This window comes from Candidatus Zixiibacteriota bacterium (assembly GCA_040752595.1).
Classification (GTDB): Bacteria; Zixibacteria; MSB-5A5; order WJJR01; family WJJR01; genus JACQFV01.
In genome coordinates, this window is record JBFMGX010000022.1 from 1 (window position 1) to 49225 (window position 49225).

The window sequence follows — 49225 nt, forward strand, 5'->3', positions numbered from 1 at the left end:
ATCGCGAAAGTCACGGGTGAACTGCAGAAGGAAGGGTTCGGCATTCTGACCGAGATCGACGTCAAAGCCACGATGAAGAAGAAGCTCGACCTCGATTTCCGCCGCTATGTCATTCTCGGGGCCTGCAATCCCCACTTCGCCTCGAAGATGCTGGCCGAGGAGATCGAGATCGGGCTGTTGATGCCGTGCAATGTCATTGTCTACGAGAATGACGACAGGACTGCGACGGTCGCGCTGTTGTCGCCCAAAGCGCAATTCCAACTCGTCCCGCGCCCCGATCTGGCCCCGATGGCCGACGAGGTTGAGCGTATCATCGAACGAGTCGCCCGGGCGCTGTGATCGGCAGTTGCGGTGGTCCCGGGGAAGCGACGAGCATGCGGCGGGTCGATTGTCATTCCTGCCGCTCCCGTGAGGTCGCCGCGCTGGGACTCAGCCGGATCCGGAGGTGACCTTGCCCGAAACTCACGAATCTCAGTGCACTCACAATGTCCGGTGATGGCCCTGCCCGCGTGAATCGAAACCCATCAGGAACTCCGACCGCGGACAAGGATCGCGATCCGGTCTGCGGCATGCTCGTTGAGGCCACGACCAAGCGCGCCGTTGAGCACGACGGCCGGCGGTATGTCTTCTGCAGCGATTCTTGCCGGACCAAGTTCCGTGAGTCTCCGGATCGTTACGCACTCTCAAAGCCGCGTCCCCCAGCAGCGGAGGCGCCTCTTGCTTCGGGCGCCTACACCTGCCCGATGCACCCCGAAATCCGGTCCTTCCAACCGGGTCCCTGTCCCAAGTGTGGAATGGCTCTCGAACCTGTCGTGCCGTCCGTCGCTCGTGCCGGGCCATCGTGGACATGCCCCATGCATCCGGAGGTCGTGAGGGATCGGCCGGGAGACTGTCCCATCTGCGGGATGGCCCTCGAGCCGCGAACCGTCGGAGCTGAGGACGGCAGTGGTGAGCTGCGCGACATGCGTCGTCGCTTCCGGATCGCGACCCTGCTCACCGCGCCGTTGGTTCTCCTGGCGATGGGGGAGATGCTGCCCGGCCATGCGATCTCCCGCGTCCTCTCCGAAAAGACCCTGATGCTGATCCAATTGCTTTTGGCCGCTCCGATCTGTATTTGGGCCGCGTGGCCGTTCCACGTGCGCGCCGTCGCGTCCATCCGAAACCGCAGTCCGAACATGTTCACGCTCATCGGGCTGGGCGTCAGCGTGGCGTTCTTCTACAGCGTCATCGCCGCGCTCTTCCCCGGCATGTTCCCCGCCTCCTTCCGTGATGAACGAGGAGTGGTCGCCGTGTACTTCGAGGCAGCGGGCGTCATTGTCACGCTGATTCTCCTGGGACAGGTGCTCGAGCTGAGAGCCCGTGGGCGTACGAGCGCTGCCATCCGGGAGTTGTTGGAACTGGCCCCGAAGACGGCACGGCGGCTTCGATCCGACGGGACAGAGGAGGACGTGCCGCTCGATCGCGTGCTCAGCGGCGATCGACTCCGCGTCCGACCCGGCGAGAAGGTCCCGGTCGACGGCGTTGTTCTGGAAGGCCGAAGCAGCGTCGACGAATCGATGGTATCCGGCGAGTCGATCCCGGTCGAGAAGAACCCTGGCGACCAGGTCGTCGGCGCCACCGTGAACGGTTCCGGGACTTTGCTGATCGAAGCACAGAAGGTCGGCGCGGAGACGTTGCTCTCACGTATCGTCGCGATGGTCGCCGAGGCGCAACGCAGCCGGGCACCGATTCAGCGGCTGGCCGATCGCGTCTCCGGCATCTTTGTGCCCGTCGTCGTTCTGGTTGCCGTCGCCACCTTCGTCGTGTGGTCGCTGATCGGCCCAGAGCCCCGTCTCGCGCACGCGCTCGTCAACGCGGTTGCCGTGCTCATCATTGCCTGTCCCTGCGCGCTTGGGCTCGCGACACCGATCTCCATCATGGTTGCCACGGGACGTGGTGCGAAGCTCGGCGTCCTATTCCGCAACGCCGAAGCGATTGAAATCTTACGGCACGTCGACACGCTCGTGGTGGACAAGACCGGCACCCTCACGGAGGGCAAGCCCGTGCTGGTCGATGTGGTCGCCGCCCCGGGGTTGGATGAGCGGGAGCTCCTCTTCCTGACCGCGAGTCTCGAGCGAGCCAGCGAGCACCCGTTGGCTTCGGCGATTGTTCATGCAGCCGAGTCGCGCGGGATTGCTCTTGTGAACGTCGGCGAGTTTCAGGCGATTGCCGGAAAGGGCGTGTGCGGCCGGGTCGAAGGCCACGACGTGACATTGGGGAATCGAACCCTGATGGACGAACGCGGGATCGACTCAAGGGCGGTTTTGGATCATGCCGATCGGTCCCGCAGGGGTGGTCAGACGGCCATGTTGGCGGCCGTCGATGGCAAGATTGCGGGTCTGCTTTGCGTTGCCGACCCGGTGAAGGAGAGCGCGCCAGAGGCCATTGCCGCCTTGCGGGCGGAGGGTATCCGGATCGTTATGCTCACAGGAGACAACCGGCTCACTGCCGCTGCCGTTGCCAGGACACTGGGGATCGACGAGGTGCAGGCCGAAGTACTGCCCGGGCAGAAGGTCGAAGCCGTCAAGTCTTTGCAGAACCAGGGACGGATCGTGGCGATGGCCGGCGACGGCATCAACGATGCCCCGGCGCTGGCGGCGTCGAACGTGGGCATCGCCATGGGGACCGGGACCGACGTGGCGATGCAGAGCGCCGGTGTCACGCTGGTCAAGGGCGATCTACGGGGGGTCGTTCGGGCGCGCCGCCTCAGCCGACACACGATGACGAACATCAAACAAAACCTGTTCTTTGCGTTCCTCTACAACTCCATCGGGGTCCCGGTTGCTGCCGGCGCTCTCTACCCCGCGTTTGGATTGCTCTTGAGCCCGATCATCGCCGCCGCCGCCATGAGCTTCAGTTCGGTGTCCGTGATCAGCAACGCGCTGCGGCTGCGTCGCCTGGACGGTTGAAGGACCGCATCCGATGATGGGATCGGCGAACGACGGTGATCATCCATCGGTCCCCCGTCGCGGCGACTTGATCGAGTTGACCATCGAGGACTGGGGCGATCGCGGCAAGGGGATCGCCCGCTACGGCCGGATGATCGTACTCACCGACCGGGGACTGCCGGGGGAGAGGGTCGCCGCCCGGGTTACGAAGCGTCGGCGACGGCATCTGGAAGCGGATGTCGAGAGTGTTCTCGACCCGTCGCCGCATCGGGTCGACGCTCCCTGTCGCCATTTCGGTCAATGCGGCGGCTGTCGTCTTCTTGACTTGGCCTATGAGCGACAACTGGCAGACAAAGTGCGTCACATGCAGGAACAAATCCGGCGCATCGGCAAGCGCGCTGATCTGCCCGCCGTGGAGACCATTCCCTGCCGGCCGCCGTTTCACTACCGCAACAAGATGGAGTTTTCATTCGGCGGATGCCGCGAGGACAGAGTCACGCTCGGCCTGCATCCACGCGACAACTACCGCGACTCGTTCGACCTGCACGAATGCTCGCTGACCGACCCCCGGGCGGCCGAGATCGTGCGTGCCGTCCAGTCGTTTTTCGCCGGCGGCCCGGAGCAACCGCATGATCCGGTGGTTCACACCGGGTTCTTGCGTTTTTTGGTCGTCCGTTTTGGATATCAGACGGGGGATGTGCTGGTCAATCTGGTGACCGCCGATGAGCCGTGGGAGCGCGCGGCGGATGTCGGGGAGTATCTGCGGGCGTCGTGTCCCTATGTCACGACCGCGCTGTGGACGGTCAATGCGGGCCGGGCGAATATCGCCATCGGTGCAGAGCGCGAAGTGTTCTTCGGCCCGGGCACGTTGCGCGAGCGCTTGGGACCATTCGAGTTTGAGATTGCCCCGGCCGGGTTCTTCCAAACGAACACCCGGCAGGCCGAGCGGCTCTTTGCGCGTGTCGTCGACTGGATCGCCCCCGATACCGATGAAGTCCTCGATCTGTATGCCGGAGCGGGTGCGATATCGCTCTTCTTGTCGCGTCGTGCCTCCCGCGTCATCGGCGTCGAGTCGTACGCGGACTCGGTCGACGCGGCTGTCGAGAACGCTGCTCGCAATGGTGTCAACAACTGCCGTTTTGTCTGCGCCGACGTCCTGGAGTATCTCCGGGATCGCGTCACGTCGGGATCACTCCCATCGACGGTCGTTGCCGATCCCCCCCGCGCCGGACTGCATCCCAAGGTCGTCCGTTCCTTGAAGGAAGCGGCACCGGATCGCATCGTGTATGTGTCGTGCAACACCGCGGCCCTGGCGCGTGACCTGGAGCTGCTGGGGACCAGATATCGGTTGTCCGGCTTGGCGGCGGTCGATATGTTTCCCCATACGCCGCACATTGAAGCGGTGGCGCTGTTGACTTCGTCCTCGGAATGACCGTGAATGCCGTGTCAACGCAAGTTGGTGGCGGGATCGGAGAACCGATGTTTGAGCAACTGTACGCACCCTGGCGGGAGAGCTTCGTCCTCGGCCACAAGAAGGACGACGAGTGCATCTTCTGTGCCCCGGAGACGCGCAGAGATGTCCGGGGATTGATCCTGCATCGCGGCCGACGCGCTTATGTTGTTCTGAACCGCTATCCCTACAACCCTGGGCACTTGATGATTGTGCCGTATCGCCACCTCGCGCGCCTTGAGGACCTGCGCCGCAACGAACGCGGCGAGATTATGGACCTCTTGGCGCTGTCTTGCCGCATGCTGCATGAGGTTGAGCGACCGGCCGGGCTCAACATCGGTTTGAATCTGGGACGTGTCGCCGGGGCCGGCATCGACGGTCATTTGCACGTGCACATCGTTCCGCGCTGGCTCGGCGACAGCAACTTCATGCCGGTCTCCTTCGACACGCGCGTCATCTCAATCGACCTCAGGGCCATCACCCGCCGCCTACGGGCAGCATTCCGACGCGCAACATCAGCGAAACGTCCTCGCCGCTAATCTCCGCCGGATTCCAACTCCCTTTGGGGCCGTCAGTTGCGGCGGCTTCCGGCGCCGTTCGTCCACTGTCGGCAACGTCCTGTCGCTGAGCGGTTTACGGAATCGATTCTGGATGTCGGCGAGTCGTTTGACTTGGTGAATCGAAGGCGAGTATCATGTGCTGGCCGACCACTTCTTGGGCTGCCAACAGATGCTCCGAGCGATCGCCCGTCAGGTGCTCACACAATGAAGATCCCGCGCAAAGCCGATCTGATCAATCTGCAGGAGATCTACAAGTCCGATGCGAAGATCGCGGAAGCGTTGGGTGGAATCCCCGAGTATCTGATCGCCTATTGGCGCCGCAAGAAGGGAGTCGCGCCGCACTCGGCGCCCAAGTTCACGAAGCAACAGATCGCCGATGTCTGGGAGCGCCACGGCGACGATTTCCGGTGCGGACGTGAATTGAACATATCCAAAGCCGCTTTCTATAGTTGGCGTCGCAAATACGGTATCCTGGAACGCCCCGCATTCTTGAAGCTCGAACAACTCGAGCTGCTTCTAAATAGATCCGAGACAGGCGCACCCTCGGCTCATTTGGTGGTTGAACCGGCCCAGCCGCGTACCGCCGTCGACAAGATCCGCGACCACTGCCGCGACCGCTGGCCAGGCGCGTCCCATGCGGCGGACTGTCACATCGCGGCCCAAGCCGGCAGATCCGATTCCCCGGTGGTCGTCTCTCCCGGACCATCCGTGCGCTGGCCGACCACGCCTCCCGTCGCCGGTACGGAACTGCCGGACGGTCCGGGGCATGACCCGGTCTGGTGTCTTCCGGACCGTGGGTCGATCGTGTGGCAACTGGTGGAAGCGCGCACGATTCTTCCCGGATCACTGGTCGTTGGACCCCAGCGGATCGTGAGCGGACTCGGCGGCTTGGGCATCCTCGCCTCTGACCCTGAGGGGGCTTCTGGACCGGGACGACCCATCAAGATAGAGATCACGCGACGGCTCCACGCTGCCTGCGATGTCGAGGACATCGTGTTGGCAATTCTCTATCACGGTTGGCGCCTCGACGAGCCGGGGGTCACGGTCGAATTCTCGGGGATGCCCATCGAACGTCTGACGGTCGATCGCAAGGTGAGACTCTGCCGTCTGACGGTGGCCAATGGCGCCCTGGCGGCCATCTGTCCATTTGACGACGCCATCCGTCGGCACTATGGACGGCTGCTTCTGGGACGTTACCCTCAGACTCATGCCGATCGCTCGGCAGTGTACCATGGCGAGCATTTCCTCGAGGGACGCGGTGTGCAGCCGCGGTTCGGCTCGGTGGATGAGACCGGGTGTCTGCATGTCCTGCCGCAATCGGACCCAGATATCCGTGGGGTCGTAATTGGACCCGAAGCCTACCCCTACGAGATCGAGCTGGCGGCATCGCTGATCGAGGGCCACGTCATCCCCGGCGCGATGGCCGGTGCTCTTCTTGTCTGCCCCGCGACCATCGGCGTCTACCGTTTGGCCCAGCGAAGGGGCTGGTTGCAGACCCTCATCAATGCCGGGGCGTCTGTACTTGATGTGGGGTTGGCTCGACGGTTGGGATGGAATGGCATCGTCCGCCTGGCGGCGGGGGATCAAGCGGATTCTCAGCGCGCGGTTTGTTGCACGAACCTGCCGTCGGAGCCACCGACGCCCTCCGCCGGACGCCTCGTCTTTGCGAGCGTTCGATCCGCGCTGAGCCATTCCGGGCTCATTCCTCGAACGGACCAATCGGTGTCCCTGCTGACAGAGTGATGCCAGATCCCCCTGGAGGCGATCGACGAATCGACTCTGCGTACTCTTTCGGGAGGGCGACGCTCCTGCGAAGCCGCCTTCGCAGACCGGAGACAACGGCTCGGCGGGAGCCTCGCCCTCCCGAACTACGAGGTTGGCAGGGTATAGCAGGTTGCTGAAAAAGGGCAACCTCTGTCATTCCGAGTTCCGCCGCTCTTCCGCGGGGCGAGGAATCTGCTTTCCTCCCGTCGGAGAAACAGCAGGTCCCTCGTCCGCCATAGGCGGACTCGGGATGACAAATGGGCGCAGAGGACCACTCCCATGTGTCTTCCAGCAACGTGATAGGATTCCGGCATGCCTCAGGGGCACCAGTGCTCAATCCGGAATCGGCCCTCTTTGAGCGTTACGTACGTAAACGCCTCGTAGAATTCCCCGGAGTTCACCCACCATCCGTTCTCGAGTGCGCGTACCCATCCGTGATGGAGGTGGCCCATGATGACCGCATCGAACCCCGTGCTCAATATCTGGGCGGCCACCCGATCGTATTCTACCAGGAAATCCGCCGATCGCCTGGCCGTCAGATCGCGGGAGCGACCGGAGAAATAGTGCGCCGTGCGATAGGCCCAATCCGCCGGCCAGAGACGGAAGAGCCGGATGTTGACCGGCCAGCGCAGGATGCGCCGCAGAAAACGGTAGCCGCGGTCAGAAGGCGCCTCTCCGTCGCCATGGGAGATGTGCAGCCGCAGTCCTTGACGAACCAGAACGACCGGATCGCGGTGTACTTCCGCTCCCAGATGTGTGGTGAAGTAGTCGCCGGCCCAGATGTCATGATTGCCGAGGATGATGTGGAAGGCGCCGCCAGCGGCGGTGAAGGCGTGGATGGCGGCGGTCACTCCGATGGCTGTCTTGGGAATCCAATGCCGGTACTCGAACCAGAAGTCGAACAGGTCGCCGAGAAAGAAGACCTCGGCCCCGATGGTCCGGGCCTGCGACAGGAAGCTGACAAACCGCTCGACCTTCAGTCGTTCCTGTGCTTCGCCGTGGGCTCCGAAGTGCGCATCGGAGAAGAACAGTATGGGGCCGGCGGCATCCATGATCGTGGCGGCGTCGGCGCAAAGTAGCATCATCGCCTCCTTGCCCCAAGCGGATTATCCCACCGGCCGATCCGTCATGTGAGAGAACCCCGCGACATGGGCAGATTCTGTGAGCCGTCGGCACGGCGCGTCGGCCGGCGGTGATCTTCATCTTGACAGGCCACCGTGGGATCGGATATTCCCTCTCGCGGAGCGGGGAACGGATCGGCCCGGCCCTGATCCGGGGAGGAGTTTCCATTGGACAAGTTCGTGATTCGGGGCGGTATACCATTGTCAGGCACAGTTCCGGTGGCGCCGTCGAAGAACGCGACGTTACCGATCATCTGTGCCGCCTTGCTGGCCGAATCCGGCCGCACCGTGCTGACGGACATCCCCGATCTCGTCGACATTCACACGTCCGTGGCCGTGTGCCGTCACCTCGGAGCGGAGGCGGAGTACGACGCTGCCTCCCATACGTTGATGATCGATGCCTCCGCGGTGCACGGGCATGAAGTCCCCTATGATCTCATGCGGCGCATGCGGGCCTCGTTCCTGTTTCTCGGCACCCTTATGGGGAGAATGCGCCAGGCCCGCGTCTCCCTCCCCGGCGGATGTGCGTTCGGACCCCGACCCGTCGATCTGCACCTGAAAGGGTTCGAGGCGCTCGGCGTGAAGTTCACCGATGACCATGGGTATGTGCACGGCGATGGCCGTGCGATGGCGGCGGCCACGATCGTGTTTGACCGACCGACACACACCGGGACGGAGAATCTGATAATCGGAGCGGCAATGCTGCCGGGCGAGACTCTCCTGGTGAATGCGGCCTGCGACCCGGAGATCGCCGATGTGGCCGATTTTCTCAACAAGATGGGAGCCGATATCACCGGCGCCGGGACCGCGGCGATCCGAGTTCGCGGTGTGAACCGGCTGCAAGGCGCGACGCATCGCCCCATTCCCGACCGCCTGGAAGCCGGGACGCTGATGATGGCGGCAGCCATCACCCGCGGGACAGTAGAGATCACCGACGTCGAGCCTGGACACTTGGAGGCCGTGACCGGGAAGCTCCGCGAGATGGGGGTCGAGGTTCATGCCGGGCCGGGACGCCTGAAAGTCAAAGGGGCACAGCGGCTCTGGCCGACGCGCGTGGTCACCTTTCCATACCCCGGTTTTCCCACGGACCTGCAGCCGGTGATCCTGGCCCTTCTGACCGTCGCCGACGGGGCCTCTCAGGTCACCGAGACGGTCTTTCCCAACCGCTTCTCTCACGCCATGGAGATGATGCGGATGGGGGCGGATATACAGGTTTCCGGGGATGAAGCGCGTTTGGCGGGCGTTCCCCGACTACGTGGGGCCGCCGTGATGGCCGGCGATATCCGCGCCGGCGCGGGGCTGGTCATTGCGGCTTTGGGGGCTGAGGGTGTCTCCGAGATCCGGCGCATCTACCACGTAGACCGCGGCTACGATCATCTCGAGTCGAAACTGAGTGCCCTGGGGGCCGATATCCGCCGGGTCAGGGATGAGTAGCCCTCCGACTCTGGAACTTCGCCCCTGCCCGTGGGTTAACACCAACTGTGAGCAACCTGATGTGGACGAATCCGTTTCGTCCGACAACTCACGGGGGGAACGAGGGGGCCACCGGCATCGACCGGGCCCGGGGCCAACAGCAACTTCTTTGGCTGCAGGTGGGTGACGATATGCCAAGGGCTTTCTTCCGCCGCGCTCTGAGGCCTCTCGGCTTGGTGGCCGTCGTGGTCTTGTCGACCATCTGCCCGGCAACGGCACAGATGGAGAACTTTGGTCAGAACAAAGTCCAGTATCGGACGTTCGATTGGAACTACATCACCTCGGAGCACTTTGACATCTACTTCTACGAGGGCGGATACGACTTGGCCCGCTTTTCGGCGGCGGTGCTGGAATCTGCGTATGTCCAGGTGTCGGGAGAACTCGACCACCGCGTGCGCAAACGCGTCCCGGTCATCATCTACCAATCACACAATGAATTCCAGCAGACCAACGTCACCGGCGGCCTGCTGGAAGAAGGGGTCGGTGGATTCACCGAGTCCTTCAAGAACCGGATGGTGATGCCCTTCACCGGCTCCTATGAGGATTTCCGGCACGTCCTGCACCATGAATTGACTCATGCGGTCACGTTCGACAAGCTCTATGGCGACGGCGTCGGTTCGCTGTTGTCCAGTCGCTCGTTCTTCAGTCTGCCGCTCTGGTTCGCCGAGGGATTCGCGGAGTACTCCTCGCGTTATGGCTGGGACACGTTCGCCGACATGGTGATCCGCGACGCCACCGTCCATGGGTACCTCCAGCCACTCGAATGGGTGGGTGGGTACCTGGCATACAAGGAAGGTCAGTCGGCGATCCTCTACATGGCGGAACGGTACGGCGAAGAGAAGATCTCCGAGGTGCTGAGCAAAGGCCGCTTCGAGCTCAGCCTGGACAACTCGCTGAAGAAGGCCATCGGCATGGGGGTGAAGGAGTTCGACGAGGCGTGGCAGAAACGGTTGCGAAAGGAGTACTGGCCGGAGATCTCCGAGCGTGAAGAACCCAAGGATTTCGCCAAGCAACTGACCGATCACGAAAAGGACGGTTCCTACTACAATGACAAGCCGGTCTTCTCGCCCCGCGGGGATCGGCTCGCCATCTTCTCCGAGCGCGCCGACTACACCGAGGTGAAGGTGATTTCAGCGGTCGATGGTCAACGCCTGAAGCGGGTGCTGAAAGGCGGCGCCTCCGACCGTTTCGAATCACTGCATTCCTTCCTCTCCGGCATGAGCTTCTCCCCCGATGGCTCCATGTTGGCGTTGGTGGCCAAGTCCAGGGGCGAGGATGCTCTCTTCTTGCTCCCTGTCGATGGTCACGGCCGTCAACGTATCCTGCGGCTGGGATTCTCGGCCCTGCGCTCACCGGTGTTCGCCCCAGACGGGAATTCGATTGTTCTGGTCGGCTGCCGCCAAGGGACCAACGATCTGTACCGTGTCGATCTGCACACATCGGATGTCACGCGCCTGACGGATGACCGTTATGATGAGCAGGATCCGGAGTTTGATCCCAGCGGCACGAAGCTGCTCTTTGCCTGCGATCGTCCGGCCGACGGCCCATCGCCCCTGTGGCTGTCGGGGACGCAGGATCCACAGCGTTTCTCCTACGGAGACTACAACATCTTCGAGGCCGATCTGACATCCGGCACGGTGCGGCCGCTGACTGCCGACAGCGCGGAGAACAAGACGCCGGTGTATGCCCCGGACGGTCAGCGCATCTGTTATGTCTCCAACAAGAACGGCATCTACAACCTGTACCTGATCGACTCCGGTGAGACACGGTCGTACCCGATCACCGACGCGCTATCCGGATGTTTCTCGCCGACCTGGTCCCCCGACGGCAGGAACATCGCTTTCACGGCTTTCTTTCGTGGCGGTTTCGATGTCTTCCTGATCAAGGACATCCGTCCCAAGGGCGACTCCACGGGTGCCTTAACGCTGACCTCGTACATGCGCCGTGTGCGCGGGCTCGATTCAACGTCGTATGTCACGCGTCACGGGATCGAATTGGAAGAGCGTGTGCCCAAGGTCTTGGATGAGGATCTGGAATTCACCTCGTATGTCAAGCCCGCCGAAACGCCATACCAGAAGAAGCCCCTCGTCACGGACTCAAGCGCGGCCGATACCGCGGCGACGGCCGGCCGTGCTGCGGGAACCACTCCGGACTCGGGCACAGTCGCCGTGCGCGACACCATGGCGGTGGCGGTTGCCGACACCTCGCATCCTGGTGGGCCGCGCCAGGCCAGGGCCGTTGAGGACGACTCGACCGGTTTTGCGGTGCACAAGTACCACGCCAAATTCACTCCGGACTTGGTCACGGGCGGGCTCGGGTATGACACGTTCTATGGCCTGAGAGGGCAGTCGTTCTTCGTGATCTCAGATTACATGGGAGATCACCAGTTCCTGATCGCCAGCGATCTGATCAACACGATCGATCAGGCCAACATTCAGGTCTTCTATATCTACCAGCCGCGCCGCGTCGACATCGGCCTTGGCCTGTTCCATTCCAAGTACTACTATGTGGATTTCACCGACAGGTTGTTCTCCGACCGTACGTATGGGATTCAGGCGCTGGCGTCGCGTCCCTTCTCGCGGTTCACGCGTCTGGAATTGGACGGCCTCTTGGCCTTTATCGATCGCCGCTACTACGACCCCGACGAACTGGGGCGGTATGACGACCGCTCCGACCGCGTCGGATTGGGAGCCCTGTCTTTGGTGCATGACAATGCCGGGTGGGGCCTCACCGGACCCGTCAGCGGACGTCGCTATCGCCTCACCGTGGAGTATGCTCCCGGCGGGTTGTCGGAGGGCATTGCCTATCAGGCGCTGACCGCGGACCTGAGGCAGTACACGCGCCTGACCGGCCGTTATGGATTCGCGTGGCGGCTCGGGGCGGGGATCTCCGGGGGCGACACGCCCAAACGCTTCTATCTTGGCGGAGTGAGCAACTGGATCGGCTCCCGCATCGCGGAGTCCGGCGTCTACGACGTCGAGGGACTCTACTTTTCGGAAGTGATCACTCCGTTCCGAGGGTATGACTATTATGCGATCTCCGGCACCAAGTATGCGGTGTTCAATGCCGAGTTTCGTTTCCCCTTCGTGGATCAACTGGCACTGCGCTTCCCACTTCCCCTGGTCTTCTCCCGGATCGGTGGGGTGCTGTTCGCCGATGCCGGCTCGGCCTGGTCACACGATCGGGAATTCCAGGGGGCGTCGTCACAGGGCGGTTTCCATCTCCAGGACATCCACAGCTCGTTCGGATACGGCATGCGTGCCAATCTGGGGATCGTGGTCCTCCGCTTCGATCAGGCGTGGCGTACCGACCTTCGGGACGTGGCCGCGCATCCCGTCTCCTACTTCTCCTTGGGTGCCGACTTTTAGGACCTACCAACAAGATGAAAGCACCATCGCGTTGGATGCACGCAGCAACGAGCGCCGCACCCCGCATCGACCCGCAAACTCCTGGCTCGATTTGCATGGGTGGCTGAGAACCCCGCATGGCATGGGCTGGCCGTCTGCTGCGGGGAATCCACTTGCCGACGGTGCAAGGGAGGTGTTAATTGCTTGGTTTGAGTGGTCCTGTCACAAGCTGGGACGAAGATGCCATCCGGTCGACTGCGGTTTCGGAAACATGGAACTTTCGCCGACTGGGTTCGTCTGTTGAAATCGTGCGCCGTCGCTCCATTCGGTGCGGCGACGCACATGCCACATCGGAGGTGGATCGCATGACTGAAATGACCGCGCCAACGCCCGCGCCATCGGCGCCGCAGGATGAGCCGTCTGCTGAACTCGGCTTTGTCGGGAAACTCTGGAACCTGTATGTGAACCCCCGCCAAACCTTCGCGGCCGTGGGGCGGAATCACGCGTGGATCATCCTCTGGTTGGTTGTTGCCGCCGTGTCCATTGCCGCCTACATGCCCATCAAGCCGATCGTCCAGAAAGACCAGATCGCCCGCGTGGAGGAACAACTCAACCGCAACCCTCAGATGTCCGCTGAGCAGCGGCAGGAAATCCTCGACCGGGTGCGTTCGCAATTCGACAATCCACTCTACTTGTTGTTTGTACCGGTGACTCAGCTCATCGTCGTGGTAATCGTGGCCGGAATCCTCCTGTTCATCGGCAACATCCTGCTGGGAGGAAACACGTCCTATTTGAAGATACTCAATGCCTACGCGTGGACGATGATGGTGGCGATCCCGGCATCGATCGTCACCGTGCCCTTGGCGATGGCCAAGGGATCAATGGATGTGTCCCTCGGTCTTGGGGCACTGACCTCGCCGGAAACCGGGGCTTTCATCAAGACGCTGCTGTCGTCGTTTGAGGTGTTTGCCTTGTGGCAGGTCTGGCTGTCGTCGCTGGCCGTTTCCGTGCTGGCCGGAGTCGAAAGCGGCAAGGCCTTTGCCTCGGTGTTCACCGCGTGGGTGATCTGGGTGCTGATCAAGAGCGGATTGGCGATGCTCGGCTTGTCGTTTGGGATGTAGGACGATTGTTCGATGGTGTGTCGGGACTGACGGAGGAGTGACGCATGGGACGACGGCGACGGACAATGTTCATCGGGGCCGTGGCAGCAGTGGTATTGGTGGCGGGGGTCTCAACTGTTTCGGCGGAGGTGCTGACCCTCGAGCAGTGTATACAGATTGCCCTGGAGCGGGACGGATCGCAGGCATACGGCCTGCCCCTAGCGCGCGCCGGCTATCACGAAGCGGGGCAGGGGATCTGGTCGGCCTGGGGCGGCCTGTTGCCGACGCTGTCGCACGGATATGGGTACCAGTATCAGAAACTCCCCAGTACGTCAATCTATGACCCGACGACGGGACAGTTCGTCGGGTCGGCCGGCGGCTCGTCGTCCGCGTGGTCCACCAACTTCTCGTTGAACCACGAGTTGTTCGATGGCGGCGCCAACGCCTATCGCGTCGCTCTGGCCTATCATAACCGCGCCGCCCAACGCGAACGGCTGCGTGGAACAGAGAATGCGCTGATCTTCGGCGTGAAGTCCGGCTACTTCGGCTTGCTGAAGGCTGACCGACTTGTCGCCGTGGAAGACGCCGCCGTGCGCCGCGCCGAACAGTTCCACAAGACGATCCAGAGCAAATACGAGCTGGGATCGGCATCGCTCTCGGAGGTCCTCAAGGCCAAGGTGCAGCTTGGTAGCGTCCAGTTGGAGTTGTTGCGGCGCCAGAACGAGGTGGAAAAGGCGCGGGCGCAACTCAATACGGTCTTGAACCGTCCGGTGGATGAACCACTGGAGATCGCCGACGTGGGCGATGCGGAGCCGGACGTCCCTCCCTACGAAGAAGCCTTGGCCCGGGCGATGAAGGCCGCGCCGGATGTTTTGGCAGCCCGCGCCTCGTTGCGCGCGGCCAAGGACGACGTCGGTATTGCCCGCGCCACGTTCTTCCCGACCTTCTCATGGGGACTCACGCGCTCCTTCACGCCCGAGCGGCGGGATGATCTGCTGAAGTTCGACGGTCGCGATGGAACATGGTCGGCTCGCGCCTCCCTGTCATTTGCGTTGTTCAACGCGTTTCACTACAAAACCGCCCTGTCGAACGCGCGCGTGAACCTCAAGTACACGCGCGAATCGGTCGACCAAACGGAGCGCGCAACGGCCCTGGCAGTCAAAGAGCAGCATCTGGGGGTCCAACTCGCGAGTGAGGCGCGACGGCTGGCGGACGAGACCGAGGCCTCGGCGCAGGAGGATTTCAACCTGGCGCAGGAGAAGTACAACCTCGGTGCGGCCACGATTCTCGATCTTCTTGACGCCCAGGTCTCCCTGACTCAGGCACAGACCGACAAGGTCAACGCGCTGTTTGACTACTATGTCGCCGTCGCGGGACTGGAGAATGCCATGGGCGGGGGGCAGTAGGCAGTGCATCCACACACAGCACGGTTTTGTGAATCCCGGCGCAAACGGCATCGTATACCTGTTGAGTGACGGCGCGGACGAGGCGGAGGTCATTGCGCGTACATTGCGACGACTCACACAGGCGCGGGCCAGAGGAGAACCGGTGAGATTATGAAGACGGGTCGAAAGAAGAAGAAATGGTTCATTATCGGGGGCATTGTTCTGGTCGTCGTGATTCTCGTGGTCGTGAATCTCACGCGTTCCTCCGAGAAGACGACCAAAGTGAAGACCGCCAACGTGAAGGAGGGGAAGCTGACGGCTCTGGTGACCGCGTCCGGCAAGGTCAAGGCGCGCACCCAGGTCAAGATCTCCGCCAACGTCTCCGGCGAAGTCGTCAGTCTACCGGTGGTCGAAGGGCAGGCCGTTCGCAAAGGTGACTTGCTGGCGCAAATTCAGCCCAAACAATACGAGGCCGAGGTGCGACAGTCCGAGGCCGGCCTGCAGGCGGCCCAAGCCAACCTCGATCTCGAGGATGCCAGCGCGCGCGAAGCGGCTCTGGTCAATGAGCGCCAGAAAGCGCTGTATGAAAAGGACCTGACGTCCAAGGAGGTGTACGACGCGGCCCGGACGCGTCATGAGACGGCACAGGCGTCGTTGTCCGCGGCCCAGGCGCGGTTGCAGCAGGCCAAGGCCGCCCTCGATCAGGCGAAGGAGCGGCTCGCCTACACGACGATCCGCTCTCCCATCGACGGTTACATCACGGATCTCCCGACCGAGATTGGCGAGATTGTGATGGGTTCGCTCAACTATCAGGCCTCGGTCATCATGGTCGTCTCCGACCTATCCGAGATCGAAGTCGAAGTCGAAGTCGACGAGACGGACATTTCCGATGTCGCCTTGGGCCAAACGGCGAAGATCAAGCTCGATGCCGAGCCGGATACATCGTTTCAGGGGCGCGTGACCGAGATCGGCAACACCGCCAAGATGTCGGGCCTCGGGACCCAGGATCAGGTTACCAACTTCATGGTCACGGTCCTGATGACCGACAGCGTTCCCGATGTCAAGCCGGGAATGAGTGCGACCTGTGAGATTACGACCGGTCAGCGCGACAGTGCGCTCAAGGTGCCGATCGGTGCCATCGTGCTCCGCGACGAGGAGATGCTGAAAAAGGCCGGGGAGAAGAAGGGGGAGAGCGAGTCGACGGGCAGTCTGGCGGTGTCCGAGGCGGCCGCCGCCGGCAATGGCGACAGCGCTGCCGCCCAAGAGGACGACAAGGAAGAGACGAAGAAGAAGCCGCTCGAAGGCGTCTTTGTCCTGCGCGATGGTCGTGCGGTCTTCGTGCGTGTGGCGACCGGCATCGCCGACCAACAGAATATCGAGGTCACCTCCGGACTCCGGAAGGACGATGAGATCATCGTCGGGCCGTTCCGCACGCTGCGCGAGTTGCAGGACGGCAGCAAGGTGGTCGCAGAAAAAGAGGGAAAGGGCCCCGGCTCCAAGGGTACAGAGCGCGACGCCTCCTGAGCGCGTCACCGGCGCCCGGTGGCTGGGTATTGCATGGGGAACACCGCATGTTGATTCGCACACAGGATTTGTGGAAGACTTATCGCGTCGGCGCCGAGGAGGTGCACGCCTTGCGCGGCGTCTCAGTGGCCATCGCCAAGGGGGAGTACGTGGCGATCATGGGTCCCTCCGGATCAGGCAAGTCGACGTTGATGAACCTGGTCGGATGTCTGGATACGCCGACGCGCGGGACGTATGAGCTCAATGGCCGGCAGGTGGCGTCGATGAATGACGACGAGCTGGCATACATTCGCAACAAGGAAATCGGCTTCGTCTTCCAGACGTTCAACCTCCTGCCGCGCGCCACGGCGCTCCACAACGTGGAATTGCCGCTCATCTACAACGGCACGTCGGCCGAGCAGCGCATCGATATGGCCCGACACGCGCTGGAGACCGTCGACCTGGCCGACCGCATGGCCCACCGCCCGAATGAACTTTCGGGCGGGCAGAGGCAACGTGTGGCCATCGCCCGCGCCCTGGTCAACAGTCCCTCGCTGATACTCGCCGATGAGCCGACCGGAAACCTGGACACCAAGACCGGACTGGAGATTATGGCCCTGTTCGATCGTCTGCATGGTGCCGGAAACACGATCATCATTGTCACGCACGAGCACGACGTCGCCCAGTACGCCAACCGCGTGATCCACATCCGCGACGGCCAGGTCGAGCGCGAAGAGTCCGGCCGTCATAAGGCGGCGTAACCTATAGAAAGACGCGACAGGGATCGACCGTAGGGGCACGGCCCGCCGTGCCCGGAATGGCCTTCTGAGGATCTGGGTAACCCAGCATGAGGCAGTTCTTCGAAAGCGCCCGCATCGCCTTGGCCGCCCTCTGGGCCAACAAGCTGCGGTCGATTCTCACGCTCGTCGGCGTGATCATCGGCGTGATGACGATTATTGCCATCGTATCGTTGATCACCGGGATGAACCAATACGTCGCCGCCCAGATCTCTTCCCTGGGTGGCTCCACGTTCATCATCGAGAGGGAGGGACTGATCACCTCCGAGGAGCAGTGGCTGGCGACCTTCAAACGCAAGAAGCTGACGGTCGCAGACATGGAGGCGATCGCGAATTCCTGCACCAATTGCCAGGCAGTCGGCGGGCGGCTGATCACCGTGCGCCAGGTCAAGTACGGCAATCGGTTCCTCGATGACGTCTACATCATGGGGTCGACCGCCAATTTCCCTGCCATCGTCGATTTCGACATCGAGAACGGGCACTACCCGACCGAATCGGACAATGAGCACCGGCGGCCCGTGGCGTTCATCGGGTATGACCTGATCGACAACCTCTTTCCGGGGATCTCGCACCTGGGCGGCACCATCAAGGTCTCCGGACAGGAGTACACCGTCATCGGCAACGGGAACCGGCGGGGATCGTCGTTCGGACAGAGCCGCGACAACTATGTGATCATTCCTCTGTCCGTCTTCGAGAAGCAGTTCGGCACGCGCCGCTCGCTGGACATCTTTGTGAAGGCGTATGACTACGAACGCCTGCCGGCGGCGCAGGACGAGGCCCGCGTGGTCATGCGGGCCCGCCATAAACTGGCCTATGATAAGGAGGATGACTTCGGCATGTACACCGCCGGAGACATCATGAGCATATGGGAGAACTTCTCGCGCGGGGCCTTCATCGTGATGATCGGGATTTCTTCGATTGCGCTCGTCGTCGGCGGTATTGTCATCATGAACATCATGCTGGTTTCGGTGACCGAGAGGACGCGTGAGATTGGCATTCGCAAGGCGATCGGGGCGCGCAAGGCCAACATCATGTGGCAGTTTCTCTCCGAGTCGCTGACCTTGGCCATCGTCGGCGGCGCCATCGGCGTCGCCGGTGGCGTCGCGGCCGGCTGGGGTTTGGCCAAGCTCTCCGGGCTTCCCATGGGGATCGAGTTGTGGTCGATCATCGCCGGGATCGGCGTCTCGGGCGGCGTGGGCACCCTGTTCGGCGTCTATCCGGCCATGAAGGCCGCGCGTCTCGACCCGATCGAGGCGCTCCGCTACGAGTAGTCCGCTTGGGATCTCACCATGGCAGCCATCGGCTGGTTTGAATTCCGCGAAGCGATCGGAATGGCCCTGGCCGCCATCCGTGCCCACAAGCTTCGCTCATCCTTGACCGTGCTCGGGGTCATGATCGGCGTCAGCTCCGTGATCGGCATGGTGTCTTTGATCACTGGGTTGAACAACTCCATGGCGCGGCAGATAGAATCTCTGGGATCGAATGCTATCTACGTCGCAAAGTGGAAGCCGGGGATCCAAATCGGGCGACGGTCTTCGGCCGAGCGGAATCGCAAGGGCATCACCTACGAGGATGCCGAGGCGATCCTGGAGCACTGCTCCCTCATTGATGTCGTCTCTCCCGAGAATCACTATTGGATGCGTCCCTCGGGGAATACGGCCCGGTACGCGGGACATGATGCCATGCGGCCCGATTTCCTCGGTGCCCTGCCGGCCTATGCCATCATCAACAACACCGAGATGGCCGAGGGCCGGTTCATCACCGAGATCGACAATCACTTCCGCCGGATGGTGTGTGTCGTCGGATCCGATGTCGCCGAGGCCCTCTTCCCAGGGCTCGATCCGATCGGCAAGGACATCCTGGTGAATAACCGGCAATACCAGGTCATCGGCGTCGCCGCCAAACGCGAGGCACTGCTGGGCGAGTCGATGAACAACTACATTCTGATCCCCTACAATACCTTTGCCAAGCTCCACCCTTGGGAGAAGGAACTGTGGCTGGAGTGCCACACCAAAGATGCGGCGATGATCCCGGCGGCGATCGATCAGATCACCGAGCTGATGCGTCGGCGCCGCGGCATCCCCTATGACAAACCGGAGGACTTCGCGGTCTTCACGCAGGAGGACATCTACCAGCAATACCGTCAGATCACCGGGATGATCTACTTGGCGATGACCGTGATTTCGTCCATCGGGCTGATGGTCGGCGGCGTCGGCGTCATGAACATCATGCTGGTGTCGGTCACGGAACGGACCCGTGAGATTGGGGTGCGCAAGGCAGTCGGCGCCCGTCGCAAGAACATCGTCTGGCAGTTCCTGATCGAGGCGATGACCCTCTCCGGAGTCGGCGGCGTGGTGGGGATCGTCGTTGGGCTCGGTATCGGCGTCTTGATCGACAAGCTCAGTCCGCTTCCGGCCGCCGTGTCCTTCCCGTGGGTCATGATTGCCTTCACCGTCTCGGTCATGGTCGGGCTTGTCTTCGGAATCTACCCCGCCTACCGGGCCGCCCGGGTCGATCCCATCGTCAGTCTCCGATACGAGTAGGGCGCCGGGGGCACAGCCGTATCCTTGTTCTCGGGCTGGGCCCCCTGCAGATGCCCGAAGTGCCTCTATCAGGTTGCTGAAAAACACATGGGAGTGGTCCTTTGCGCCCATTTGTCATCCCGAGCGAAGCGAGGGATCTGCTGTTTCTCCGATGGCAGGACAGCAGATTCCTCGCCCAGCCAAAGAGCGGCGGGACTCGGAATGACAAAGGTAGCCGTTCTTCAGCAACCTCCTATGGCCCTGCTGACATCCCTGTCACGGGCTCCTTCCGCGGGTCGGGAATAGGCTTGCGATTCCAGTGGTATAAGTCCGGTGGCGCGGTATATTCACCGCATGCCGGACCCGAGGGGCTGAACGCTCGATGGATCTGACCCGAATTGCTCGTCTGTTGTGTCACCATGTTCCTCTTTGGGGGGTTGTGCTTCGTGCGGCATTGGCGGCCGATGGCATGGCCCAGCCCGAATTTTCCGGCCTGCCCGCACCGGGAGCGCCGGTGTTCGACCTCGACTGGGCGGCCTTTCGGGCACCGGGATCCGACAGTGCTCTACTGGAAGTCTATTATCGCATCACGAATCCTCACCTCTCATATGTTCGCCGGCCGCCACGACCGGGAGAGGCGACCGGAGCGGACACGGGCATGGCCAAGGCGGAGAACTATGTCGCCGCCTACGAGATCACGGCCATCGTGTCCTCATCCGACGATCGCCAGGTCGCGACCATGAGCGCCCGCGAGAATTACTCCTTGAGTAGTTTCGCCGAAACCCGCAACCCGTCCGGGTTTCTGGTCAACTTGCTCCAGGCAACGGTCCCGCCCGCGGACCTGGACCTAACTGCCACTCTGACAGATCGCATTGCCGGGAGCACACACACGCTCTCCCGACCGGTTGACCTGCGCCCGATGTCGGGGGGCCGGTGGGTGCTGGGCGGGCCCGAGTTCTTTGACCCCGATGCGGTGGCGCCCCCGGAACCGCGCTTCCACCGCACCGGGAGCGGCTTGGTACCCAACGTGACACGGGCGTTCTCGGGCAACACAGATCGCGTCGCCTTCTACGCCGAAGTCTACGCCGATGCCTTCCCGGCCGCACGTGCCCTACGGGTTGAGGTGAACCAGCGCCTCGGCCATCATCATCTCCTCGACACCGTGCCTCTGGCCGTCGGTCAGGGAGTCATCCCGGTCATCTATCGGAGTCCGCTCCCGGGATTCGCCACCGGGGAAGCTCGACTCCACCTCACGGTCGTCGATTCTCTTGGTCGCGAGCTCAACGAGCCGCTGGAGACGAGCTTCTGGATCGACTGGTCGATGTCGTCTCTCGTGTCGGACAACTGGGAGGAGGCGGTCGACATGCTGGTTCATATTGCCGGGGCCGACGAACTGAAAAAGCTGAGGAATACGCCTCCGGACCAGCGGGAAGCAGCGTTTACCGCTTTCTGGAAATCCAAGGACCCGACTCCGGAAACGGAGGAAAACGAGTGGGAGGAGGAGTATTACCGGCGGATCCGATTCGCCGACCTGCGTTTTTCGACCCCTCTACGGCGCGGATGGAAAACCGATTTCGGGATGGTGTACGTGCGCTACGGCGAGCCCGACGAGATCGAGCGGCATCCGTTCGAGCGCGGCAGCAAACCATATCAGATTTGGTACTACTACGGACAGCGGCGCCGTTTTGTCTTCGTGGATGCCAAGGGAAACGGCGAGTACGAACTCCAGTATCCGTACGACGGCATCGTGCGGTAGGAGTCCCATGATGGATCGACGCCAATTGCGGAATCCCACAGGGTGGCGGATCTGCCCGCGCTGGTTGGCATTGGGAGTCGTGGCACTGCTGGGGGCCACCCTTCCCGGAGACGGCCACGCGTATGAGGGCAGCGGTGCCCTGCGCTTCTGGACCGACTGTGCCGTCTTTCGTATGGCTACCGGTTCTTCCAATGGGTACGCCGAGTTCTATTTTGAGATCAAACGTGTCGATCTGACATTCCGGCGAGTCGACGACCGCCTCCGGGCCGATGTGCACACGTGGGTCCATGTGTCGGATTCCGCCGGTGTGCCGGTCGACTCCGTCGGTGGGGCCTTCATTGCCGTCGTCGGTGATTCCGCCGAGGTGGCCGATGAAGGATACACGCTGTTCTTCGCGCGGGCGCTCGAACTCCGTCCGGGAGCGTACCGGGCGCGCGTTGTCTTGACCGATCTGGCCACCAAGAAGGCCTCCGAGACCGAGTTCCCATTCCGGGTCGTCGATTTCAACGCCGACGGACTCCTGCTTTCCGACGTGGAGCTCGGCTACGATGTCCGCGAGGTCGCCCCCGACACGGTCATGCGTCCCTATGACGTTCTGGTGAAGAACCAGTATAAGGTCTATCCGGACTGCCGGGCACTGGTGGGGGCGACACGTCCGCGGCTGTTCTTCTATTTCGAGGCCTACAATCTCTCCTATGATCCGACGCGCAACGACCTCTACAACGTGGAATTCACGCTCGTCCCGACCGACGGATCGTCGGTGCGGACACTGGGCGTTCAATCGATCGCCAAACCCGGCACCTCCGCGGTGCTGGCCAAGTCCGTCGGCGTCCGCGACCTTCCCACCGGTTTGTATCGCTTGCGCGCCACGATCACCGATCCGGTTACGGCACAGGCGGCAACCGTTGAGAAGCCGTTTCAGGTTGTCTCGCCTCCGGCCGACACTCTGACACAGGACGACATCCAGCGTCTGCGGGACATCATCACCTACATCGGCACGCCCTCGGAACTGACGGCTTTCGAGTCGCTCGGCTCGGTCGGGAAGCGCAATTTCATGGTCCGATTCTGGCAGGATCGCGATCCTTCGCCCGGCACACCGGTCAATGAGTTTCGCGATGAGCATCTCCGCCGGATGAACCATGCCAACGAGCGCTTCTCCGTGGGGTTCCGCGAGCGCAACGACGGATGGCGCACGGACCGCGGTCGGGTGTATGTGGTCTACGGACCGCCCGATCATATTGAGCGCTGGCCCTTCACATCGGATCGTCCTGCGGCCGAGCGATGGAACTACGAACAACTGCCGGCTCAGGGGGCCGTCTTCTTCCTGTTTGTGGATGAGGGCGGATACGGTGACTACAACCTTGTTCATTCCAACGCGCGCGGCGAGCGACGCGATCCTGCCTGGGAACGTATCCTGGAGGAGGGCGCCTTTGACAGCCCGCGCTGAGTTTCGGCTCGCATCGACCCGCCTCCGATGAGGTTCACCCGTGCTCTGCCAATGATACGCGTGCGCGCGCGCATGCCCCGGCGTCTGCCGGTCGACGTACTGCGCATCGTCCGGTTCTCGCGGCCCATCGCCATAAGGAAGACTTCATGATTGAGGTGCAGGATCTACGCAAGGTCTTTCACGACAAGAAGCGCGGCGAAATACGCGCCGTAGATGGGGTGGACTTCCGCAGTGATCGCGGCGAGATCTTCGGTCTCCTGGGGCTCAATGGCGCCGGTAAGACCACGACCCTGCGTCTGCTGGCCACGATGTTGCGCCCCGATGGCGGGAGCATACGCGTCGGCGGCGTCGATGCGGTCGCGCAACCCGAAGCGGTTCGCGCCCAGATCGGATTCTTGACCGGATCGACGGGGCTATATTGGAGACTCACTCCCCGGGAGATCCTCGTGTATTTCGGCCGACTGGCCGGCATGGACAGGGACACCATCCGGCGGCGGAGCGACGAGTTGATTGCCCGTCTCGGCATGGAGGAGTTTGCCGACCGCCGTGTCGACAAGCTGTCATCGGGACAGAAGCAGCGCGCCTCCATCGCCCGCACCTTGATCCACGATCCCCCCGTGCTGATCCTGGATGAGCCGACGATCGGACTGGACGTGGTCACTTCACGGGCCATCGTTGAGTTCATCGCCGAGGCACGGCGCGCTGGCAAGTGCGTGATCTTCTCCACCCACATCATGCACGAGGCGGCGAAGCTCTGTGATCGCATCGGCATCATCCACGAGGGGCGCATGCGAATCTCGGGCACGCTGTCGGAGTTTCGCACCCGCACCGGAAAATCCGATCTCGACGATGTCTTCGTGGCCGCTCTGGAGAAGGAGGTGGGACGATGAGTCTGCGGGGCGCAGCCGTGGTGTACGGCAAAGAGCTGAAGGACGTGACCCGTGATCGTCGCACGATCATCTCCATGGTCTTGGTTCCGATTCTCTTCTATCCTCTCATCTCCATCGGTCTGGGATCCCTCATCGCATCTCAGATCCAGAAGACGCGTGCCGCCCAGCAGCGCATCCTGGTCTTGCCGGAACGGAGTGACCCTGATCTTCTTGCCTCGCTGGCCGCCGCGCCCCAGCTCGAGCTGGTGCCTGTCGATTCGGTGCGGACCGGTCTTCTGCGCCAGGCCAGTCCCGACTCCGTTGGGCAGCGCGAGTCGATCGGGCGGCTGTTCTCCTCCGCCGATCCGGGAGCGATCACGGACTCGCTGAAGGCGCGCCTCTACTTCGCCGCCATCAGCGCCAAATGGGTGCGAGCCGTCGTCGAATTGCCCCCAGACTTCGCGGCGCGGCTGCGGACGGGGGATTCGGCCGTATTCGGCGTTTACACCGATGAAACCGACCTCAAGAGTGAAACGGCAGGGGATCTGGTTCGCAAGTGGGCCAATGGCGTGCGGGACTCGATCGTCGGCCAGCGCCTGACGGCGTCAGGAATGGATCGCCGCATCCTCACCCCCTTCACGGTCGCCGCATTCGACGTGGCGCCCAAAGCCAAGAAGACCGGGTACATTGCCGCGATGTTTCTTCCCTATATGCTGATGATCCTGACCTTGACCGGGGGCATGTACCCGGCGCTGGACATCACAGCCGGTGAGAAGGAGCGCAACACGCTCGAAACTCTCCTCGCCGCCCCGGTGGCACGATGGCAGCTCGCCATTGGGAAGTTCCTCACGGTGCTGACGGCCGGGTTCATCACGATGCTGTTGGCCACCGCCTCCATGACCATTAGCATGGGGATCGGTGGCATGCAGTTCTCCTCGCGGGAAGCCGGCGAAGTGCCGACGGTGTTCGCGCCGGCGACCGTGGGGTGGATGATTCTGCTGATGCTTCCCATGGCCGTCCTGTTCTCCGCGCTGCTAATCGCCGTCTCGATCTCCGCCCGCAGCTACAAGGAGGGCCAGAGCTACGTCACGCCACTGCTCATGGTTGTCATCATGCCGGCCATGGTCAGTTTCATTCCCGGAGTCGAGCTCAATTGGTCTCTGGCTTGGGTGCCGGTCGTCAATCTGTGTCTGACCCTGAAGGATGTTCTCATGGGGACGATCCGACCGGCGCTGTTTGCCGCGGTGCTGTTCACGACCGTCGTGTACGCCGGTTTCTGTCTCTTCGTCGCAGCCCGTGTCTTTGAGCGGGAATCCGTGTTGTTCCGCACGTAGTTCACTCAACGGTTCTGGCATGTTGTTCTTCTCGGCAGGGCCGTCCGCCGCAATGGATCGCCCGCCCGAATCTGTCGATCATCCCATTCGATTGTCGTTCCTGACGACGCAGAGATCTCAACTCATAACCTCTCCCTCCGGGAGAGGTCGATCCGCCTCTGGCGGATCGGGTGAGGGAGCCTTCTGAATCCCATGTCTACCGGATTCAATGAGACCCAGCGCGCTACCACCGTCACTGACCGGGTACCGCCGCCGGTCCCCAGCGAGTGCTCTTCACAACAGGCAGCGTGTACCGCATCCGATCCGGGGATGCGAATTCCAGCGTGAACGACTTTGCGAAGGTCGTGTCGGCAGCGCCCGGCTCCAGTCGGACGCGGATCGCCTCCTCCGCCCCCGGCTTCAGCACTACCTGCGGGAGTTCGACGTGGATCAACCGATCCGGTGCCGAGACGATAGCCAGCGCGCAGGTGTGATCCGTGGTATTCGTGACCCGTACGCTGTACTCCCAGCCCTCCTTCCCCGGTGACGGACGATCGGCATCCAGGTCCAGTCGCTGAGGCACGATCTTGTACGGGAACAGGGAGTCGAGCTTGTTGCTGGGGTATGCCGTAAACGTCAATGGCGGCGATGCCCCCGTCGTGTTGCTGATGATCCTCGCGCCCTTGACGACGTTCGACGAGTAGCCACCGGTCGAGAAGATGACCTCCACGTCGGTGCTGTCGCCGGCCGGCAACACGGTCTTCTTCAAAGGCGCCTTCGTGCAACCGCATCCCGGCCGAACGTCGGTGATGTGCAGCGTGTCGCCGCCCACGTTCTTCAGCCAAAAAACGTGCGATATACTGCTCCCCTGTGGGGCGTAGCCGAAATCGAAGTTGGTCACAGGAACATCCAGCAGTGCCCGGCTCGCCGCAGCCGTCTGGGTCGTATCCGCTTTCTCCGCCCGCCCCACTGGGGTCAATAGCAAGAGGGATGCGAGTAATGCACGCGAGAGTCTCTGTCTCATAGGGCTCCTTGCTGTTCCATCGTTCGTTGGTCGCAGATGTCCTCCTCCAAGTCATCGGGCGTGCACGCAAGAAGGGCCCCGCCCTCGGCGGAGCCCTTCTCGTTGCTTTTCTGAAGGAGGCACGGACGTCAGCGTGACGATGTCGGCGCCGGTCCCCAACGCATCGCCTTCTTGATGGGGAAGGTGAACCGGGTCTTGGCCGAGTCGCTGGCCTCCAGCGTGAAGGATTTTGTGAACAACGTGTCGGCGACATCCGGTTCAATCTTGATCTTGATGGTCTTTTCCTTGCCCGGTCCGATGTCGCTCTTCGGCGCTTCCACCCGGATGAACCGATCCGGCTGCGACACGACCGACAACGCCAGGTCGGCGCTGGAGACGTTCTTGACCTTGACCTCGTACTCCCAGGCATGCTTCTGGCCGTCGGGACGGTCGGTATCCAGGTCCAACGCATACGGCGTGCACGTGAACACCGTCATCGAGTCCGGCGATTTGATCGGAAACGCCGAGATGCTCAGTCCGGGCACAAATCCCGTTGAATTGCAGATGATTGAAGCACTCTTCATCACCTTGGACGAATAGTGCCCCGTTGCGAAGATGATTTCCACGTCTGTGCTGTCACCGACAGCAAGCTCCTTTTTCTTCAGCGGAGCCTTTGTGCATCCTCACCCAGGACGCACGTCGGTGATGCGCAGCGTATCCCCACCGGCGTTGACCAGCCAAAACACATGCGAGATACTGGCGCCCTGGGGGACATACCCGAAGTCGAAGTTTGTCTGTCGGACTTCCAGGCGCGGCTTCTGTGCTTCCGCCGGTTTCGTCCCCTCTTGGGCCGGGGCCGCTCGCGCCACCAAGATCAATCCGACCAGCAGGAGCACCGACCCAGTCACTCGTTTCACATTCATTCGATTCTCCACAGCGATGGTTGAAAGTCGTCCACTTCGCCCCTAATAATACACCTGACGGTCCACCCCGGCAATAACGAACCTGGCCCCGTGGCCGGCATGTGCTGTCACTGTTCATCTCCCTGTTCCAGCGGCATGATCGATGCGCTCACGCGCGTACCGGGAGGATCGGAGAGCTCAAAGGTCACCGACTTCCCGAGCGTGCCCCCCGCCAGGGGGGCCATCGTGATCATGATCGGGCGTTTCTCCCCCGGCTGGAGCGTGTATCGGTCACCACCCAGCTTGAAGCCGCGCCATGGCCAACTTACAGCACGCACGTCCACAGGCTGTGTCCCATTGTTCATCAGGGTCATCTCGACGGTCCAGTTGCCCTTTGCGGGCTGGTTGACAGGGTTGACCTTCATGGCGCGCGGGAGCATTGTCACGGATGGCCCACGTGCGGTATCGGGAAGGACATCGGCGGTGAATGTCAGGGCCGGAATTCGCCCGGCGGCGTTGGCGAAGATGCGGACATGTTTCTCGACGTGCCCGAGCATGCCCCGCGATCCAAAGGTAATCTCTAAAGGGATCGAGTCCCCCACAGTAATGACACTGTCGGTCAGGGGAGCCGTGGTGCAGCCGCAGTTGGGAGCCAGTCGCTGGATTCTCACCGTCTCCGTGCCCGGGTTCTTCAGCCAGTAGGTGTGGGTCATGAACGCATGCTGAGGGACATACCCGAAGTTGAATGTCTCACCCTCGACTCGGATTCTCGGGCCTTGGAGCGTAGAGCCGGCCAAAGGCGGAGCAGCGTTCGTAAGGTGATGGGACAGAAGAAGTGATAGTGCTGCTGCCGCGGTCGATACCGTACGCGCGCTCCAGTTCATGATCGACGTCCCACAATTGTATTCGGATAAGCCATGGAAAGACAGACGGTTAAAGCCATATGCTCTTCGGGGCGCCGGTTGTTCTTCCCGCCAAAGCTGCTCCGGCCCTGTGGTCTTATACGCATGAACAGGGACCGAGACAAGGACGAGAAGAAAACAGGAAATGACCGACTTCGCCATCTTTGTGATTGGATAATAAACAAATGTTCAGTATATGGATTGGGGCAGGGTCCACCAGATCGCCGATCCGGAGAGGCACGATGCGGGCAGGAGATGATGGGCAGTTACAATGACCGAACCGGATGCTTCCGCACACACAACCGGAGGGTAAGTTCTTGAACAACAGCAAATTACCGCTATCGCCGCGGCAACGGGACATCTATGAGTTCCTGCGCGACCGCATCCAATCCGAGAATCGTCCACCAACCGTGCGCGAGATTTGCGAGCGATTCGACATCCACTCCACGAATTGTGTCCATGAGATGTTGGTTGCCTTGGAGAAGAAGGGGTATATCCGTCGGACCCCGTTCTTGTCACGAGCCATCGAGTTGGCCGACGCCGTCCCCACTGCCGTTGAGACCATCCCGGTTGTGGGCCGGGTGGCGGCCGGATTGCCGCTATTGGCAGTGGAGAACATCGATGGGCATGTCGCTGTGGACCGGTCCTTTCTCCCTGCGGGTGAGGTCTTTTCGCTACGGGTGGCCGGCGAGAGCATGAAGGATGAAGGAATCAAAGACGGCGACATGGTTCTGGTGAAAAAGCAGGACAACGCCCAGAAGGGGCAGATCGTGGTGGCGGTGATCGGCGAGGAGGCGACAGTCAAGAAGTTCTATCCCGAGCGCGGTCGCGTGCGTTTGGAACCGGCCAATTCCGCCTTCGGTTCGATCGTGGTCGACCGCAACGCCCCCGGCTTCTTCATCGCCGGTGTGGTGGTCGGCCTCCTGCGACGGATGTGAGAGGACGACGAGTCGGTCTTCTGAACATTTGGTGGAAAAACGAATGTCATGCTGAGCGACTTGTCCCGAGCGATGGCGAGGGAAGCGAAGCATCTGCCTTTGTATTTCCTGTGCTGAGGTTTTTAACAGCAGATTCTTCGCTTCCCTCACTGCGTTCGGGACGAGTCGCCCAGAATGACATTAGCGGGGCAAGTGATTTCTTGTGTACCACACACTCGACGAACCGGTGGAAGTGATCGCGGTCTTCGAGCCGGGGACCCTCAAACCGGCGCGGTTCCGCTGGAAGGGGAAGATCTACAAGGTGGCGCGGGTCACCGGACACTGGAAATCGCAGCAGGGTGAATATACGGTGCGCCATTTTGCCCTGGTGGACACCGAGGACAATGTCTTCCAGTTGACCTACGATGAACGCCGCACCGACTGGGTGATCAGCAAGATCTGGGTGGAATAGGGGAAAGTCACCGCACCTGTCACCCTGAGCGAAGCGAAGGGTCTGCTTTTGATTGTGCCATGGGGTAAAAGCAGATGCCTCGCTTCCCTCACTGCGTTCGGGACAAGTCGCTCGGCATGACAGTATTGCCGCTGTTTGAGTCGGAACACAAAGCAGGTTGAGGGGATGACCGAACGACTGACCACCTTTCCTTTACATCAACGGCGTGTGCTGAAATCGGGCCAACGTCCTCCGCGTCGCATCATGCATGTCGACATGGATGCCTACTTCGCGGCGCTGGAGCAGGCGATCAATCCCCATCTGCGAAATCGTCCCGTGGTTGTGGGTAGCCCTCCACGAGCGCGGGGAGTTGTGTCCACGGCATCCTATGAATGCCGCGTCCATGGCATCCGTTCCGGCATGTCCTCCGCCCAGGCATACCGACTCTGCCCACAGGCCGTTTTCGTGGGCGTCGATGTGCGACATTACGTTTACGCCTCTTCTGAACTTCTGAAGATCTACGAGGACTACTCGCCCACCGTCGAGGTCGTCTCGGTTGATGAGGCGTTCTTGGATATAACCGGATGCGCGAGTCTCTTCGGCGACGAGGAGCAACTGGCGATGCGGCTGAAAGAGCGCCTCCGATCCGAGTTGTCGTTGACCTGCTCGGTCGGCATCGCACCGAACAAGATCATGGCGAAAATGGCCTCGTCCGTGTTCAAGCCGGATGGGCTGACCATCATCATGCCGGCCGACATTCCCCGTATTCTGTATCCGCTGCCGGTGGAGAAGATGTGGGGTGTTGGCCCGGTGATGCGCCAGGTATTGGCGAAATTGGGTGTCCTGACGGTGGGCGATCTGGCCCGTTGCGACCCGCGAACACTGCGTCGCTACTTGGGGAAGGTCGGGGAGGTATGGGGACGGCTGGCTCGGGGGGACGATGACTCACCCGTCTTGGCGCCGGATGATCAGCCGCCGGAAAAATCGATCGGCCACGAACATACGCTGTCGGCGGATTCCAACCGGCCCGATCATCTCTATTCGGTGCTGCACGATCTCTCCGACCGGGTCGCGCGACGGATGCGACGTCACGGATGGCGGGGGCGGACGGTGACGGTCAAGTACCGCTTCCAGGATTACTCCACGCACACATGCCGTGCGACATTCCCGACGCCCACCGATGACTCCCGGCAGATCTATCGTGTCGCCTCCGATCTGTTCGGGAAACACTGGGATGGGAGAGCACCGATCCGATTATTGGGGGTCTCGGCCTCCCATCTGGAGCAGTCGGAATCACTCGCCCAGCAGACAGATCTGTTTTCGCGGCTGCATCTCGGGAGTACGCGCAGGCCGTCCGTTGACTCCGTCGTCGATGACATCCGTGACCGATTCGGCGAACGGGCCATCTGGGGCGGTTACTCCGCGTCCTGAGCATGTGCTCCCGCCCAGCGGGGGCGACAGCATCAAACACGTTCGACCCCTTTGACACTTTCTGCCACGCGGTGATCCGGATTCCCCCCTGTTGCTGTTGCTTCAGCGTGGTTTCCGCGTATACTTCACTGGGCTTGGCACATTCCGGCCTCTGGGTGGAATCTTGCCGCCGACTGCGTCCAAATCGTTGACGAACCAGGACCCGATTCCGAGGTGACGACCATGACCACCGACACGCTGCCGACGTTAGCGCCTCCGGCTCCATTCAAATACGAAGCCCGCCATTTCTCCCCGAGCGGGTACAATCTGGAGTCGTCGATTATTCGGGAAATCCTCAAGATATCCAATCAGCCCGGCGTGATTTCCTTTGCCGGCGGGTTGCCGGCGCCCGAGTTGTTTCCGGTCGAGGAGATTCGCGAGGCCACGGATCGTGTCCTGACTCACTTCGGCAGCCAAGCCCTCCAGTATGGGCTCTCCATGGGATATCCGCCCTTGCGGCAGTTCATCGCCGAGAGGATCTCCCGCATCGGCGGGACGCAGTTGACCGCCGACAACATCATGATCACCGCCGGCTCCCAGCAGGGACTCGATGCCGTCGGCCGTGTCTTTCTCACCCATGGCGACTATGTGCTGTGCTCGCGTCCCACTTACCTGGGGGCTTTGCAGGCATTCAATTTTTATGGTGTCGAGTACACCACGGTCGACATGGACGACCATGGCATGAAGGTCGAGACGATGGACCCGTTGATCGAGGCCCATCACCCCAAGTTCATCTACACGGTGCCCAACTTCGACAACCCGACCGGGACGACACTGAGCCTGGAACGGCGCAACCTCTTGGTGCAGAAGGCCCACCGCTACAGCGTGCCGATTGTGGATGACAACCCCTACGGTGAGTTGCGCTATTCGGGGCCGCCGGTGCCCTCGATCAAGTCGATCGGCGGACAAGCCGTCATCCAACTCGGAACGTTCTCCAAGTTGGTCAGCCCCGGACTGCGGATCGGTTGGGTGGCCGGCTCACGGCAGGTCATGGGCATCTTTGAGCGAGTGAAGCAGGCGACCGATCTGCATACGAATGGGTTCGCGCAATACGTGATGTATGAGTTCGCCAAGGACGGCGCCTTGGATCGGCACATCGAAAAGCTGAAAGCCGCCTACAGTGAGCGCCGCGACGCCATGCTGCGTGCGATGAACGAGTTCTTCCCCGATACCGTCACCTGGACGCGCCCCGAGGGCGGTCTGTTCCTCTGGGTACGGTTGCCGGAGCACGTGGATGCCACCACGCTTTTGCCGAAGGCGATCGAGCAGAAAGTGGCCTATGTTCCCGGCCAGCCCTTCCACCCCGATGGCTCCGGCAAGAACACGCTACGGCTCAACTTCTCCAACGCCACATTGGAGGGCATCCACGAAGGGATCAAGCGACTCGGTCGGGTGCTGTCCGCACTGGTTTGATGGGCACCGGTTGTCCGCAACTCGATTTTGTCCCTTCGGAATCGCTCTCACAAACTCAAGCGACTGTGCGGTCGGGTGCCCACACCCGACCGCAGCGCCGTGTGTGGGCACACGGCGCCACAGGGTGGTCATGGAAAGCCCGCCGGAACGTGGTCAATTGTCGGGCACACGCCACGCGTCCTCGCGTGGCGTGAGTTCTTTGTGTTTCTCACCGGGCGGGTCTATCTTATCGGGGTGCGTGCCCGGCTGTGCGCCGTGAACGCGGGCCGATCATGCGTCAGGTAGAATTCGCCAAGGTGGAATCGCTTCGGAATGACTTCATCGTGGTCACGGCCACGGGTCGCCGTTCCTCCTGGTCATCAGCGCGCGCGGCGGCGATTTGTGACCGCCGCATCGGCCCCGGAGCCGATGGGGTGATTCTCCTCGGTGCCGAGACTCGGCAGGGAGTCCCATTCCGCCTCTTCAATGCCGATGGTTCGCAAGCCGAATGGTCCGGGAATGGCGTACGTGGTGCGGCGGCCCTTCTGGTGACAGGAAACCCCCGGCGGCGCCACTGGTGCTTCCTCACCGGTGCGGGGCCGGTCCCTGTCTCGGTCCGTCGCATGGGAGGGTTGATCGTCGAGGCCTCATTCCGTCGTCCGATCCCGGCGGTCGTCGAGAAGGAAACTGTACCGTCGGCTAGGGAGCGGCAGATCAAGCGTCGACTGGTTGTGGAAGCGGGAAATCCACACTGGGTTTTTCCTGTTTCGGGTTTCGACTTTCCCTGGGAGGAGTTTGGTGTTCGCTGCCAGACCGCTCGTGAGGCCCGGCCGACAAGAGGCGTGAATGTCGAGTTCGTTCGCGTGCTGAGCCGAGGGCGCATCGAGCTGCGCATCTTCGAACGCGGGGTTGGACCCACACCCGCTTCCGGGTCGGGCGCGCTGGCGGCATTCGCCGCCTGTCGCCATTTGGGGGTCATCCATCGCGACGCGACCGTGATGTCCCCCGGCGGCGTGCAGGGAGCCGCTACACGGGACGACCGTGAGGTGAGTCTGGCCGCAAACGCGCGGGTTGTCTGCACCGGTGTCTGGTACGAGTAGCCGGTGACTACCCCGTTCCGCCGTCGGGTTGGCTCCTCTGGGGAGTTCCTGTCTGCGGCGGCGGTTGACCAGCGTCCAAACACGCTCTCCCGCTCAGCGTCGTCTTGATTCTGGGACCGGAGATGGCGATTCTTCCTCTGTCGTACCCGTCGCCTGGTGTTGCATTCGGCACGTGCCGGCGGTGACGATCTCAGCTATGGCGGTGCAATTGTCAGTGTATTTCGCGGAGGCCTGTGAGGCGACTGCGGCCGCACTGGCTCGCCTCGGCTACCCCCGGTCTCCGGAAGTGGTCGCTGAGGTGTACGAATCGCCGAACCGCAAGGGGTTCGGTGATTCGGCGTTTCCCTGCTTCCCATTGGCCGCTGAGTTGCGATTGCCACCGCAGGACATCGCCTCCCGATTGGAGCAGGAGTTCAAAGCGCCCAAGTCCGTCACCAAAGTCCAGGCGATCGGGGGATATCTCAACGTCTGGTACGATCCGCAGGCCGTCGCCGCCGAGGTTCTCCCGATGATTGCCGGGGAGGGAAGCCGCTACGGCTCCGCCGAGATCGGGCGCGGCAAGACCATCTGCATGGACTACTCGCATCCCAACATCGCCAAGCCGTTCGGCGTCGGGCATCTCCGTTCGACTGTCATCGGCAACTCGCTCAAGCGCATCTTCGAGAAGCTCGGCTATCGCACGATCGGCATCAATCACCTCGGCGACTGGGGAACCCAGTTCGGCAAGCTGATCGTCGCCTTCCGTGATTGGGGCGACGAGACGCAGTTGGCGGCCGATCCGATTGTGCACTTGTACGATCTGTACACGCGCTTTCACCGCGAGGTCGAGGCGCTCCCTGAGCTGGAGGACCGCGCGCGGCTTGAATTCAAGAAGCTGGAGGATGGCGACCCGGAGAACAATGCCCTCTGGCAGCGCTTCCGTGATCTGTCGCTGCGGGAGTTCGAGCGTGTCTATCGCCGTCTGGGTGTGACGTTCGATTCGTATGCCGGGGAGGCATTCTACAACCCGTATCTGGCGCCGCTGGTTGATCGTCTCCGGGAATCGGGCGTCGCCCATGGCGGCGACGATGGTGCTCTGATCATCCCGGTCGGGGCCGGCGACCCACCGCTCTTGTTGCGCAAGGCCGATGGGGCCACGCTCTATGCGACACGCGACCTCGCCGCGGCCGAATACCGCCATGCGACATACCAGTTCGATCAATGTCTCTACATCGTCGGCTCCGCGCAGGCGCTCCATTTCCGTCAGCTCTTCGCCGCGCTCAAAGTGATGGGACACGCGTGGGCCGATCGGATGGCGCATGTCGACTTCGGCTGGGTCAAGTTCGCCAATGTCACCATGTCCACGCGCAAAGGGAACATCGTCTTCCTCGATGATGTTCTCGCCGAGGCGGTGGCACGCACACGTGCCATCATTGCCGAGAAGAACCCGAATCTCGAAGACGCCGACGCGGTCGCCGAGGCGGTTGGCACCGGCGCCGTCGTCTTTTGGCAGTTGTCGGTGAAACGCCAGAAGGATGTCAATTTCAATTGGGATGAGGCCCTCTCATTCGACGGCCGGACCGGTCCTTATCTACAGTACACGCACGCGCGCCTTTGCTCGCTTTTGGAAAGGTGGGGACAGGAAGTGCCCGTGGAACCGCGCGATTTCATCCATCTGCGCAGCGACGAGGAACGACGACTTCTCCTGCAACTGGGCGACTGGCCCCGGCGGATTCGACTGGCGGCGCGGCAGTACGAACCCCAGGTCATTGCCGCCGCTCTCTTGGATATGGCACAGGCCTACAACGCATTCTATCAGAATGTCCGCATTCTCGATGGGGAGGCGCAGGCGCGGGGCGTGCGGATACTCTTGTCGGATTGTCTGCGCTCTGTCTTGGCCGAGGGTCTGAACTTGTTGGGGATGAAATCACCAGCGCGGATGTGACTCTGATGATCGACCGATTCGCTTCTCTCACCCCACCCCTCTCCCGGAGGGAGCGGGAGATCACTAACCTCTCCCTCCGGGAGAGGTCGCCCGCCGATAGGCGGGCGGGTGAGGGAGTTCTTTCCATCGGCCCAGATTCCCAGGATGACGCATGCTGATCGTGATGGACACACACGCCGATCCCGCTCAGATCGCCGCGGTCTGTGCCGAGGTCCATGCTCTGGGATTGCGCGCGCATCCATTGCCGGGGGCCCAGCGCACCGCGATCGGCATCACCGGGAACCTCGGTACGCTCGATCCGGGACGGTTCGAGGCGATGCCGGGCGTCCTGCGCGTGATTCGCGTCACCACGTCCTACAAGCTCGTCAGCCGGGAATTCCATCCCCAGTCGACCACCGTGCAAGCCGGCGATGCCTCCTTCGGGCCGGGGTGGTTCACCGTCATTGCCGGCCCCTGCGCCGTGGAGACTCCGGAGCAGTTGGACGCCGTGGCGCGGATCGTCAAACAGGGCGGCGCCCGACTCTTGCGCGGTGGGGCATTCAAACCCCGCACCTCACCCTACAGTTTTCAGGGTCTGGGAGAGTCGGGTTTGCGGATCTTGGCGGAGGTGGGTGCCCGCCACCATCTCCCGGTCGTGACCGAGGCGATCGACCACGAGTCGCTGGAATTGGTCGCCGGGTATGCCGACATGGTCCAGATCGGCTCACGTAACATGCACAACACGCCGCTCTTGAAGAAGGCGGGACGGTGCGGCAAACCGGTGCTGCTCAAACGCGGCATGGCCGCCACGCTCGAAGAGTTCTTGATGGCCGCGGAGTACATCATGAACGAGGGGAACCCGAACGTGGTGTTGTGCGAGCGCGGCGTGCGCACCTTTTCGGATCATGCCCGCCACGTGCTCGACTTGTCGATCGTTCCCGTCGTACGGAGGACCAGTCACTTGCCGATCATCGTGGACCCGAGTCACGGGACCGGCGAGCGGTACCAGGTCTTGCCGCTGGCGTGTGCCGCCGCGGCGGCCGACGCCGACGGCATCATGGTCGAAGTTCACGCGCACCCGGAGCAAGCGCTCTCCGACGGTCGCCAGTCCATCGACGCTCCGACGTTTGACTCGCTCATGGAACGAGTCGGCGCCATGGCTGCGGTCGTCGGCAGGTCGCTGTAATGAGTAGAGGATCGACTTGAGCGACACACACGCCAAGGTGCCATTAGGTAGCGACGTCAAAGTCGAGCCGGTGCGGCGTCTGACCGGGCTCTATCGCCCGCCACCGGACAAGTCCATCGCCCACCGGGCGCTGATTCTATCAGCGCTGGCAAAAGGGCGTTCGACTGTCAGCCCGATCTCGGGCGCTGCCGATGTGCTCAGCACGGTGCATTGCCTGCGGCAGTTGGGCGTGGCGGTGGACGAAGCGGACGGAACATGGGTCGTCCAGAGCCCAGGCAGTGGCGGATGGAACGCCCCGGAGCGGGCGTTGGATTGCGGCAATTCCGGGACCACGATGCGTCTGCTCGCCGGATGCTTGGCAGGCCGGCCATTTGATTGCATACTGATCGGCGATGATTCCCTTTCTCGGCGGCCGATGCTCCGGATTGCCGAACCGCTGCGACGCATGGGGGCGAAGATCTCCCTGTCGGATGCCGACACAGCGCCGATCCGCATCTCGGGCACGTCGCTGAGCGGCGTTTCCTATGAACTGCCGATCGCGTCGGCCCAGGTCAAATCGGCTGTGTTGCTGGCCGGGCTCGATGCGGCCGGGGAGACCGTTGTCATTGAGCCGTCTCCCAGCCGTGATCATACTGAGCGGATGTTCCGGTCCGCCGGAGTCGATTGCGATGTGACCCTGCCGCCTCGCCTCTCCGGCGACAAACGGGAGCGTCTGCTGGCGCAGGAGGCCACGGACAGCGACCCCCCGTCGCACCAGCGGACGATCCGGATCGGTCCCCGGCGCAGCGTCAAGCCATGCGATTGGGTCGTCCCCGGCGACTTCTCCGCCGCTGCCTTCATCATCGGGGCCGCCATCGGTGTCCACAAGGCGGATGTGATCATCGATGACGTGGGACTGAATCCCACCCGAACAGGATTCCTGCGCGTCCTCAACCGCATGGGCGCGCAGTTTGAGATCAAGAGGCGGGATCATGGCGGCGATGAACCGCACGGACAAATTCGTTTGACATCTGCGTCCGCCCTGAAGGCCGTGCGGGTCGGCGAGACCGAAGTGCCCGGGGTGATCGATGAGTTGCCGATCCTGGCCGTGCTGGCCGCACGCGCCGAAGGAGTGACTGTGATCCGTGGCGCCTCCGAGTTACGTCACAAGGAATCCGATCGCATCGCTGCCGTCACCGCCAACCTCCGGGCTATGGGTGCCAAGGTTGCCGAATTGGAGGATGGCTGGGCGATCGAAGGGCCGACCGAGTGGCGGGCGGCGACCATCGACCCGGGAGGTGATCATCGGATCGCGATGGCCTTTGCTGTGGCGGCGTTGTGGGCCGATGCGTCCTCGGTGATCCGCAACGCCGGTGTCATGGCGGTTTCCGATCCCGACTTCCTGGCCAGTCTGATTGCCCTGGCCCGCTGAGACGTCTTCCCATCCATTATGCCGCCCCGGATGTCCATCCCTGCAAACGTCCGCAATGGGATCTATGGTCTCCTGGGGCGCGGCATCGGGCACTCCATGTCGCCGGCCATCTTCCGGCGCGTTTTCGACACCCTTCGCTGGCCTGCGGTCTACACGCTCTGTGACCTGCCACCCGGGCGCGTCTGTTCGTTTCTTCATGCCGGTGCCGACGCCGGGTTTGTCGGTCTCAATGTCACCACCCCCTACAAGACACGAGTCATCAATGATCTTGATGAACTGGACTCGTCCGCCGCGGACGTGGGTGCCGTCAACACAGTTGCCGTCCGCGGCCGGCGGTTGGTGGGTTATAACACCGATGTTGCTGGAGTGGTTGCTGCATTACGGCCGCACCGAGCGACGTTGAGAGGAGGGTCGGCCGTGATCCTCGGTGCAGGCGGTGCGGCGCGGGCCGTTCTCTCCACGCTTCTTGGCAACTTCTGTATGCAGCGAGTCACATTGGTGGCCCGCCGACCCCAACAGGCACGCCAGGTCGTAAAGCACGTCAAGACCCGTGTATCGAGGTCGGCGATCGATGTGATCCCGTGGCGGCCGGAGGGTATTGCGGCACGACTCGATTCGGCGGCGCTTGTCGTTAATGCGACCCCCTTGGGCGGTGGCGATCATTGGCGACTGTCGCCTCTACCGGACGGTGTGGCAATTTCGCCTGCCACTGTCGTCTTTGATCTCGTATATCGTCCACGTCGCACCCGGCTGCTGCGTCAGGCGCAACGATCAGGGTGCCAACGGTTGGTCGGTGGGTGGCCGATGCTGGTCGCCCAGGCCGAGGCCAGTTTCACTGTGTGGACGAAGCGTCGGTTTCCGGCAGTGGTGCGGCGTCGATTGCTGGACATGGGGGAGAGTCTGTGACAACCGATGGCACTACTGTTCCGCTCTGGCCGGTGCTCCGGCACGGAGTGCGCAAGGGATTGGAGACATTCTGGATCCTGATGCGCGTCATGATCCCCGTCTATGTCATCGTGACGCTGCTCGGGCACACCCCGGTGCTTCCCGCGCTGGCTCGATTTTTCCAGCCGGCGATGGGGATCTGGCATCTCCCCGGTGATGCCGCGCTCGCCATGGTCTTGGGGCATTTCGTGAATCTGTACTCGGCGCTGGCGGTGATCGCCGCGGGGAAGTGGGATACGACCGCGGTGACCGTCGCTGCGATCATCCTCGGTGTCTCGCACAATCACATTCTCGAAAGCGCCATCCTGAAGCAGATGCGCGCACCCACCGCCGTCCTCGTGGGGCTGCGGCTGGTGGTGGGGTGGTCACTGGGGTGGCTCGTCGCCGTAATGATCGCACAGTAGGGTGCGGGACAACGCATGAACATGGTCACGCCCTTCATCTGTCATCCCGAGCGACTCGTCCCGAGCGACGTCGAGGGAAGCGAGGGATCTGCTTTGCGGCTCGCGGGACAACAACAGAATTCGCCCGAGGCAACAACGTGGACCTGGTGATCGAAATAGGCACCGGTCTCTGGGGGCTGATGCTCAAGATCTTCCTGATCGTGATGCCGTTGATCATCCTGCTGGAGTGGGCACGCTCGCAACCCTGGTTCGATCGCGCCATTCAATCCGCGATTCCCGTCTTCCGTCCCATGGGGTTCCGTCCACAGGCGCTCTTTCCACTCTTGACTGGCGTGATTTTCGGCATTGCCTACGGCGCCGGGGTGCTGATCCCGCAAGGGCAGTCCGGCGATCTGGATCGCCGCCAGATCTTTCTGGTCGGGGCATTCCTCTGTATCTGCCACGCCATCATTGAAGACACGCTGCTGTTTGTCGCCTTGGGCGGGAGCGGTTGGATCATCCTGACCGCGCGCTTTGCCGTGGCCATCGCGGTTGTCTGGTTGCTGGCGCGACTTCCCTGGCCCGCCGCGACCCCGGAGATGTCTCCCGTCAGCCCGGAGGGATCGGTATGACCATGGCCGCGGCGCGTCGGCATCTGTTCCTGGCCGGTTTCATGGGCACCGGCAAGAGCGCCGTGGGGCATCAACTGGCGGCACGGTTGCATCGTCCGTTTGTCGATCTGGATGGCGTCGTCGAATCGCTGTGCCGTCGTACGATCCCGGAGGTCTTCCGCGTCGAGGGCGAAGCAGCGTTTCGCAACCATGAGGCACGGGCGTTACGATTGGTTCTCGGTTCCCCTCCCAGCATCATCGCCCTCGGTGGTGGCGCGCCGACCGTTCCGGTGATTCTCGCCATGGCCCGCCAGACAGGCCGCACGGTACTGCTGACCGCTGATTGGGCAGCAATCTGGGATCGCGTGCGCGATGACCTCCCTTCGCGCCCGTTGTTGGCCGGGACGACCGTAGCCTCGGGTATACTCGGACATGATGATCCAGCGAGGCGGGAGCAGTTTGTCCGACACGCCGAGTCACTGCTGCAGTCGCGCCGCGACGCTTACGACCGAATCGCCGATCTTGTCGTCGATACCTCTCGATTGACGATCCCGTTGGTGGTCGAGCGCATCATGGAGTGGCTCGGTAACGGGCTCTGAACGATCCGGTGACACCCGTGGCACCCCGACCCAAGCCGACATTCACAGGTTCCGTGCCTGGCCGACAGACACGGATCTACATCGCTGACGGCTCGCTCAAGCGGATCGGGGTGTACCTGCGACCTGAGCGTCGTGGATTGCCGATCGCCGTCGTCATCGATCGGGCCGTCGACGATCTTGTCGGCCGTGATGTGCGCCGCTCACTGACGTTGGCTGGGTGGCTTCCACACTGCACGGTGTTGTCTGCGGGCGAACGCATCAAATCGGCCCGCACCGTCGATCTCTTGCAGCAACGGTGGTTCGTCGCGCGGCTCGATCGATCCACTCCGGTGCTGGCCGTCGGCGGTGGTACAATCACCGACTCTGCCGGTTTTGCTGCCGCGACGTTCATGCGCGGCGTACCGCTGTGGTTTGTCCCCACGACGGTCATCGGACAGGTCGACGCGGCGATCGGCGGCAAGGTGGGGATCAACACAACGTACGGCAAGAACCTCATCGGGTGTTTCTATCAGCCGACGGGGGTGATCATTGATCCGACCCTGCTTGCGACGCTGCCGGCACGGGAGCGACGCTCCGGGCTGGCCGAGATCGTCAAGTATGGCATCATGGGCGATTCGATTCTCTTCCGCCGCTGCGAGAAGACGCTCAGTCACTGGGTGGAAGGGTCACAACCGATGGGAATCGACGTGATCCGGCGCTGTGTCCGACTCAAGCTGCGGCTCGTGGCCGAGGACGAACAAGATCACGGGCCACGACGGTTTCTGAATCTCGGCCATACGCTCGGCCATGCCTTGGAGAAGACCGGGCGATATCAACGGCTGCGGCACGGGGAGGCCGTTGCGTTGGGCATCATCGGTGCCGCCGACATCTCGCGTCGTCGTGGGTGGATCGGGAACGATGATTTCCGCCGGATCGTGCGATGTTGCTCGCTCATTGCTCCGCGCCGAATCGGCAACTTCACGATCTCCGACATCATGAAGCCGCTGCGGCTCGACAAGAAACGCCATGCCGGGCGCGCCATCTGGGTGCTCCCGAGGTCCGTGGGCTCGGTTCGGCTGGTCGATGACGTTGCCGATGAAGAGGTCAGGGCCGCGCTCATCTTCCTGAGGCGCGCGTCTGACTGGGCAGTGGCCGCCAGGGAGGACGAATGAGCAAGCCAATACTGGTCCTGCACGGACCCAATCTCAACCGGCTCGGTTTGCGTGAGCCCGAGATCTATGGGAGACTCACGTTGGCGGAAATCAACGACCGCATCAGTGAGCGCGGCCGGCAACTGGGCGTCGACGTCGAATTCGCCCAATCCAATCATGAAGGTGTGCTCATTGACCGATTGCACGCGGCCGCCGACTCCGCCGGAGGGGTGATACTGAATCCGGGCGCGCTGGCCCACACGTCGATTGCCCTGCGTGATGCCGTGGCGTCCATCCCGATTCCCGTCATCGAGGTTCACCTGTCCAATATCTTCGCGCGTGAAGAATTCCGGCAGCGATCGGTTGTCTCCGGCGCCTGCCGGGGCGTGATCTCTGGCCTCGGTGTCTCGGGGTACTTGCTGGCCCTGGAGTACCTTGCTGCCGAAACCGCCGGCCGCTGAGCCGTATCAGTTCTTCCTACTCCGCCTCACCCCTTGGCGGTAGCTTCGACTTCCCACTGGTATCCTTGGGGATTCCCTGATGGGCTCCGCCACCCCAACAATCAGCCGTGATGTCGAGTCCATTCTGCACGGTCATCCGTACCGTGCCATCATCCGTCTGGCGTGGCCGGCAACGGCATCCATGCTGTTGCACACGGTCTTCTCGGTGGTCGATGCCATCTGGGTCGGGCATCTGGGCGCTGACCCGATCGCCGCGGTGATTTCGGCCACCTTCATTGTCTGGATCCTCCAGTCCCTCGTGATGGTCATATCCACAGGTCTGGTGGCCATGGTGTCGCAGGCACTGGGTGCCGGCGATAAGAAGGCCGCACAGTCGGTCGGGGAGTACTCGCTGCGCTTTGCCGTGCTCTTCGCGCTTCTGATCACCGTCGTCGGTTTGCTGTTGCGCCAGCCCCTCTTTGCCCTGATGCACTTGGAGCCGTCGGTCGTTACCCTGGGAAAGCAGTATATGGCGGTCTATTTCCTGGCGGCCATCCTGATTGTCTTCGTCGAATGGTCGATGGGGCTGTTCCGTGCTTCCGGGGACACGCGCCGGCCGTTGGCAGCGATGTCTACCGGAATCGTCTTGAACGTCATCCTCGACCCGCTTTTGATCTATGGCATCGGGCCGCTGCCGCGATTGGGAGTGGTCGGTGCCGCTCTGGCGACGGCAATCTCCTACACCGTCGTGTGCCTCATCTTCTTGCGGTTCCTGCGCGCTGGACGATTGCCGTTTCCGGTACGTCTTTCGCCCTGGGGCACCATCGACTGGTCGATCGTTGGTCGGATGGTGACGATCGGGATACCGATCTCGATCTCCAATATCGTCTTCTCCATCGTCTACCTCTTCGTCAATCGGATCACCGCGGGCTTCGGAACCGCGGCGGTCGCGACGCTGGGGATCGGCAACCGCATCGAGTCGATCAACTACCTCTTCGCCTACGGTTTTTCGATCGCCGCCGCCACGCTGGTGGGGCAGAATCTCGGCGCGGGAAATCCGGCCCGCGCCGCCGCGTTGACCCGCAAGACACTGGTCATCGTGTCGATCTATACGCTCCTGACGTCGATCGTCTTTATGCTGTTCCCGCGGACGATCATGCACGTCTTCGTCGACGACCCACAGTTGCTCCAAGCCGGGTCGCACTACATCCGCATCCTGGCGCTCTCACAGGTCTTCATGGCGTGGGAGATCGTCTTGGAGGGCGCCTTCTCCGGGGCGGGTGACACAATGCCGCCGATGATCGTCGCCATCCCCGGCGCGGTACTGCGCATCCCGAGCGCGTGGGTCCTTGGCGTGTGGCTCGGTCTCGGGCCCGACGGCGTGTGGTGGACAATCACGACGACGACCGTCGTCAAGGGCGTGGCCCTCTATGTCTGGTTTTCGCTGGGGCGTTGGCGGAAACGTCGTGTTCTATGATCCGGTGTCAAGCCGCCGTTGGCGCTTGCCATCTCGTGTGCTATGTTCCCGGCTATGACGGCTCACGAGCCCCCACCTTCGCGTACCGGCTGGGTTTTCTCCGACCTTTTTTTGCAGCACAATGCGGCGTTGCCTCATCCGGAATCCCCGGCACGGCTGCAGGCGATCCGGGACGCCCTCCGGCATGCTGACATCTTGCCGCTCCTTCACCCATTGGAATTCGGCGAAGCATCCACCGCCGAGGTCGAGCGCGTGCACAGTGCGACGTACCGCGGGCTCTTGGATCACGCCGAGGGACAGTGGCTCGATTCGGATACCTATGTCGGTCCCGGTTCGCCACAAATCGCCCGTCTGGCCGCCGGTGGTGTGATCGCAGCGGCACGGGATGTGTGGCTGGGACGGCTCGCCAATGCCTTCTGTGCCGTCCGCCCGCCGGGGCACCATGCGCTCGCCGGGCGCGGCATGGGATTCTGCCTGTTGAACAACATCGCCATTGCCGCCGCGAATCTCCTCGCCGAAGTGCCGGATGCACGAGTGTTGATTGTCGACTGGGACGTTCACCACGGCAACGGCACGCAAGCCATCTTCTACGATTCGGCGCGGGTCATGTACGCGTCCATTCACCAGTATCCGTTCTATCCGGGGACCGGCGCGGCCGACGAGACCGGACACGGACCGGGATTGGGGTTTACGGTGAATCGACCTCTGAGAGCCGGGGCGGGAGACCCTGAATTCCTGGATGCGCTCGATGCCATTCTTGGTGGCCCTGCCCGTCGGTTCGCACCCGACATTGTGCTCGTCTCGGCCGGGTTTGATGCGCATCGCGACGACCCGCTGGCCCAATTGGACGTGACCACGCCGGCGTTCGCGGAGGCGACAAGCATGGTCTGTTCATTCGCGCGGGACGTCTGCGGCGGTCGTTTGGTCTCCGTGTTGGAGGGGGGATACAATCTGGCCGCGCTCGGTGATTCTGTCGCCGCGCACGTGCAGATACTGATCGATACCGGCACAACAAATCGGCTGAAGGGAGACACAGATTGACGCGTTACGTGCGCTTCACTTGGCGGGGCGGGGAATACTGGGGAACACACGAGGCCGGGGGTGTTCGTCGCTGGAGCGATGCCCCCTACATGGGGGGCGTGCCCGGAGAACGAGTCCATCCGTTGGATCAGATCACATGGCTCGCCCCCGTCGTGCCTTCCAAGATCATCGCCGTGGGATTGAACTATGCTCCCCATGTCGCCGAGAGCGCCTCGGCCGATGCGATTCCCGAGGAACCGGTCATTTTTCTGAAACCGACGACGGCGCTGCTACCTCCCGGTGGGCAAATCGTGCTACCCGCCGGGGTCGACCGCGTCGACTATGAGGGCGAACTCGGCGTTGTGATCGGCAAGGGAGGGCGAATGATCTCCCGCGAACACGCCTTGGATCACGTGCTTGGCTTCACCATCGTCAATGACGTCACCGCTCGCAATCTGCAGAAGAAGGACAAGCAGTGGACCCGCGCCAAGGGATTCGACACCTTCTGCCCGGTCGGACCGTGGGTGCAGGCAGATTCTGATTGGCGGGGCTCGGGGCTGACCACCCGCGTGAACGGCGACGTGCGTCAACAAACCACCTTCGACCAGATGATCTTCGGCGTCCCGGAGTTGATCGCCTTCATCTCCGGAGTGATGACGCTGCTGCCGGGCGATTTGATCTCGACCGGAACTCCCGCCGGTGTCGGCCCGTTGTCACCCGGCGACAACGTGGAGATCGAGATCGCAGGGCTCGGCGTCCTGAGCAACACCGTCATCGCATCCGGCCAGTGAAGATGATGTGGATGCCAATCCTGCAACGCATCTGTCATCCTGAGCGAAGCGAAGGATCTGCTGTTTCGCTCTTTGGATGCCAGAATGGTATGGTCGGTCTATTGCGGTGGGCCAGAGCCGTGGCGCTCGTGGTCTTCCTGTCAGGCATTGGACTGATCAATCCCAGGGCGGCGACCGCCCAAGACACCTCCCCGCCGCTAATCCTCGAACACGCCGATTCCACCGAGTGGATTCACACGGACACCGCGAGCGAGTACCGCCTCTATGGCAACGTCTCATTCGTCCATGGCAACACGTCGCTTCTGAGTGATCGCGCGGTGTGGCAGCAGGACGTCGGCCTGGTCGCGTTCGACGGCAACGTGCACATCGCCCAGCCGGGGTTGTCGTTTGTCGCGCGGCATGTCGAATACGAGCGCGATGGGCAATCCGCCCGGGCCCTCGGCGACGTCCTCATCGAGGATACGACCGGGGGCTTCGCGCTTGTCTCACAACGGGCCCGTTTCGAACGCGGGGCCAATGTCGCGGTGGCCGATTCTCTGCCGCTCTTGCGCTGGGACTTCTTCCTCGATTCATCCGACCAGACGATCATTCGCGCCGACACCATTACGTACTTTCGTGACGAGAAACGCGGCATCGGTGCCGGCTCAGTTCACGTCTGGAAAGGCGACTGGGAGGCGCAAGGTGAGCGTGGTGAAATCTGGCCCGACTCTGGACGCGCGCTCCTCACCGGGAAACCCCGCGCCGTCGGCAGCGGCGGCATTGTCACCGGGGATACCCTGATTCTCTCCTTCGTCGAGAGGCGCGTTGACCGGGTGACCGCGATCGGCAACGCCGACGGCTCCTACCGCGACACGACCGTCGCCCTCAAGGACAGAGGGACCAGTATCCTCCGCGGCCGCGTCGCGGACTTCTTCCTGTCGAATGACTCGTTGCGCGCCATCCGTGTACGCGGTCAGGCCTACACCGATTTCCAACCCGATGATACGGCGCAGGGTGCCAATCATGCCTCCGGCGACTCACTGTGGCTGCACTTCGCCAGTGGTCGTTTGGCAACCGTGACCATTGACGGCGGCGCCCAGGGACGCTACACCGCTCCCCGATCCGGCGGCGGCACAGACAGCGTCGACTACAAAGCCGCGCGCATTCGGTTCGTCCCCGATTCCCAGCGTGTCGATCTGGAGAGATCCGGCCAGTTGCACTATCAGACCATCCTCCTCGACGCCGGGCGCATCTCTTATTGGACCAACCGCAAAAACCTCCTGGCGCGGCCGTTGCCGGAGCCCGACTCGGCCGGCAAGCCGCAGCAGATGCCGCGCCTCGCCGACGGCACACAGGTGATCACCGGGCAGCAGCTCACCTACAACATCGACTCGCGTCGAGGCCGCATCCGCGGCTCGGCCACCGAGTTTGAAGGCGCCTACTATCACGGCGGCGATTTCCGCAAGTACACCGACAGCGTGTTCTTCGTCACGCATGGCACCTACACGACCTGCAACCTCGAACAGCCGCACTTTCACTTTTCCAGCCGGGACATGGAGATCATCCGCAATGACAAGGTGATCGCGCGTCCGGTCGTGATGCGGATCGGCGAGCTCCCGGTCGCGATCCTGCCGTACTACATATTTCCGATCAAACGCGGCCGCCACTCCGGATTCCTGCCGTTGCGGATCGGCAACTTCCAGCGCGGCGAGCGGTTCATCGGCAACGTCGGGTACTACTGGGCGGCCTCCGACTACTATGATCTCAGCGGCGCCCTCGACTACAATGAAGCGACCGGAGTGCTCCTACATGGACGGGTCAACTACGCCTGGCGTTATCACTTCAGCGGTAATCTCTCCGGCTCATACGCACATGAGACCCACTACTCCAGCACCGGCACGTCTCGGGCCACACGCTGGAGTCTCGTCGGTTCCCATCAGCAGACTCTGTCGCCGACCACCACGCTGGCCGGCAATGCCGATTTTGTGTCCGATCGGTCCTACTATCAGAACTACAGCTACGATCCTTCCGACACACGCCGCCGCACCGTGCGCTCGCAACTGAACTTCAACAAACGTTGGCGCGGCGCTTCGATCACCGCCTACGTCGAGAACACCGAGAACCTCGACACCGACAGCCGCACCCGGCGGCTACCGCAGTTGGAGTTCTCGCTGTTCCAGAGACGGCTGTTTGCTCCCGATTCGGGAGCCACTGCGCGTTGGTACCACAATGCCTATGTGTCGCTGTCGTCGCGGCTGTCGTACTATCAGAGCCGCAATCCGACACCCGGCGATACCACCGGGCAATTCGACGAGAAGCGCTACGTTACGGTCGATCATGCGGCGGGGATTAGCTTCCCGCAGCGCGTGATCAAGTACATCAACGTGTCCCCCAATGCGTCGTTGGCGGAGACATGGTACTACGTGGCGAGCACGCGTCTCGCCCGTGATGCCGGCATTCCGGTCGAGGAACCCGCGCGGCGCATGTCTGGGACGATGGGCGTCAGCGCCAGCACGAATCTCTATGGATTCCTCAACCCGCGCCTCTGGGGCGTGAATGCGATTCGCCACACCATGTCGCCGCGCATCAGCTATGCGTTCACGCCGGCTGTGACCCGTCACGACGAACTGCGCAGCTTCACCGGCACCGGCGGCGGCTCGTCCCGCCGCAGCCAGGCGATCTCATTTTCGCTCGCGAATGTCCTCGATGCCAAACTCCACTCCGGCGACAAGGAAAAGAAGGTCTCGCTGCTCAACTTCGGATTGTCCACGCGCTACGATTTCGAACGCGACACCCGCCGTTGGAGCACGCTGGCCGGCAACGTTCGCACCAACCTCGTGCAGCGCCTCGATCTCTCCGCCGATGCGACTTGGGACCTCTATGATCCGACGACACTCGAACTGAAATGGACCGACCCGCGCCTGCTGAACTTCGGCGTGTCGGCGGCGATGAGTCTGCGGGGAAGCGCTTCGGCGCTCACATCCGTGACCGCGATCGGCGAGGAAGGCCGCACCCGCGACACGTCCCAGGCCGGGGCGAAGCTCCCCTTTAACGCCTCATTCTCGTATCGCTACGATGAAGCGCGCGCCCTGACATACACATCGAAGACGCACTGGCTCGGTTGGCGTTTCGATTTCAGCCCCACGAGCAATTGGTCGATTCACTATCAGCAAACCTATGATCTGGCAGGGGGTCGCATCACTGACGAACGTTTCGAGTTCCGTCGCGATCTGCACTGCTGGGAGGCGGTGTTCTACTGGGTCCCCGGCGGCGGCCATCAGGGATACTACTTCCGCATCAACGTCAAAGCGATTCCCGACATCAAAATCGAACGCTCCGAAAGCGGCCTTTTGGGCGCCTTCCGGCAGTATTGACTCCGAGCCCGTGTTGGACGGGCGCAATGAATTGCGCCCCTACGCCCCCAGTCTGTCATGCTGAACGAAGTGAAGCATCTGCTGTCTCTTTCCCACGCCGGGAAACAGCAGACCCTTCGCTTCATCCCGCTCGAAGAGCGGGGTTCGCTCAGGGTGACAGACATGTTCTGTAGGGGCGCGGCCTGCCGCGCCCGAGGGCGACCCACCGGGTCGCCCCTACGCGACGACAACCTCCCCCTTCGGCTTGCCCCGCGTGGAGTCGAGGGGGGGAGGTCGCTTGGCCCTTCAGGCCGGACCGGGTGAGGGAAACACACCGAACCACGTATCGGGGCGCACTGTTCACCACGAGTGGTTCACCACGAGCGGCCGTGCGCCCCTGGACAGGCAAGAATGGGCTTGTTGAAAAACCTCCCAATTCCGCACATGTGCGGTCGGGTGCCCACACCCGACCGTTGATGCACAGCCACTTGCGCCGGGTGTGGGCACCCGGCGCCACGGAAACGGT

At 62.4% G+C, this 49225-nt stretch carries 40 protein-coding genes; 35 read left to right on the forward strand and 5 right to left on the reverse strand.

Going from position 1 to position 49225, the window contains the following annotated elements; all coding sequences use genetic code 11:
- From AB1792_06855 to AB1792_06875, 5 genes are all read left to right on the forward strand, one after another.
- Positions 1-339 (forward strand): DUF302 domain-containing protein (locus AB1792_06855; protein MEW5701930.1); only part of this gene is annotated, 339 nt, incomplete at its 5' end.
- A gap of 146 nt (positions 340-485) precedes the next feature.
- Positions 486-2948, forward strand: coding sequence for a heavy metal translocating P-type ATPase (locus tag AB1792_06860; GenBank protein MEW5701931.1), 2463 nt, complete (start codon positions 486-488; stop codon positions 2946-2948).
- A gap of 13 nt (positions 2949-2961) precedes the next feature.
- Positions 2962-4359, forward strand: a complete 1398-nt coding sequence (rlmD, locus tag AB1792_06865) for a 23S rRNA (uracil(1939)-C(5))-methyltransferase RlmD (GenBank protein ID MEW5701932.1) — start codon at positions 2962-2964, stop codon at positions 4357-4359.
- Positions 4360-4406: 47 nt separating this feature from the next.
- Entirely contained in the window at positions 4407-4916 is a 510-nt protein-coding gene (locus AB1792_06870) for an HIT domain-containing protein (GenBank protein MEW5701933.1), read from the forward strand.
- A gap of 225 nt (positions 4917-5141) precedes the next feature.
- Positions 5142-6680, forward strand: coding sequence for a hypothetical protein (locus AB1792_06875; GenBank protein ID MEW5701934.1), 1539 nt, complete (start codon positions 5142-5144; stop codon positions 6678-6680).
- 338 nt (positions 6681-7018) lie between these two features.
- On the opposite strand, the gene AB1792_06880 is transcribed toward AB1792_06875, so the two are convergent.
- Entirely contained in the window at positions 7019-7786 is a 768-nt protein-coding gene (locus AB1792_06880; protein ID MEW5701935.1) for a UDP-2,3-diacylglucosamine diphosphatase, read from the reverse strand.
- 204 nt (positions 7787-7990) lie between these two features.
- Here AB1792_06880 and murA point away from each other — a divergent pair, with 204 nt between their 5' ends.
- The 12 genes from murA (at position 7991) to AB1792_06940 (ending at position 25355) form a co-directional block, all read left to right on the forward strand.
- Positions 7991-9256, forward strand: coding sequence for a UDP-N-acetylglucosamine 1-carboxyvinyltransferase (gene murA, locus AB1792_06885; GenBank protein MEW5701936.1), 1266 nt, complete (start codon positions 7991-7993; stop codon positions 9254-9256).
- 170 nt (positions 9257-9426) lie between these two features.
- Positions 9427-12663, forward strand: a complete 3237-nt coding sequence (locus tag AB1792_06890; protein ID MEW5701937.1) for a BamA/TamA family outer membrane protein — start codon at positions 9427-9429, stop codon at positions 12661-12663.
- Between the two features lie 344 nt (positions 12664-13007).
- Positions 13008-13763: a YIP1 family protein gene (locus tag AB1792_06895; GenBank protein ID MEW5701938.1), complete on the forward strand. Its 756-nt coding sequence runs from the start codon at positions 13008-13010 to the stop codon at positions 13761-13763.
- Positions 13764-13807: 44 nt separating this feature from the next.
- Positions 13808-15148 carry a TolC family protein gene (locus tag AB1792_06900; protein ID MEW5701939.1) on the forward strand — a complete coding sequence of 447 codons (1341 nt, stop codon included), beginning with the start codon at positions 13808-13810 and terminating at the stop codon, positions 15146-15148.
- A gap of 150 nt (positions 15149-15298) precedes the next feature.
- Positions 15299-16651 (forward strand): efflux RND transporter periplasmic adaptor subunit, encoded by a 1353-nt coding sequence (locus AB1792_06905; GenBank protein ID MEW5701940.1) that lies wholly within the window; start codon positions 15299-15301, stop codon positions 16649-16651.
- Between the two features lie 47 nt (positions 16652-16698).
- Positions 16699-17391, forward strand: coding sequence for an ABC transporter ATP-binding protein (locus AB1792_06910; protein ID MEW5701941.1), 693 nt, complete (start codon positions 16699-16701; stop codon positions 17389-17391).
- Positions 17392-17477: 86 nt separating this feature from the next.
- Positions 17478-18698 (forward strand): ABC transporter permease, encoded by a 1221-nt coding sequence (locus AB1792_06915; protein ID MEW5701942.1) that lies wholly within the window; start codon positions 17478-17480, stop codon positions 18696-18698.
- An 18-nt stretch (positions 18699-18716) separates the two neighbouring features.
- On the forward strand, positions 18717-19970 hold the full coding sequence (locus tag AB1792_06920) for an ABC transporter permease (GenBank protein MEW5701943.1): 1254 nt from the start codon (positions 18717-18719) through the stop codon (positions 19968-19970).
- 448 nt (positions 19971-20418) lie between these two features.
- Positions 20419-21705 (forward strand): GWxTD domain-containing protein, encoded by a 1287-nt coding sequence (locus tag AB1792_06925; GenBank protein MEW5701944.1) that lies wholly within the window; start codon positions 20419-20421, stop codon positions 21703-21705.
- A gap of 7 nt (positions 21706-21712) precedes the next feature.
- Positions 21713-23152 carry a GWxTD domain-containing protein gene (locus AB1792_06930; GenBank protein MEW5701945.1) on the forward strand — a complete coding sequence of 480 codons (1440 nt, stop codon included), beginning with the start codon at positions 21713-21715 and terminating at the stop codon, positions 23150-23152.
- Positions 23153-23298: 146 nt separating this feature from the next.
- Positions 23299-24042, forward strand: coding sequence for an ATP-binding cassette domain-containing protein (locus tag AB1792_06935; protein MEW5701946.1), 744 nt, complete (start codon positions 23299-23301; stop codon positions 24040-24042).
- Positions 24039-25355 carry an ABC transporter permease subunit gene (locus AB1792_06940; protein ID MEW5701947.1) on the forward strand — a complete coding sequence of 439 codons (1317 nt, stop codon included), beginning with the start codon at positions 24039-24041 and terminating at the stop codon, positions 25353-25355. Before AB1792_06935 ends, AB1792_06940 begins: the two co-directional genes overlap by 4 nt.
- A 232-nt stretch (positions 25356-25587) precedes the next feature.
- Here AB1792_06940 and AB1792_06945 read toward each other — a convergent pair whose 3' ends face one another.
- From AB1792_06945 to AB1792_06960, 4 genes are all read right to left on the reverse strand, one after another.
- Positions 25588-26358 carry a DUF1573 domain-containing protein gene (locus AB1792_06945; protein ID MEW5701948.1) on the reverse strand — a complete coding sequence of 257 codons (771 nt, stop codon included), beginning with the start codon at positions 26356-26358 and terminating at the stop codon, positions 25588-25590.
- Between the two features lie 128 nt (positions 26359-26486).
- A complete protein-coding gene (locus AB1792_06950; protein ID MEW5701949.1) occupies positions 26487-26963 on the reverse strand; it encodes a hypothetical protein in 477 nt (158 codons plus the stop codon).
- Between the two features lie 57 nt (positions 26964-27020).
- The gene (locus AB1792_06955; GenBank protein ID MEW5701950.1) at positions 27021-27260 is read right to left on the reverse strand and encodes a hypothetical protein; all 240 of its coding nucleotides are present in this window, start codon (positions 27258-27260) and stop codon (positions 27021-27023) included.
- Positions 27261-27367: 107 nt separating this feature from the next.
- Positions 27368-28303, reverse strand: a complete 936-nt coding sequence (locus AB1792_06960) for a DUF1573 domain-containing protein (protein MEW5701951.1) — start codon at positions 28301-28303, stop codon at positions 27368-27370.
- A 155-nt stretch (positions 28304-28458) separates the two neighbouring features.
- Here AB1792_06960 and lexA point away from each other — a divergent pair, with 155 nt between their 5' ends.
- The 18 genes from lexA to lptD all read left to right on the forward strand — a co-directional run bounded on the left by lexA (position 28459) and on the right by lptD (position 48720).
- Entirely contained in the window at positions 28459-29079 is a 621-nt protein-coding gene (gene lexA, locus AB1792_06965) for a transcriptional repressor LexA (protein MEW5701952.1), read from the forward strand.
- A 202-nt stretch (positions 29080-29281) separates the two neighbouring features.
- Positions 29282-29530: a DUF6504 family protein gene (locus AB1792_06970; protein MEW5701953.1), complete on the forward strand. Its 249-nt coding sequence runs from the start codon at positions 29282-29284 to the stop codon at positions 29528-29530.
- A 165-nt stretch (positions 29531-29695) separates the two neighbouring features.
- Positions 29696-30940, forward strand: coding sequence for a DNA polymerase IV (dinB, locus tag AB1792_06975; GenBank protein ID MEW5701954.1), 1245 nt, complete (start codon positions 29696-29698; stop codon positions 30938-30940).
- A 222-nt stretch (positions 30941-31162) separates the two neighbouring features.
- Positions 31163-32392, forward strand: coding sequence for a PLP-dependent aminotransferase family protein (locus AB1792_06980; GenBank protein ID MEW5701955.1), 1230 nt, complete (start codon positions 31163-31165; stop codon positions 32390-32392).
- A gap of 272 nt (positions 32393-32664) precedes the next feature.
- Entirely contained in the window at positions 32665-33471 is an 807-nt protein-coding gene (dapF, locus tag AB1792_06985; GenBank protein ID MEW5701956.1) for a diaminopimelate epimerase, read from the forward strand.
- A 181-nt stretch (positions 33472-33652) separates the two neighbouring features.
- Positions 33653-35395 (forward strand): arginine--tRNA ligase, encoded by a 1743-nt coding sequence (argS, locus tag AB1792_06990; protein MEW5701957.1) that lies wholly within the window; start codon positions 33653-33655, stop codon positions 35393-35395.
- 151 nt (positions 35396-35546) lie between these two features.
- A complete protein-coding gene (gene aroF / locus AB1792_06995) occupies positions 35547-36560 on the forward strand; it encodes a 3-deoxy-7-phosphoheptulonate synthase (protein ID MEW5701958.1) in 1014 nt (337 codons plus the stop codon).
- 16 nt (positions 36561-36576) lie between these two features.
- Positions 36577-37971 carry a 3-phosphoshikimate 1-carboxyvinyltransferase gene (locus AB1792_07000; protein MEW5701959.1) on the forward strand — a complete coding sequence of 465 codons (1395 nt, stop codon included), beginning with the start codon at positions 36577-36579 and terminating at the stop codon, positions 37969-37971.
- Positions 37972-38001: 30 nt separating this feature from the next.
- Positions 38002-38877 (forward strand): shikimate dehydrogenase, encoded by an 876-nt coding sequence (locus AB1792_07005; GenBank protein ID MEW5701960.1) that lies wholly within the window; start codon positions 38002-38004, stop codon positions 38875-38877.
- Positions 38874-39320: a nucleoside recognition domain-containing protein gene (locus AB1792_07010; GenBank protein ID MEW5701961.1), complete on the forward strand. Its 447-nt coding sequence runs from the start codon at positions 38874-38876 to the stop codon at positions 39318-39320. Before AB1792_07005 ends, AB1792_07010 begins: the two co-directional genes overlap by 4 nt.
- A 146-nt stretch (positions 39321-39466) precedes the next feature.
- Complete coding sequence (locus AB1792_07015) at positions 39467-39931, forward strand: nucleoside recognition domain-containing protein (GenBank protein MEW5701962.1); 465 nt, start codon at positions 39467-39469, stop codon at positions 39929-39931.
- Positions 39928-40509 carry a shikimate kinase gene (locus AB1792_07020; GenBank protein ID MEW5701963.1) on the forward strand — a complete coding sequence of 194 codons (582 nt, stop codon included), beginning with the start codon at positions 39928-39930 and terminating at the stop codon, positions 40507-40509. The genes AB1792_07015 and AB1792_07020 overlap by 4 nt, the downstream gene beginning before the upstream one ends.
- Positions 40510-40526: 17 nt before the next feature.
- Positions 40527-41660 carry a 3-dehydroquinate synthase gene (gene aroB, locus AB1792_07025; protein ID MEW5701964.1) on the forward strand — a complete coding sequence of 378 codons (1134 nt, stop codon included), beginning with the start codon at positions 40527-40529 and terminating at the stop codon, positions 41658-41660.
- A complete protein-coding gene (aroQ, locus tag AB1792_07030) occupies positions 41657-42100 on the forward strand; it encodes a type II 3-dehydroquinate dehydratase (protein MEW5701965.1) in 444 nt (147 codons plus the stop codon). Before aroB ends, aroQ begins: the two co-directional genes overlap by 4 nt.
- 79 nt (positions 42101-42179) lie before the next feature.
- Positions 42180-43556 carry an MATE family efflux transporter gene (locus AB1792_07035; protein MEW5701966.1) on the forward strand — a complete coding sequence of 459 codons (1377 nt, stop codon included), beginning with the start codon at positions 42180-42182 and terminating at the stop codon, positions 43554-43556.
- 54 nt (positions 43557-43610) lie between these two features.
- On the forward strand, positions 43611-44597 hold the full coding sequence (locus AB1792_07040; protein MEW5701967.1) for a histone deacetylase: 987 nt from the start codon (positions 43611-43613) through the stop codon (positions 44595-44597).
- Positions 44594-45367 carry a fumarylacetoacetate hydrolase family protein gene (locus tag AB1792_07045; protein MEW5701968.1) on the forward strand — a complete coding sequence of 258 codons (774 nt, stop codon included), beginning with the start codon at positions 44594-44596 and terminating at the stop codon, positions 45365-45367. Before AB1792_07040 ends, AB1792_07045 begins: the two co-directional genes overlap by 4 nt.
- Positions 45368-45378: 11 nt before the next feature.
- Entirely contained in the window at positions 45379-48720 is a 3342-nt protein-coding gene (gene lptD, locus AB1792_07050) for an LPS assembly protein LptD (GenBank protein MEW5701969.1), read from the forward strand.
- Positions 48721-49225 lie beyond the last annotated feature (505 nt).

Bases quoted from the DNA above. Each gene is read 5' to 3' on its own strand.
- AB1792_06860 (MEW5701931.1), top strand. From the start codon at position 486: ATGTCCGGTGATGGCCCTGCCCGCGTGAATCGAAACCCATCAGGAACT.
- rlmD (MEW5701932.1), top strand. From the start codon at position 2,962: ATGATGGGATCGGCGAACGACGGTGATCATCCATCGGTCCCCCGTCGC.
- AB1792_06870 (MEW5701933.1), top strand. From the start codon at position 4,407: ATGTTTGAGCAACTGTACGCACCCTGGCGGGAGAGCTTCGTCCTCGGC.
- AB1792_06875 (MEW5701934.1), top strand. From the start codon at position 5,142: ATGAAGATCCCGCGCAAAGCCGATCTGATCAATCTGCAGGAGATCTAC.
- AB1792_06880 (MEW5701935.1), bottom strand. From the start codon at position 7,786: ATGATGCTACTTTGCGCCGACGCCGCCACGATCATGGATGCCGCCGGC.
- AB1792_06890 (MEW5701937.1), top strand. From the start codon at position 9,427: ATGCCAAGGGCTTTCTTCCGCCGCGCTCTGAGGCCTCTCGGCTTGGTG.
- AB1792_06895 (MEW5701938.1), top strand. From the start codon at position 13,008: ATGACTGAAATGACCGCGCCAACGCCCGCGCCATCGGCGCCGCAGGAT.
- AB1792_06900 (MEW5701939.1), top strand. From the start codon at position 13,808: ATGGGACGACGGCGACGGACAATGTTCATCGGGGCCGTGGCAGCAGTG.
- AB1792_06905 (MEW5701940.1), top strand. From the start codon at position 15,299: ATGAAGACGGGTCGAAAGAAGAAGAAATGGTTCATTATCGGGGGCATT.
- AB1792_06910 (MEW5701941.1), top strand. From the start codon at position 16,699: ATGTTGATTCGCACACAGGATTTGTGGAAGACTTATCGCGTCGGCGCC.
- AB1792_06915 (MEW5701942.1), top strand. From the start codon at position 17,478: ATGAGGCAGTTCTTCGAAAGCGCCCGCATCGCCTTGGCCGCCCTCTGG.
- AB1792_06920 (MEW5701943.1), top strand. From the start codon at position 18,717: ATGGCAGCCATCGGCTGGTTTGAATTCCGCGAAGCGATCGGAATGGCC.
- AB1792_06925 (MEW5701944.1), top strand. From the start codon at position 20,419: ATGGCCCAGCCCGAATTTTCCGGCCTGCCCGCACCGGGAGCGCCGGTG.
- AB1792_06930 (MEW5701945.1), top strand. From the start codon at position 21,713: ATGATGGATCGACGCCAATTGCGGAATCCCACAGGGTGGCGGATCTGC.
- AB1792_06935 (MEW5701946.1), top strand. From the start codon at position 23,299: ATGATTGAGGTGCAGGATCTACGCAAGGTCTTTCACGACAAGAAGCGC.
- AB1792_06940 (MEW5701947.1), top strand. From the start codon at position 24,039: ATGAGTCTGCGGGGCGCAGCCGTGGTGTACGGCAAAGAGCTGAAGGAC.
- AB1792_06945 (MEW5701948.1), bottom strand. From the start codon at position 26,358: ATGAGACAGAGACTCTCGCGTGCATTACTCGCATCCCTCTTGCTATTG.
- AB1792_06955 (MEW5701950.1), bottom strand. From the start codon at position 27,260: ATGAATGTGAAACGAGTGACTGGGTCGGTGCTCCTGCTGGTCGGATTG.
- AB1792_06960 (MEW5701951.1), bottom strand. From the start codon at position 28,303: ATGGCGAAGTCGGTCATTTCCTGTTTTCTTCTCGTCCTTGTCTCGGTC.
- dinB (MEW5701954.1), top strand. From the start codon at position 29,696: ATGACCGAACGACTGACCACCTTTCCTTTACATCAACGGCGTGTGCTG.
- AB1792_06980 (MEW5701955.1), top strand. From the start codon at position 31,163: ATGACCACCGACACGCTGCCGACGTTAGCGCCTCCGGCTCCATTCAAA.
- dapF (MEW5701956.1), top strand. From the start codon at position 32,665: ATGCGTCAGGTAGAATTCGCCAAGGTGGAATCGCTTCGGAATGACTTC.
- aroF (MEW5701958.1), top strand. From the start codon at position 35,547: ATGCTGATCGTGATGGACACACACGCCGATCCCGCTCAGATCGCCGCG.
- AB1792_07005 (MEW5701960.1), top strand. From the start codon at position 38,002: ATGTCCATCCCTGCAAACGTCCGCAATGGGATCTATGGTCTCCTGGGG.
- AB1792_07020 (MEW5701963.1), top strand. From the start codon at position 39,928: ATGACCATGGCCGCGGCGCGTCGGCATCTGTTCCTGGCCGGTTTCATG.
- aroQ (MEW5701965.1), top strand. From the start codon at position 41,657: ATGAGCAAGCCAATACTGGTCCTGCACGGACCCAATCTCAACCGGCTC.
- AB1792_07035 (MEW5701966.1), top strand. From the start codon at position 42,180: ATGGGCTCCGCCACCCCAACAATCAGCCGTGATGTCGAGTCCATTCTG.
- AB1792_07040 (MEW5701967.1), top strand. From the start codon at position 43,611: ATGACGGCTCACGAGCCCCCACCTTCGCGTACCGGCTGGGTTTTCTCC.
- lptD (MEW5701969.1), top strand. From the start codon at position 45,379: ATGCCAATCCTGCAACGCATCTGTCATCCTGAGCGAAGCGAAGGATCT.